The organism is Hymenobacter nivis, from assembly GCF_003149515.1.
GTDB lineage: Bacteria > Bacteroidota > Bacteroidia > Cytophagales > Hymenobacteraceae > Hymenobacter > Hymenobacter nivis.
The window spans coordinates 1,661,002-1,717,789 of the sequence record NZ_CP029145.1; the positions used below are offsets into that span (position 1 = coordinate 1,661,002).

50 protein-coding genes and 1 pseudogene (3 of these 51 only partly in view) are annotated in these 56,788 nt (G+C 62.0%); 25 read left to right on the forward strand and 26 right to left on the reverse strand.

The window, feature by feature from the left end:
• The 4 genes from trpB to DDQ68_RS07290 form a co-directional block, all read left to right on the forward strand.
• Positions 1-470 carry the end of a tryptophan synthase subunit beta gene (trpB, locus tag DDQ68_RS07275; protein ID WP_109655699.1) on the forward strand. Its footprint begins 739 nt before the window's first position, so the window shows 470 of its 1,209 coding nt (coding positions 740-1,209); the start codon falls outside the window, past its left edge; it ends in the stop codon at positions 468-470.
• A 133-nt stretch (positions 471-603) separates the two neighbouring features.
• Positions 604-1,380 (forward strand): tryptophan synthase subunit alpha, encoded by a 777-nt coding sequence (gene trpA / locus DDQ68_RS07280; RefSeq protein WP_109655700.1) that lies wholly within the window; start codon positions 604-606, stop codon positions 1,378-1,380.
• 17 nt (positions 1,381-1,397) lie between these two features.
• Positions 1,398-2,402: a 3-deoxy-7-phosphoheptulonate synthase gene (gene aroF / locus DDQ68_RS07285; protein WP_109655701.1), complete on the forward strand. Its 1,005-nt coding sequence runs from the start codon at positions 1,398-1,400 to the stop codon at positions 2,400-2,402.
• Positions 2,403-2,662: 260 nt separating this feature from the next.
• Positions 2,663-3,400 (forward strand): phenylalanine-4-hydroxylase, encoded by a 738-nt coding sequence (locus DDQ68_RS07290; RefSeq protein WP_109655702.1) that lies wholly within the window; start codon positions 2,663-2,665, stop codon positions 3,398-3,400.
• Positions 3,401-3,477: 77 nt separating this feature from the next.
• Here the strand turns inward: DDQ68_RS07290 and DDQ68_RS07295 are convergent, their stop codons facing one another.
• From DDQ68_RS07295 to DDQ68_RS07310, 4 genes are all read right to left on the reverse strand, one after another.
• Positions 3,478-4,782: an ABC1 kinase family protein gene (locus tag DDQ68_RS07295; RefSeq protein WP_109655703.1), complete on the reverse strand. Its 1,305-nt coding sequence runs from the start codon at positions 4,780-4,782 to the stop codon at positions 3,478-3,480.
• A 172-nt stretch (positions 4,783-4,954) separates the two neighbouring features.
• Entirely contained in the window at positions 4,955-5,584 is a 630-nt protein-coding gene (locus DDQ68_RS07300; RefSeq protein WP_109655704.1) for a TetR/AcrR family transcriptional regulator, read from the reverse strand.
• Between the two features lie 57 nt (positions 5,585-5,641).
• Positions 5,642-6,967, reverse strand: a complete 1,326-nt coding sequence (locus tag DDQ68_RS07305) for a cryptochrome/photolyase family protein (RefSeq protein ID WP_109655705.1) — start codon at positions 6,965-6,967, stop codon at positions 5,642-5,644.
• Positions 6,968-7,067: 100 nt separating this feature from the next.
• Positions 7,068-7,784 carry an SDR family NAD(P)-dependent oxidoreductase gene (locus tag DDQ68_RS07310; RefSeq protein ID WP_109655706.1) on the reverse strand — a complete coding sequence of 239 codons (717 nt, stop codon included), beginning with the start codon at positions 7,782-7,784 and terminating at the stop codon, positions 7,068-7,070.
• A gap of 431 nt (positions 7,785-8,215) precedes the next feature.
• Between DDQ68_RS07310 and DDQ68_RS07315 the strand changes: the two genes are divergently transcribed.
• The 5 genes from DDQ68_RS07315 (at position 8,216) to DDQ68_RS07335 (ending at position 16,003) form a co-directional block, all read left to right on the forward strand.
• A complete protein-coding gene (locus tag DDQ68_RS07315) occupies positions 8,216-11,662 on the forward strand; it encodes a pyruvate carboxylase (protein ID WP_109655707.1) in 3,447 nt (1,148 codons plus the stop codon).
• Positions 11,663-11,887: 225 nt separating this feature from the next.
• Positions 11,888-12,583 (forward strand): hypothetical protein, encoded by a 696-nt coding sequence (locus tag DDQ68_RS07320; protein ID WP_109655708.1) that lies wholly within the window; start codon positions 11,888-11,890, stop codon positions 12,581-12,583.
• 47 nt (positions 12,584-12,630) lie between these two features.
• The gene (locus DDQ68_RS07325) at positions 12,631-13,950 is read left to right on the forward strand and encodes a M20/M25/M40 family metallo-hydrolase (RefSeq protein WP_109655709.1); all 1,320 of its coding nucleotides are present in this window, start codon (positions 12,631-12,633) and stop codon (positions 13,948-13,950) included.
• A gap of 99 nt (positions 13,951-14,049) precedes the next feature.
• Positions 14,050-14,745, forward strand: coding sequence for a hypothetical protein (locus DDQ68_RS07330; RefSeq protein WP_109655710.1), 696 nt, complete (start codon positions 14,050-14,052; stop codon positions 14,743-14,745).
• A gap of 208 nt (positions 14,746-14,953) precedes the next feature.
• Entirely contained in the window at positions 14,954-16,003 is a 1,050-nt protein-coding gene (locus DDQ68_RS07335; RefSeq protein ID WP_109655711.1) for an alpha/beta hydrolase, read from the forward strand.
• Between the two features lie 26 nt (positions 16,004-16,029).
• Here DDQ68_RS07335 and DDQ68_RS07340 read toward each other — a convergent pair whose 3' ends face one another.
• Complete coding sequence (locus DDQ68_RS07340) at positions 16,030-16,860, reverse strand: transporter (RefSeq protein WP_109655712.1); 831 nt, start codon at positions 16,858-16,860, stop codon at positions 16,030-16,032.
• A 99-nt stretch (positions 16,861-16,959) separates the two neighbouring features.
• On the opposite strand from DDQ68_RS07340, the gene DDQ68_RS07345 reads away from it, so the two are divergent.
• Entirely contained in the window at positions 16,960-17,886 is a 927-nt protein-coding gene (locus DDQ68_RS07345; RefSeq protein WP_109655713.1) for an alpha/beta hydrolase, read from the forward strand.
• Between the two features lie 83 nt (positions 17,887-17,969).
• Complete coding sequence (locus tag DDQ68_RS07350) at positions 17,970-19,127, forward strand: hypothetical protein (RefSeq protein ID WP_162549916.1); 1,158 nt, start codon at positions 17,970-17,972, stop codon at positions 19,125-19,127.
• A 313-nt stretch (positions 19,128-19,440) separates the two neighbouring features.
• Here the strand turns inward: DDQ68_RS07350 and DDQ68_RS07355 are convergent, their stop codons facing one another.
• The 10 genes from DDQ68_RS07355 to DDQ68_RS07400 all read right to left on the reverse strand — a co-directional run bounded on the left by DDQ68_RS07355 (position 19,441) and on the right by DDQ68_RS07400 (position 32,474).
• Positions 19,441-22,827: a UvrD-helicase domain-containing protein gene (locus tag DDQ68_RS07355; protein WP_109655715.1), complete on the reverse strand. Its 3,387-nt coding sequence runs from the start codon at positions 22,825-22,827 to the stop codon at positions 19,441-19,443.
• Positions 22,828-23,354: 527 nt separating this feature from the next.
• The gene (locus DDQ68_RS07360) at positions 23,355-24,152 is read right to left on the reverse strand and encodes a 3-keto-disaccharide hydrolase (RefSeq protein ID WP_109655716.1); all 798 of its coding nucleotides are present in this window, start codon (positions 24,150-24,152) and stop codon (positions 23,355-23,357) included.
• A gap of 51 nt (positions 24,153-24,203) precedes the next feature.
• A complete protein-coding gene (locus DDQ68_RS07365; RefSeq protein WP_109655717.1) occupies positions 24,204-25,079 on the reverse strand; it encodes a sugar phosphate isomerase/epimerase family protein in 876 nt (291 codons plus the stop codon).
• Between the two features lie 41 nt (positions 25,080-25,120).
• Positions 25,121-26,008: a hydroxypyruvate isomerase family protein gene (locus tag DDQ68_RS07370; RefSeq protein WP_109655718.1), complete on the reverse strand. Its 888-nt coding sequence runs from the start codon at positions 26,006-26,008 to the stop codon at positions 25,121-25,123.
• 82 nt (positions 26,009-26,090) lie between these two features.
• Positions 26,091-26,516 (reverse strand): c-type cytochrome, encoded by a 426-nt coding sequence (locus DDQ68_RS07375; RefSeq protein WP_109655719.1) that lies wholly within the window; start codon positions 26,514-26,516, stop codon positions 26,091-26,093.
• A gap of 13 nt (positions 26,517-26,529) precedes the next feature.
• Positions 26,530-27,582 carry a sugar phosphate isomerase/epimerase family protein gene (locus DDQ68_RS07380; protein ID WP_109655720.1) on the reverse strand — a complete coding sequence of 351 codons (1,053 nt, stop codon included), beginning with the start codon at positions 27,580-27,582 and terminating at the stop codon, positions 26,530-26,532.
• Positions 27,583-27,589: 7 nt separating this feature from the next.
• A complete protein-coding gene (locus DDQ68_RS07385) occupies positions 27,590-28,741 on the reverse strand; it encodes a Gfo/Idh/MocA family protein (RefSeq protein ID WP_211320240.1) in 1,152 nt (383 codons plus the stop codon).
• 108 nt (positions 28,742-28,849) lie between these two features.
• A complete protein-coding gene (locus DDQ68_RS07390) occupies positions 28,850-30,100 on the reverse strand; it encodes a nucleoside permease (RefSeq protein ID WP_109655722.1) in 1,251 nt (416 codons plus the stop codon).
• A gap of 57 nt (positions 30,101-30,157) precedes the next feature.
• Positions 30,158-30,772: a gluconate 2-dehydrogenase subunit 3 family protein gene (locus DDQ68_RS07395; RefSeq protein WP_109655723.1), complete on the reverse strand. Its 615-nt coding sequence runs from the start codon at positions 30,770-30,772 to the stop codon at positions 30,158-30,160.
• Positions 30,773-30,797: 25 nt separating this feature from the next.
• Complete coding sequence (locus DDQ68_RS07400; RefSeq protein ID WP_109655724.1) at positions 30,798-32,474, reverse strand: GMC oxidoreductase; 1,677 nt, start codon at positions 32,472-32,474, stop codon at positions 30,798-30,800.
• 551 nt (positions 32,475-33,025) lie between these two features.
• Between DDQ68_RS07400 and DDQ68_RS07405 the strand changes: the two genes are divergently transcribed.
• Positions 33,026-33,598 carry an MBL fold metallo-hydrolase gene (locus tag DDQ68_RS07405; protein ID WP_109655725.1) on the forward strand — a complete coding sequence of 191 codons (573 nt, stop codon included), beginning with the start codon at positions 33,026-33,028 and terminating at the stop codon, positions 33,596-33,598.
• Positions 33,599-33,655: 57 nt separating this feature from the next.
• On the opposite strand, the gene DDQ68_RS22665 is transcribed toward DDQ68_RS07405, so the two are convergent.
• A complete protein-coding gene (locus DDQ68_RS22665) occupies positions 33,656-33,832 on the reverse strand; it encodes a hypothetical protein (protein ID WP_162549917.1) in 177 nt (58 codons plus the stop codon).
• A 320-nt stretch (positions 33,833-34,152) separates the two neighbouring features.
• Between DDQ68_RS22665 and DDQ68_RS07415 the strand changes: the two genes are divergently transcribed.
• From DDQ68_RS07415 to DDQ68_RS07425, 3 genes are all read left to right on the forward strand, one after another.
• The gene (locus tag DDQ68_RS07415) at positions 34,153-34,740 is read left to right on the forward strand and encodes a hypothetical protein (RefSeq protein ID WP_109655727.1); all 588 of its coding nucleotides are present in this window, start codon (positions 34,153-34,155) and stop codon (positions 34,738-34,740) included.
• A gap of 159 nt (positions 34,741-34,899) precedes the next feature.
• Entirely contained in the window at positions 34,900-35,634 is a 735-nt protein-coding gene (locus DDQ68_RS07420; RefSeq protein ID WP_109655728.1) for a YebC/PmpR family DNA-binding transcriptional regulator, read from the forward strand.
• Positions 35,635-35,718: 84 nt separating this feature from the next.
• Complete coding sequence (locus DDQ68_RS07425) at positions 35,719-36,078, forward strand: VOC family protein (RefSeq protein ID WP_109655729.1); 360 nt, start codon at positions 35,719-35,721, stop codon at positions 36,076-36,078.
• Here DDQ68_RS07425 and DDQ68_RS07430 read toward each other — a convergent pair.
• Positions 36,056-36,619: a DUF2062 domain-containing protein gene (locus DDQ68_RS07430; RefSeq protein ID WP_109655730.1), complete on the reverse strand. Its 564-nt coding sequence runs from the start codon at positions 36,617-36,619 to the stop codon at positions 36,056-36,058. The genes DDQ68_RS07425 and DDQ68_RS07430 overlap by 23 nt on opposite strands.
• A 107-nt stretch (positions 36,620-36,726) precedes the next feature.
• Between DDQ68_RS07430 and DDQ68_RS07435 the strand changes: the two genes are divergently transcribed.
• The 5 genes from DDQ68_RS07435 to DDQ68_RS23435 all read left to right on the forward strand — a co-directional run bounded on the left by DDQ68_RS07435 (position 36,727) and on the right by DDQ68_RS23435 (position 41,875).
• Positions 36,727-37,671: a YihY/virulence factor BrkB family protein gene (locus tag DDQ68_RS07435; protein ID WP_109655731.1), complete on the forward strand. Its 945-nt coding sequence runs from the start codon at positions 36,727-36,729 to the stop codon at positions 37,669-37,671.
• 113 nt (positions 37,672-37,784) lie between these two features.
• Complete coding sequence (locus DDQ68_RS07440) at positions 37,785-38,420, forward strand: esterase-like activity of phytase family protein (RefSeq protein WP_245897429.1); 636 nt, start codon at positions 37,785-37,787, stop codon at positions 38,418-38,420.
• 21 nt (positions 38,421-38,441) lie between these two features.
• The gene (locus DDQ68_RS07445; RefSeq protein ID WP_109655732.1) at positions 38,442-39,893 is read left to right on the forward strand and encodes a DEAD/DEAH box helicase; all 1,452 of its coding nucleotides are present in this window, start codon (positions 38,442-38,444) and stop codon (positions 39,891-39,893) included.
• Positions 39,894-40,083: 190 nt separating this feature from the next.
• Positions 40,084-41,511 (forward strand): phytoene desaturase family protein, encoded by a 1,428-nt coding sequence (locus tag DDQ68_RS07450; RefSeq protein ID WP_109655733.1) that lies wholly within the window; start codon positions 40,084-40,086, stop codon positions 41,509-41,511.
• A 196-nt stretch (positions 41,512-41,707) separates the two neighbouring features.
• Positions 41,708-41,875: a hypothetical protein gene (locus DDQ68_RS23435; protein WP_211320241.1), complete on the forward strand. Its 168-nt coding sequence runs from the start codon at positions 41,708-41,710 to the stop codon at positions 41,873-41,875.
• 97 nt (positions 41,876-41,972) lie between these two features.
• On the opposite strand, the gene DDQ68_RS07460 is transcribed toward DDQ68_RS23435, so the two are convergent.
• Together DDQ68_RS07460 and DDQ68_RS07465 are read right to left on the reverse strand one after the other, a co-directional pair.
• Entirely contained in the window at positions 41,973-43,589 is a 1,617-nt protein-coding gene (locus DDQ68_RS07460) for a RagB/SusD family nutrient uptake outer membrane protein (RefSeq protein ID WP_109655734.1), read from the reverse strand.
• A gap of 114 nt (positions 43,590-43,703) precedes the next feature.
• A complete protein-coding gene (locus DDQ68_RS07465; RefSeq protein WP_109655735.1) occupies positions 43,704-46,775 on the reverse strand; it encodes a SusC/RagA family TonB-linked outer membrane protein in 3,072 nt (1,023 codons plus the stop codon).
• A gap of 789 nt (positions 46,776-47,564) precedes the next feature.
• Between DDQ68_RS07465 and DDQ68_RS07470 the strand changes: the two genes are divergently transcribed.
• Positions 47,565-48,497 carry a zinc-dependent peptidase gene (locus DDQ68_RS07470; RefSeq protein ID WP_109655736.1) on the forward strand — a complete coding sequence of 311 codons (933 nt, stop codon included), beginning with the start codon at positions 47,565-47,567 and terminating at the stop codon, positions 48,495-48,497.
• A 16-nt stretch (positions 48,498-48,513) separates the two neighbouring features.
• Here the strand turns inward: DDQ68_RS07470 and DDQ68_RS07475 are convergent, their stop codons facing one another.
• Both DDQ68_RS07475 and DDQ68_RS07480 read right to left on the reverse strand, forming a co-directional pair.
• Entirely contained in the window at positions 48,514-49,236 is a 723-nt protein-coding gene (locus DDQ68_RS07475; protein ID WP_109655737.1) for a GAF domain-containing protein, read from the reverse strand.
• A 14-nt stretch (positions 49,237-49,250) separates the two neighbouring features.
• Complete coding sequence (locus DDQ68_RS07480) at positions 49,251-49,973, reverse strand: pirin family protein (RefSeq protein ID WP_109655738.1); 723 nt, start codon at positions 49,971-49,973, stop codon at positions 49,251-49,253.
• A 199-nt stretch (positions 49,974-50,172) separates the two neighbouring features.
• Here DDQ68_RS07480 and DDQ68_RS07485 point away from each other — a divergent pair, with 199 nt between their 5' ends.
• A complete protein-coding gene (locus tag DDQ68_RS07485) occupies positions 50,173-50,841 on the forward strand; it encodes a porin family protein (protein ID WP_109655739.1) in 669 nt (222 codons plus the stop codon).
• Positions 50,842-50,932: 91 nt separating this feature from the next.
• Positions 50,933-51,532 (forward strand): DUF4142 domain-containing protein, encoded by a 600-nt coding sequence (locus DDQ68_RS07490; RefSeq protein ID WP_109655740.1) that lies wholly within the window; start codon positions 50,933-50,935, stop codon positions 51,530-51,532.
• Positions 51,533-51,627: 95 nt separating this feature from the next.
• On the opposite strand, the gene DDQ68_RS07495 is transcribed toward DDQ68_RS07490, so the two are convergent.
• The 5 genes and pseudogenes from DDQ68_RS07495 to DDQ68_RS24680 all read right to left on the reverse strand — a co-directional run.
• Positions 51,628-52,449 carry a LexA family transcriptional regulator gene (locus DDQ68_RS07495; RefSeq protein ID WP_109655741.1) on the reverse strand — a complete coding sequence of 274 codons (822 nt, stop codon included), beginning with the start codon at positions 52,447-52,449 and terminating at the stop codon, positions 51,628-51,630.
• 294 nt (positions 52,450-52,743) lie between these two features.
• Complete coding sequence (locus DDQ68_RS24675; RefSeq protein WP_369076532.1) at positions 52,744-53,067, reverse strand: DUF5615 family PIN-like protein; 324 nt, start codon at positions 53,065-53,067, stop codon at positions 52,744-52,746.
• 9 nt (positions 53,068-53,076) lie between these two features.
• On the reverse strand, positions 53,077-53,358 hold the full coding sequence (locus DDQ68_RS07500; RefSeq protein WP_109655742.1) for a DUF433 domain-containing protein: 282 nt from the start codon (positions 53,356-53,358) through the stop codon (positions 53,077-53,079).
• A gap of 84 nt (positions 53,359-53,442) precedes the next feature.
• Positions 53,443-55,683, reverse strand: coding sequence for a DNA helicase RecQ (gene recQ / locus DDQ68_RS07505; protein ID WP_245897366.1), 2,241 nt, complete (start codon positions 55,681-55,683; stop codon positions 53,443-53,445).
• 174 nt (positions 55,684-55,857) lie between these two features.
• Positions 55,858-55,941 (reverse strand): annotated as a pseudogene (locus tag DDQ68_RS24680) (hypothetical protein); the annotation flags it as partial.
• A 202-nt stretch (positions 55,942-56,143) separates the two neighbouring features.
• Here DDQ68_RS24680 and DDQ68_RS24685 point away from each other — a divergent pair.
• Positions 56,144-56,788: the 5' portion of a transposase gene (locus DDQ68_RS24685; RefSeq protein WP_109655744.1), read on the forward strand. Its footprint extends 6 nt past the window's final position; 645 of the gene's 651 nt are visible here — the first part of the coding sequence; its start codon is at positions 56,144-56,146; its stop codon lies off the right edge, out of view.
• Positions 56,731-56,788: the start of a hypothetical protein gene (locus DDQ68_RS07515; protein ID WP_162549647.1), read on the forward strand. It continues 413 nt past the right edge of the window; the window shows 58 of its 471 coding nt (coding positions 1-58); it begins with the start codon at positions 56,731-56,733; its stop codon lies beyond the right edge, outside the window. Before DDQ68_RS24685 ends, DDQ68_RS07515 begins: the two co-directional genes overlap by 64 nt.

The window sequence follows — 56,788 nt, forward strand, 5'->3', positions numbered from 1 at the left end:
CCGCCGGCGCGTTTTATCACTTCCTCGACGAGCCTAGCGTGCAGCTGGTGGCGGTGGAGGCGGCCGGCCACGGCATCTACTCGGGGCACTCGGCGGCCACGTCAGTGCTGGGGACGCCGGGCATCATTCACGGCAGCCGCACGCTGCTGATGCAGGACGCCGACGGCCAGATTACCGAGCCTTATTCCATCAGCGCGGGCCTCGACTACCCCGGCATCGGGCCCCTACACGCCTGGTTGGGCACCACTGGCCGCGCCCGCTTCATTGCCATCACCGACGACGAGGCCCTGGCCGGCGTGAGAGAATGCGCCCGCCTTGAAGGCATTATTTCGGCCTTGGAAACGGCCCACGCCATAGCTGCCCTCGGCCAGCTCGGCGCGGGCCCCAACGACGTGGTGGTGGTCAATCTCTCCGGCCGAGGCGACAAGGACTTGGATACTTACATGAAAAACCTCGACAAGCTAATCTAAGCGCAAGGTTTAGCGAAGTTAAAACAGGTCTCGCTGAACGCCGCGACGTGGCTGATTGAGTTGATTTGAGTGAAATAATTTAAGGCTGCTTTCCTAAGCGAAACCTATTTTAACCTCGCAAAACCTTGCGCGAATGAACCGCATCCAAACCGCCTTCGAGCAGAAGCAAAACCTGCTCAATATCTACTTCACCGCCGGCTACCCCGCTCTCGCCGATACGCTGCCGGTGGCCCGGGCCTTGGTGGCCGCCGGCGCCGACATGCTGGAAATCGGCATGCCGTTTTCCGACCCCATAGCCGACGGGCCCGTGATTCAGCATAGCAGCACGCTGGCTCTGGCCAACGGCATGAATCTCAAGACACTGTTTGGGCAGTTGGGGGCCCTGCGCACCGCTCTGCCCGACACGCCGGTGTTGCTGATGGGCTACCTCAACCCGGTGCTGCAATTCGGGGTCGAAAATTTCTGCCGCGAGGCCGCCGCGGCGGGCGTGGATGGCGTGATTCTGCCCGATCTGCCAGTGGCCGAATACGAGGAAGAGTACGCCGATACTTTTCGCCGCCACGGCCTGCGGCCAGTGTTCCTCATCACACCCCAAACCAGCGAGGCCCGCATTCGCCACCTCGACAGCATCAGCGAGGCCTTTCTCTACCTGGTGTCGGGCCCCGGCACCACCGGCGGCGCCGGCCCGGCCGACACCACCGTGCAGGACGACTACTTCCGGCGCATCGAGGCGATGGACCTGAAAACGCCGCGCCTCATCGGCTTCGGCATTGCCGACAAAGCCTCGTACCAGCGTGCCTGCGTCCATGCCGACGGCGCCATTATCGGCTCGGCGCTCATCCAGGCCCTTGAAGGGGCTTCGGATGCGCCGGCCGCCGCCGCCGCTTTCGTCGCCAGCATCAAGAATTAAGTCCCCAACCCACCCGCATGATTCTCCAACTCGAACCCCAGGCCTCCGTGCCCGCCCTGGCGGCGCACCTGGCCGAGCAGGGCTACAAAACCACCGACGTTACGACCCAGCACGCGCACTATTTGGTAGCCATTGGGAAGAAAGATTTCGACATTCGCACCATTGGCCAGTTGCCGGGCGTGCGCGATGTGCACCAGGTATCGGATGACTATCAATTAGTTAGCCGCAAGTGGCGGGTTAAGCCCACGGTTATTGACCTGGGCGATGGCGTGACCATTGGCGAGGGCAGCCTGGCGCTGTGCGCCGGCCCGTGCAGCATCGAGAGCGAGGCCCAAATGGAAAAGGTGATGGACCACCTGCTCGAAAACGGCGTGCGCCTGATGCGCGGCGGCGTGTTCAAGCCGCGGTCGTCACCCTACGCGTTTCGTGGTTTGGGCATGGACGGTCTTCGATTATTCCATCAATTGGCCCGGGCTCGGGGCATCAAAATTGTGACCGAGGTAATGCAGGTGTCGCAGGTCGAGGAGATGCACGACTACGTGGACGTGTTCCAGGTGGGGGCCCGCAACACCCAGAACTACAACCTGCTCGATGCCCTGGGCGGCGTCGACAAGCCGGTGCTCATCAAGCGCGGTATTTCGGGCTCGATTGAGGAGCTGCTTTCGTCGGCCGAGTACGTGTTTTCGGGCGGTAACGAGAAGCTGATTTTGTGCGAACGGGGCATCCGCACGTTCGAAACAGCCAGCCGCAACACACTGGATTTGAACGCGGTGCCCATTCTCAAGGAGAAAACCCACCTGCCCGTGGTGGTGGACCCCAGCCACGGCATTGGCCTGCGCGACTACGTGCCCGCCATGGCCCTAGCCGCCGTGCTGGCCGGCGCCGATGGCATCCTCTACGAAACCCACGAAACGCCGGAAACGGCTGCTTCCGATGGCCAGCAGACGCTGAACTTTGCCGAGTCGAGCCGTTTGATTCGTAACCTGCGCCGGGTGTACGCCCTGCGCGGCGAGCTGGAATAGGGCCCCGGGGAGCCTAAAAAAGTTTGATGGAATAAATTGAATATTCCCGGATTGTTTCTATCTTCGTCCTAGTTATGAATCTCCAAACCGCGAAACACGTCCGCCTAATGATTAATTGCCCTAAGCAGGGCAATGTCGGGCCACGCGCGGTACAATGGAAACACGAAGCATGAAACCTGCTTCTTCCTGAAAACCCTACGAAAGCCCGATTCCGCCAGGAACTCGGGCTTTTTTTCGCCCCACCCACCAAGTATTCAGCTATGTTAACGCAATTCCGCGCCCCCTGCTATTCTCCCCAGGACCAGTTGGTTTGGAAGGTATTGTTTGACCGCCAGACGGCCCTGCTGCACCGGCGCGCCGTGCCCGCCTTCGGGGCCGCCGTGGTCCAGCTCGGGTTGCGCCGCGAGGCCATCCCCGATCTGCTCACGCTGAGCGCCGAGGTATCCCGGCTCAGCGGCTGGCAGCTGGTGCCGGTGGGGCAGGCGCTGGGGACCGAAGCGTTCTTTAAGTTGCTGGCCAAGCGGCAGTTCCCGGTGATGACGCGCATCCGGCCGATGCGCGACTTCGACTTCAGCCCCGAGCCCGATCTGTTCCACGACCTTTTCGGGCACGTGCCCATGCTGCTCGACGCGCATTTCGCCGATTTCCTGCACACGCTGGGCCTCGCCGCCCGGGCCCTGTGCCCCGACGACGCGGTGGCCCGCCGCGAACTGTGGGCCCTATACTTCTTTACGGCCGAGTTTGGGCTGGTGCTGCACGAGGGCAAGCCGCATCTGTATGGCGCCGGACTACTATCGTCGGCCGGCGAAATCCACCATTGCGTGAACGAAGCCACGCCGCGCCCCGCCTTTGATGTGGAGACGGTGCGGCGCACGTCGGTACTGGGCACCCGCTTCCAAGACCAATACTTTGTGCTGCCCGCCTGGGAAGAACTGGCCGACTGCGCCGCCGAACTGGCTGGCGTGCTGGTGCCCGTACCGCACCGCGTTGCTGCCTGATAGCGAACGGCTTATATGCAAAAGCACCGGGCCCCCACACAGCAGGGGGCCCGGCGCTTTGGTTTCCTGGTCGGCCGTTACGCCGTGCGTACTTCCGCCTTCAGCTCCGTGAGTAGGGAAAACAGGCCTACGTAGGTGCGGTTGAGGTAGATAAAGTGGGCCGAACCGCGGAGCTCGCGCTGCTGGCGCAACTCGGGGTCGGCCATCAGGTCGTCGCCCAAAGTGTAAAGCGCGGCCATATAAGCCGGGTCGCCGAAGTCGAACACGGGCTGGCGGAAGGGCCGGCCCACGAGCTCCAGCGAGGCGCGCAGCGTGCGTAGGTACAGGGCCTGCAGGGGGACGGGGTCGCTGGCCCGCAGTACGTTAGCTTCGGTGAGCAAGGCCCGCAGGCGGGTTTCGTCGGCGAAGGTTTCGGGGGCTAGCAGCGTGGTGAACTGGTGGTACACGTCGGCGGGCACGTCCTTCACGCAGCCAAAATCGAGTACGCCTAGTGTGCCACCGTCTTCGTCGCGCATTAGGAAGTTGCCGGGGTGCGGGTCGGCGTGCACCTGGCGCAGCTCGTTGAGCTGGAACTGGTAAAAATCCCACAGGGCTTGGCCAAGCTGGTTGCGTACGGCTTGGCTGGGGCCCGTGGCCAGGAATTCCTTGAGGTGCTGGCCGGGCAGCCAGTCCATGGTGAGGATGCGGGGGCTCGATAGCGCGGGGTAGTAGCGCGGGAATTGCAGGTGCGCCAGGTGGGCGCAGCGGGCCGCAATTTCCTGGCCGCGGCGCAGCTCCAGGGCGTAGTCGGTTTCCTCAATCAGGCGCGCCTCTACCTCTTCGAGGTACGGGCGCACCTGGGTTTCGCTCAGGCCCATCACGCGCAAGGCAATGGGTTTCACCAGGTTGATGTCGGATTTGATGCTGGCGGCTACGCCGGGGTACTGCACCTTCACGGCCAGGTCGCGGCCGCCCTGGCGGGCAAAGTGGACCTGGCCGATGCTGGCCGCCTGCCGTGCCGCCGGCTCAAATTCGTCGAACACCTGGAACGGCGATTTCCCGAACGCATCCCGAAACGCTTTGACAATCAATGGCCCCGAGAGCGGTGGCGTCTGGTACTGGGCCTGGGCAAACTGGTCAGAGTAGGCCGTGGGCATCATATTCTTTTCCATCGCCAGCATCTGGGCCACCTTCAGTACGGAGCCCTTCATCTCGCTCAGGGCCCCGTACAGCTCGGCGGCGTTGGCTGTGTGCAGATCTTCCATCGATGATTCGGCGCCGACGGCTTTCTTGGCGTAGTGCTTTACGTAGTTGGCCCCTACGTTCAGGCCAGTGCGGGCGAAACGGGCAGCGCGGGCTACTTTGGTGGTGGGCAGGGAAGTAAGCGGTTGGTCGGCGGACATTTATTCTATTAATTAATAATTAAAACTTTAATCGAAAAGCTGTAAAAAAGAACGTCATGCTAAGCCTGCCGAAGCATCTCTCCTGTGGCAGTAATTAATTACTTGCGTGGTAGAGATGCTTCGGCAGGCTCAGCATGACGTTCTTTTCTAGTAATTAATTATTGGGAATTAATTAGCGCCGCACCAAAAACCGCACGAAATCGAAAGCTGAATCCAGCGTGTTGCGGCCCACGAGGTCGAAGCTGAGCGTCACGGCTTTTTCCACCGCGGCGTCGGTGCGCTCGAAGTTTACGGTGTCGTCTTTGGCGAAGAAGCCGAGCACGAACAGCACCTGCTGCCAGAAGAAGCGCGGGTAGCCGTCCTGTACGATGGGGCGGTTGGCGATTTCGCCGCTCACGCGGCCATCGGTCAGCAAATCCATTACGAAGTGCTCAAAATCCTGGCGGAAATTGTCGAGCACGCGGGGCGAGATGCCCGGCATGCGGTGCAGCGAGCGGCGTAGGCTCATGAGGGTGTAGGAGCGGTTTTGCTTGAGGATTTCGAGCAGCGTATAGTAGAAGGCCAGCAGTTTTTCGCGGCTGCCGTAGCCTTCCCACACCGGCTCGGCGGCGGCGGTGGTGCGGGCCTGCTTGCCAAAGTCGGCCCAGATTTCGCGATCAATGGCCTCGAAGTTGGGGTAGTGCTGGTAGAATTCCGCCTCGGCTCCGCCCAGCATTTGGGTGAGCTTGAACACCGACGCGGGTGGGTGGCCTTCGTTGAGCACGAAGTCCAGGTAGGCTTGTTTGATGCGGTCTTTTTCCATAGCCTGATAACCCGTGGGGGCCCCGAACGGTTCGGGTTTTGACAATTAACGCTAGGGCTAGCCGGCTTCCTGGCGGGCTTTGCGCAGGGCTTCTACGGCCCGGTCGCGGCCAAATTTGTGCTCCACGATGGGGGCAGGGTACTGCTTGGTGTCCAGTTCGGGTATCCAGTGGCGCACGTACTCGCGGTGGGGGTCCACTTGCTCGATTTGGCTGTCGGGGCTGTACACCCGGAACCACGGGGCGGCGATGGCCCCGGTGCCGGCCATCCACTGCCAGTTGCCCACGTTGTTGGCCATTTCGTAATCGAAGAGCTTGTCGGCGAAGTACTTCTCGCCCCAGCGCCAGTCGATGAACAGGTGTTTGGTGAGGAAGCCGGCCGCGGTCATGCGCACGCGGTTGGGCAGGTAGCCGGTGGCGTTCAGCTCGCGCATGCCCGCGTCCACGAGCGGGTAGCCGGTGCGGCCCTCGCACCAGGCCCGGAACTCCTCCTCGTTGTTGCGGTAGGGCACGCGGCGTAGCTTGGGGTCGTAGCTCTCGGTGGCGGTATGGGGGAAGTGCCAGAGCAGCATCATGAAGAAATCGCGCCAGATGATTTCCGACAGTAGCTTGGGGTTCAGCTCCTTCGCCTGGCTCATTACCTCGCGTACACTGAGGGTGCCGAAGCGCAAGTGCACCGATTCGCGGGTAGTGCCGTGCTCGTTGGCGGGCGTATTACGGGTTTTGTGGTAGTCGCGCACTACCGCTTCGCGGGGCAGCTGGGCGGGCGTGGTGCGCTCGCCGCTGCGCGCGAACCCCATGCTTTCGAGCGTGGGCCGGGGCCCCGCCTGGGCCGCGGGGAGGTGGTGCAGGTGCGCCTTTTTGAAGGCCGGCTTTGACTGAGCCGGGGCTAGTAACTCGTCCGTCAGCTGGGCCAGGTAGGTCTTCAAATAGGCCCCGAACACCTTGGGCACGGTGCCCGATTTAGTCATTATCTCATCTTTAGCAAAAACTACCTGGTCCTTATAAGTACGAAACTCGGTGCCGTGCTTTTGCAGCATTTGGGCCACGGCTTCGTCACGCTCGCGGGCGTAGGGCTCGTAGTCCTCGTTGGTGTACACGGCGCCGATGTCAAGGTCTTGCACCAGCTGCTCCAGCACCGCCAGCGGCTGGCCGTAGCGGGCCAAAAAGGTGCCGCCGGCCTGTTCCGTTTCTGCGGCCAGGTCTTCCACCTGGTCGAAAATGAAGGTGAGCCGGGCATCGGCCTTGTTGGGCAAGTGGTCGAGAATGTCGCGGTCGTAGATGAACAGTGGCACCACCGGCAGGCCGCTGGCCAGGGCCCCGGCCAGGCCCACGTTATCGTGGATGCGCAAGTCGCGCCGGTGCCAGAACAAGCAGATTTTCATTTCTTGGTTATTTATTGGTCGTTGTCAGTTGTTTGTTGGTCATTGTCAATTTGCTGACAACTAACAATGACCAACAAATAACTAAAATTCAACCAAAGACTTACTTCAGTTTGCCCATGCCGCCGTCTACGGCCAGCACCTGGCCGGTGACGAAACTGCTGTGGTTGGACAGCAGAAACGAGGCAGTGTAGGCCAAATCCTCGGGCTGGCCGATGCGCTGCAGAGGGTGGCGCTTGGCCCCGGCTTCGGCCTTTTCGGGCGTGCTGAGGAGGGCGGCGGCCAGCGGCGTGTTGGTGAGCGAGGGCGCGATGCAGTTCACGCGCACGTTGCTGGCGGCGTACTCGGCGGCCAGGGCCCTCGTTAAGCCCTCCACGGCGGCCTTGGCAGTGGCGATGCTAGCATGGAAACTCATGCCCGTATCGGCCGCCACAGTGCTGAATAGCACCACCGACGCCCCGCCTTCGGCTTTTTTCAAGCGCCTCATGGTGGCTTGCAGTACGCGCACGGCCCCGAGCACGTTCAGGTCAAAATCGGCCTGGAAGTCTTCGGCCGGAATACGCTCGAAGGGGCGTAGTTTGATGCTGCCGGGGCAGTACACCACGCCGTGCAGGGTCTCGGGTAGGTGGTCAAAGGCCGTGCCCACGGGCTGGGTGGCGTCGTAGGCGAAGTGGTTGGTGTTCAAGGCTGCCAACTCGGGCGACAGGTGGCGGGAAGCCGTGTGCAGGTGGGCCCCCAGGCCGCTGAGCAGCGTGGCCGTAGCCAAGCCGATGCCGGAGGAAGCGCCGACGATGAGGAGGTGTTTGTCGTTAAAATTCATGAAAACTGATGGGACGTTGAAGACGGAGTGACAACGGCTTCGGGGACCGAAGGTTTGGGCCCTGGGGCGGCTTCGGCGCCCGGCGCGCGGGGCTGGTAGTCGTGCAGCGCAATTGCATTCCAGAGGATAAATTGGGCACGAACCGACAATTCGTTTCTGCTGACCCCGTAATTAGCAGGTGAAATGCTGGCCAGGATTCACGGCGGAGTAGCGATTGGGTAATTACAAATCGGCCCCGGGGCCCCTGTTTTTTATGGGGCGGCCAGTTGCATAAGGCGGGCCCGGAGCGGGCAAATGGATTGTTTGGCGCCGATTACGGGCGGCGCGGGCCCCGGTGAATTGGATAAATCCGCGCGATTTGTGCGGCGGGAGCGGCACGGGTGGGGCCCCGGCCGTAGCTTTATCCGCCGGCTAGTCAACCGCTCCTCCGTATGAAAATCACCAAGCTGCTCGTCGCCAACCGGGGCGAAATCGCCATTCGTGTGCTGCGCGCCGCCACCGAGCTCAACATCCCCACGGTGGCCGTGTACACCCACGAGGACCGCTACTCGCAGCACCGCTACAAGGCCGACGAGGCCTACCAGATCGGCGGCGACGACGAGCCGCTGAAGCCGTACCTCGACATTGAAGGGCTGCTGCGCGTGGCCAAGGCCAACGGCGCCAACGCCATCCACCCCGGCTACGGCTTCCTGAGCGAAAACGCCACCCTGGCCCGCCGCTGCCGCGAGGAGGGCATCATCTTCGTGGGGCCCCGGCCCGAGGTGATGGAGGCCCTCGGCGACAAGGTGCGCGCCAAGGCCGTGGCCCTGGAGTGCCAAGTGCCCCAAATTGAGAGCAGCCAGGCCGATCTGGTAGATTTTGAGACGGCCAAAAGCGAGGCCCAGCGCATCGGCTACCCCTTGATGCTGAAGGCGGCCAGCGGCGGCGGCGGCCGCGGCATGCGCGTCATCCGCGACGATGAGCAGCTGGAAAAAGGCTTTTTTGAGGCCCGCAACGAGGCCCTGAATGCCTTTGGCGACGATACGGTGTTCCTGGAAAAATTTGTGGAGCGGCCCAAGCACATCGAGGTGCAGCTCGTGGGCGACCAGCACGGCCACCTCGTGCACCTGTACGAGCGCGACTGCTCGGTGCAGCGCCGTTTCCAGAAAGTGGTAGAGGTGGCCCCGGCCCTGAACCTGCCCGAGCACCAGCGCCATCTCTTGTACGAGTACGCCTTGCGCATTGGGCGGGCCGTGGGCTACGATAACGTGGGCACGGTGGAATTCTTGGTGAACCCCGAGGAGGACCGCATCTACTTCATCGAAGTGAATCCCCGCATTCAGGTGGAACATACGGTGACCGAGATGATTACGGGCATCGACCTGATCAAAACCCAGCTCTTCATCGCGGCCGGCTACCCGCTCGAATCGCCCGAAATCGGGCTGGGCGAGGGCGTGGAGGTGCTGCGCATCGGCTGCGCCATCCAGTGCCGCGTGACGACTGAAGACCCGGCCAACGACTTCAAGCCCGACTACGGGACGATTGTGGCCTACCGCTCGGCGGGCGGCTTCGGGGTGCGGCTCGACGAGGGCTCGGTGTACCCGGGGGCCGTGGTGTCGCCGTTTTTCGACTCGCTGCTGGTGAAGGTGTCCACGCACTCGGTTACGCTGGCGGGCGCGGCCCTCAAGATGCTGCGCACGCTGGAAGAATTCCGGGTGCGCGGGGTGCGCACCAACATCCAGTTCCTGAAAAATATTGTGGCCGACGACGATTTCCAGGCCGGCCGCGCCACCGTCGATTTCATCAAGGACCACCCCAGCCTGTTCAAGTTCGAGACCCGGCTCGACCGGGCCACACGCCTGCTGCACTTCATCGGCGACGTGGTGGTAAACGGCAACGCCGACGTGCCGGCTGCTGTGCGCGAGGCCCCCCGCCCCTCGCTGCGCCTCCCCCGCCTGCCGCACTTCGACGCCGACGCCGTGCCCGCGCCTGGCACTAAGCAGAAGCTCGACGAGCTGGGGCCCCAGAAATTTGCCGAGTGGCTGCGCGCCGAGCCGCTGGTGCACTATACCGACACCACCCTACGCGACGCCCACCAGAGCCTGCTGGCCACCCGCATGCGTACCTACGATATGCTGAAGGTGGCCCGCGCCTACGCCCAGCGCCACCCCCAAACTTTCTCGCTGGAGGTGTGGGGCGGCGCCACCTACGACGTGGCCCTGCGCTTCCTACACGAAGACCCCTGGGCCCGCCTAGCCCGCCTGCGCGAAGCCGTGCCCAACATCCTGCTCCAAATGCTGATTCGCGGGGCCAACGGCGTGGGCTACAAGGCGTATCCCGACAACCTGACGGAGAAATTTGTGCAGGTGGCGGCTGAAACGGGCGTGGACGTGTTCCGCATTTTCGACTCGCTGAACTGGATGAAAGGGATGGAATCGTGCATTAATTTCGTACGTAAAACCGACCGCCTGGCCGAGGCCGCCATCTGCTACACCGGCGATATTATGGACCCCAAGCGGACCAAGTACTCGCTCGATTACTACCTCAAGCTGGCCAAGCAGCTGGAGGACGCCGGGGCCCACATCCTCTGTATCAAGGATATGGCCGGGCTGCTGAAGCCCTACGCCGCCACCGAGCTGATTGCCGGCTTACGCGATACGGTGAAGCTACCCATCCACCTGCATACCCACGACACCAGCAGCCTGCAAGCCGCCACCTACCTCAAGGCCGTGGAGGCGGGCGTGAACGTGATTGACGTGGCGCTGGGGGCCCTCTCGGGCCTTACCTCGCAGCCCAACTTCAACTCAGCGGTGGAAATGCTGCGCCACACGCCCCGCCACCGCGAGTTCGACCAGGCCTCGCTCAACGAGTTCAGCAACTACTGGGAGACCGTGCGCGAGCATTATTACCCGTTCGAGTCGGGCCTGAAAGCGGGTACGTCGGAAGTGTACCAGCACGAGATTCCGGGCGGCCAGTACTCCAACCTGCGGCCCCAGGCGGCGGCCCTGGGCCTAGCCGACAAATTCGAGGAAGTAAAGCAGCGCTTTGCTGACGTGAACCTGATGTTCGGCGACATCGTGAAGGTGACGCCCAGCAGCAAAATTGTGGGCGACATGGCCTTATTTATGGTGAGCAACAACCTGAGCCCGGCCGATGTGATGGAAAAAGGCGAAACGCTGAGCTTTCCCGAATCGGTGCGCGAGCTGTTCCGCGGCGACATTGGGCAGCCCGAGGGCGGCTGGCCCGCCGAGCTGCAAAAGCTGGTGCTGCGCAACGAAACGCCCTTCACCGACCGCCCCAACGACCACCTCACCCCCATTGATTTCGATAAGGAGTGGGCCGCGTTTCAGGAGAGCCACCCCGGCGGGCGCTTCACCCATTTGCTGTCCAGCCTGCTCTACCCCAAGGTATTCGCTGATTACTGGGCTCACCGCGAGAAGTACGGCGACGTGAGCCGGGTGCCCACGCCGGTGTTCTTCTACGGCTTGGAGCTGGGCGAGGAAACCATCGTGGAAATTGCCCGCGGTAAGTCGGTGCTGGTGAGCGTACAGTCTATCGGGCCCGTGAACGAGGAAGGATGCCGCACGCTGTTTTTCATCCTCAACGGCCAAACCCGTAACCTGGAAGTACGCGACCGGGCCGTGGCCGTCACCAAAGTCAGCAACCCGAAGGCCGACAAAGGCAGTCCCCGCCAGATTGCCGCGCCGCTGCAAGGTCTGCTCAGTAAGGTGCTGGTGAAGGCCGGGGCCACCGTGCCACGCAACACGCCGCTGTTCGTCATCGAGGCCATGAAGATGGAAACCACCATCACTGCCTCGCAGGATCTCACCGTGGCCAGCATCGACCTGCCCGTGGGCACCCGCGTGCAAGCCGACGACCTGGTGCTGACGACAGAGTAAGCTTTGGGTTAAAAGGGGCGTTTGGGGGGGGTTGAAAAAGAATCCCGTAACCTGTCATGCTGAGCCTGTCGAAGCATCTCGACTGCGGCAGTAATTAATGATTAGTCAGCGGGAGAGATGCTTCGACAGGCTCAGCATGACGGTCTTTTTAAATTCGCCGACGACCCCAAACAGCCCCAAGCCAGGGCCCCAGACCCTGCACTAAAAACCACATTATTATTGCCCATGCGCTACCGTTTGCTACTTCCGCTGCTGGCCGGGCCCGCGCTCGGCTTTGGGCAGTCCACGGGCACGGTGGGCAACAACTACACCGACGTGCTCGACAAGGGCAACAGCATCGTGGCGTTCAGCCCGCCCGACGACGGCGTGCAGGGCAGCCCGCTTCTGCTGCGCGCCTGGACGCCGGCCGCCGTGCTGCTGCACGGCAACACCGTGCCCAAACTGGTGCCGGTGAAGTACGATGTGGTGCGCCAGCAGCTGCGAGTACGCCGGGCCCAGGGCGATTCGGTGGTGGTGCCGCTCAGCCAGTTGCAGGAATTTGCGCTAACTCCCGGCCCGGCGGCCCGGCGCTTCGTACCCCTGGGCGCGCCCGGGATGCCGGATGCCTTCGCCGAAGTGCTGAGCCCCGGCCCGCACCTGCAACTGCTAAAGCTATGGGATAAGGCCGTGGAACAAGCCCCGACCTCTACTTCGAGCTACGCCGCCCCTACCAGCGTCAGCACCTACGCAGACCGACCCAAATATTATCTCCGGGGCCCCCAGGGCCCCGCGGTGGAGGTGCGCCCCAAGCGCGCCAGCCTGCAAGCGGCCCTGGCTACCTATCCCGCCGCCCAGCAGGCCCTGAAAGCCCGCCAGGGCAGCCTCAGCACCGAAGCCGAGTTGCGCGATGCCGTGGCCGCCCTCGATTCGCTGGTGCAGTAGGGCCCCGGCGCGGCCTACGGAGCTTTAACTTCAAACCAAACGTACTGATGCATAAAATACTCATTGCTTGCGCGTTGCTTGCCCTCGCGCTGCCCGCCGGGGCCCAAACAAAAGCCCAGCCCAAGGCGGGTGTATCGGAAGCCACCGTGACGCGGGTGCTGAACACGTTGGCCGCCGACGACATGCAGGGGCGCGGCACCGGCCAGCCCGGCGGCGACGCCAAGGCCGCGCAGTTTCTGGCCGGCGAGTTCGCCCGCATTGGATTGCAGCCGCTGCCGGGCCTGGCGGGCTACGAGCAGGCCTTCACCGCCTACCAGACCACGCCTGGCCTGGTAAACGCCATCCTGAACGGCCGGCCGCTGGCCCCGGGGCAGGTGGTGGTGGTGTCGGGGCAGCCCGGCCTGACCTGGCTGAGCGAGGATGCGCAGCCCACCAAAGTGGTGGTGGTAGGACCGGAAATAGCCGAGCGGCGCAAAATGTACGAATTGCTCAGCCCCAAGGCCAATACGCTCGTGTTCGTCGATACGGCCCATGCCAAGGCCTTCAACCAGCTGGCCGGCCACGTGGGGGGCGGCATTATGAGCGCCGAGCGGCCGGGGCCCTATTCGACGGTGTATGTGCTGACCACGGCTCCGGCCACGTCCACCTACCGCATCAGCGCCAGCACCGCAGTGCAACCCGTTACGCTGCGCAACCTTGTGGGGATGCTGCCCGGCCGCAATCCGAAGCTGGCCAAGGAGTTCGTGGTCTTCTCGGGCCACTACGACCACCTCGGTATTCTCAAGGCCGTGGCTGGCGACTCCATCGCCAATGGGGCCGACGACGACGCCAGCGGCACCACCGCCGTGGTAGCCCTGGCCGAATATTTTAAGCAGAAAAAAGACAACGCCCGGCCGCTCCTCTTCGTGGCGTTCGCGGCCGAGGAAAAGGGCGGCTTCGGTTCCCAATATTTCTCGAAGCAGCTCGACCCGCAGCAGGTAGTGGCCATGTTCAACATCGAGATGATTGGCAAGGAAGCCAAGTTTGGGCCCAAAACGGCGTTCATCACCGGCTACGACAAGTCGGATTTTGGCCCGCTTTTGCAGGAAAACCTGAAGGGTACCGAATTTAAGTTTGAGCCCGACCCGTACCCCGCGCAAAACCTGTTTTACCGCTCCGATAACGCTACGCTGGCCCGCCTGGGCGTACCGGCCCACACCATCAGCACCGATCAGATTCCGACCGATAAGCTTTACCACAGCGTGGACGACGAAGTAAGCAGCCTGGACGTGAAAAACATGACAGCCGTGATTTCGGCTATTGCGCGCAGCGCCCGCGGCATCGTGGCGGGCACGCAAACGCCTACCCGCGTGGCCCTCGAAAAGTAGCCGCGGGGCCCCAACCGGCGCGGCGGGAACGGGCCAGGAGCCGGTTCGCGTTGCCGTGGTAGCTTTAGGCCCTTTCCATCAATTTATTATCCCTGCGTGATGAAACAGTTGACGTTACTGCTGCCCTTGCTGGGCTTGCCGCTGCTGGGCGCCGCCCAAACCGACGACCAGACCCGCTACATGACCAACGTGTTCAACAGCGGCTTCAGCCCCGTGGCCCGCTCGGGCTTCGAAGTGCAGGGCAGCCCGCTGCTGCTGGCCACCTGGACGCCGGCCGAGTTACTGCTGCCCGGCAACGCCAAGCCGGTGTCGGCCCCGGTGAAGTACGACGTAGTGCGGCAGGAGCTGCGGGTGCTGCGCCCCGCCGGCGATTCGGTGGCGGTGTCGGCTGCGCAAGTGAAGTCGTTCACGCTGGCGGGCGGCGGCGCGCTCCGGCACTTTGTGCCCTTCAGTGGCCCCGGGGCCCCCAACGGTTTTGCCGAAGTGCTGAGCCCGGGCACTAACCTGCAGCTACTAAAGTATTGGGACAAAGTGATAGAAAAATCGTCCGGTGGCGGTGGTTACGCCAGCACCACCGTGGTGAGCACTTACGCCGACCACACCCGCTACTACTTGCTGGCCCCCAACGGCCGCTTGGCCGAGGTGCGCCCCAAACGGGCCAGCCTGCAAGAGGCCCTGGCCGCCTACCCCGCCGCCCAGCAGGCCCTGAAAGCCCGCAAGGGCAATATTAATTCTGAAGCCGAACTGCGCGACGCCGTCACCGCCCTCGACCCCACGGTGGCGAAGGCGCCGTAGGGCCCCGGGCCTGAAAAAGTGCTCCCCGGCTTCCCAAGTCGTTGGGGCGTAGGGGCTGTGGTGGGCCCGGTTTGGTGTGACCATCGGGCTCTAGGCAAGGCTATGCATCCTTGACTGCTGATTCGTGTTTTTGAGGGGCGCTGCCGATGGCGGGCGTTCATCATTACCACGGCTTATGTTGATTCTTTTCCTTCCAAAGCCCCTGCGCTTGCTGGCGCTGCTCCTGCTATTGCTACCGTTGGCGCGTCCGGCGCGGGCCGACGCCGATGCCGACCTCGCGGCGAAGCTGGGGTTTAAATTGCTTCGCCTTACCCAACGGGGCGAAACCACGTCGTTTCTGGTAGCCGGCACGCCCGCGCAGCTGTGCCAGCGCAAACCCGTGGTGGTGCTATGCCAGGGTTCCGAAGTGCGGCCGTTGTTCGCCGTGGACGACAAAGGGCCTTTTTTTATTGGCTGGCCGCAGGACCTGAAACCTTACCAAGACCGCTACCATTTCGTTATCATCAATAAACCGGGATTGCCTTTGGTGGCTCCCGTGGCTGCCCTCACAGCGTCAATGGATTACATGGATCCCGTAACTGGCCACGTGCCGCTCATTCTACGGGAGCACGATACCCCCCAGCAATACGCCGCCACTGCCGAGGCCGTGCTGCGTTACCTGCGCCGGCAGCCGTGGGTGGACCCCCAAAACACGGCCGTGGTAGGCGTTTCGCAGGGCTACCACACGGCGGTGTGGCTGGCAAAAATTGACCGTCACATTACCCATGCGGCCTTGCTCTCCTCAAATCCTTATAGCCGCCTACACCAATACGTGAGCGACGCTCGGGCCGAACAGTATCGTGGCACCCTCGCCCCGGCCCGGGCCCAAAGCCAGATTGACTCGCTCTATTTAGAGTACCATGCCCTTATGTTGGGCACCGAAACTGCCGCGCAGCCGTGGGTTGGCGAACACTGGCGCAACTGGATATCGGTGACTAAGTACGCTGCCATCGACAACATGCTTCAGTTGCGCATTCCGCTATTCGTCGGCTACGGTACCGCTGATGTAGGTTCGGCCTTGAATGATATGCTGCCGTTTGAGTTTGACCGGCGTGGTAAAACTAATTTAACACTGCACGCATACCCCGGCCTTGATCATCATTTTGCTATTCCAACGCCCGATAAGAATGGTAAACCGTCAGAACCTGAATGGCACGACGACGACGTTTTCAAAGATGTGATGGCATGGATGGAAGCACCAGTTCGCTCGGCACGCTAATTTCTTCGCCAGGGGTGAAATAAACGCTACCGGCCCAAGCGTAGGGCCAGCCCCGCCCCGGCGGTGGCGGTGCCCGCGGCGGGGCCTCCCAGCACGCGGCCAGTGTGCACGTCGAGGCGCAGCAGGGGCTGGGGGCGCCAGTAGAGGCCGGCCGTAGCGCCGGTGTTCCAGGCGGCGCGGCCGGCGGTGTAGGCTTCCACAAAAAAGCCGGCGCGGTTGCCCAGCGGGCCGTTTAGGGCTAGCGTGCCCAGGAACTGGCCGGCCTCCACGTCGGCCAGGGTGAGGCCCTGCTGTCCAAAGCCCAGGTTGGCTTCCAGGCCGAAACGCTGGCCGAGCTGCTCGCTTACCAGCAGGCGGGCGGCTGGGGCCCAGTGGGCTTGCTTCAGCGCCGGGGCCCCGGTGCCGGGCACGGCAGTTTCGGCCAGCAGGGCCACCTGGGTGCGGGTGTCGTAGTTGGGCGAGAGCATTAGCTTGGTGCCCACCACCAGCGGGGCCCAGCCGCCACGGGCCGGAGCCAGGGGCGCGTCGGTGATGGCCGGGTCCCCGGGCGCCAGGCTCTGGTAGGGCTGGCTCACGCGCAACTCCATGCCGTTGAAAAAGCCGATACGCAGTGTGGGCGCCACCAGCCAGCCAGCGGCCCCGGCGCGGGGTAGCTGGCGCAAGGCCCCGGCTTCAAGCTGGAACTGGCCGGCGCGCAGCACCTGGGCCGTAATGGTTTGGCCGGGCCGGTCGGCGCGCAGGTTGCGCACAAAGGGCGCGTCCTGATTGGGGTTGTTTTCTTCCGGCGTGTTTTGGGCCAGGGCGGGGGCGGCGCTGCCCAGCAGGGCAGCCGCGGCCCACAGAGTGGTCGTGCGCATGGGCTGGTTAAGCCCGCCGGGGCCCCAAATGGTTCCGGGGCGGCAACCCGGCCCGGGCCCGCTACGTAGCCGCCCCAACCTTTCGCCTGTTCTGTTAACATGAAACTCAAATCCTGGCTGCCTGCCCTTTTCCTCATGAGCTTACCCCTGGCCTCGCTGCTAGCCCAGCCGGTGCTGCCGCTCTATACCGGCAACATTCCCAACTCTATTCCGAGCAGCGCGCAGGAACAATCGACCACCGACGCCAATGGTAGCGTGCACGTTTCCAACGTGGTGCAGCCTTCGCTGACGGTGTACGTGCCGCCGGCGGGCACGGCCAACGGCACATCTATCATCGTGTGCCCCGGCGGCGGCTACGGCTTTCTGTCGATGACCAACGAGGGCACCGAAATTGCCCAGCGCTTTACCGGAATGGGCATCACGGTGTTCATCCTGAAGTACCGCTTGCCCAACGATGCGCTTCAGCCCGACAAAAGCATCGCCCCGCTAATGGACGCCCAGCAGGCCTTGCGCCTGGTGCGCGAAGTGGCTCCTAAGTACAACCTCAACCCCGAGCGCATTGGCCTGATGGGCTTCTCGGCCGGCGGCCACTTGGCGGCCACGGCCGGCACTCAGTTTGCCCGGCCAGTGGGCCCCAAGCCCGGCCCAGCCTCGGTGCGGCCGGCGTTTTTGATGCTGATTTACCCGGTTATTAGCTTCAGCGACAGCCTGGCCAATGGCGGCTCGCGTACCAACCTGCTAGGCCAGAACCCGGCGGCGGCGCAGCTGGTGCAATACTCGGCCGACCGCCAGGTGACGGCCCAGACGCCCCCCACGTTCCTCGTGCACGCCCAGGACGACAACGGGGTGAAAGTGCAAAATAGCCTGGCGTTTTACGAGGCCTGCGTGCACCACGGCGTGCCCGCCGAAATGCACCTGTTTGCCAAGGGCGGCCACGGCTTTGGTCTGCACAACGCTACCACTACCGACGACTGGTCGGAGCGCCTGCGCGAGTGGCTGGCCGCCAACGGCTGGCTGACCCGCTAAGCGCGGCCGCCCCCGCGGCAAAATTTTGGCCTGAAACGGCGGTTCATCTGTTTTCTTTGCAGAGCTTTCTGCCGCCCGTGCTCATGCGTCTACATTTTTACGCGATTATCAGCGGCCTGGGGCTGGCCGGCTGCGAGCAGCACCTGTACCATAAAGAGGAAAGCCGCCCGCTGGCGGTGCCCACCGTTGTGGTGGCAGCCCCTACGGCCCCGGTACCGCCGGCGCCCGCCCCGCCGGCAGTACCCGGCAGCGCCTTCAGCGTTAACGGTAAAGTACACTACCTGGTGGCGCAGGCCCGGACCGATTCGGCGCACTCGCTGACGGCGCTGGCGTATTTTTCCGACGACGACCGGGCCCGGCAGCGCCTGACGAAGGTGCGGGGCTACGACGGGCGCTTCACCTTCACGCTGCGCGACGCGGCCGGGGCCCCCGTGTTTCGGCGCGAGCTGCGCAAGGCCGATTTTGCCAAGATGGGCGCGCCCGACGTGGTGGTGGAAAGCGCCGTGAATAAGCCTGTATTTCTGGGTTATTCGGCGGCGCTGCGGGCCCTGGTGTTCACCGTCGATTTTGGGGCCCCCAACAGCGACGTGGGCTTCCAGGTGGTGCTGCTGCTCGACCTGGGCGGCCAGGTGCTGCGTCTGAGCGAAGGCCGCGCCCTGAGCGGGGGGGCCGACTGCGACCCCGCCCTGGCTAGCAACGGCCGTGCCGTGCTCACGGCCACCGAAGTCATTCGCCCAGGCCTGCCGCCCTTGCGCCTGGCCCGCCCCGGGGCCGACCTGGCCGGCGCCTTTTTCCTGACTGATACTACTGTGCTGGCCGTGTACGACCCGGGCAAAAACCGCCCTGTGCGCCTGCCCGATGGCCTCGTGAACTACGAGCGCCGCGCCACGCCCCGGCAGCTGCAAATGCCCAACGCCTTCGTGCTGCGCGTGCGCAACGGACAGGCCATCAGTAGCTTCCACTACCATGGCTACTACGAAGGCATGGGCTACAGCGTGCCCCATTTCAACCTGTCCGCCGCCCACACCAGCTACCTGCTCGACGAGAAGCGCGGCCTGTACCTGGTGCCGATGGCCCCTGGGGCCCCCACCGTTCTGAAGTTCGCCGAAATGCCCCGGTTCGTGCCCCCGCAAATAGCCCAGGAAGTGCGGTTTGAAATGCAGGGCGAAGATGCCCAATTCGCCTTCTACGCCGACACGCTCAATCCGCACCGCGTGCGCTACCAGCGCCTGCAAGACTAAAGAAGGTTGTTTAGGGTTTGATTTCTACGCCAGACGAGCATGGCATTATTAATTTATAAAGCCGTTTAGAAAGTTATCGAAAATAAATAGGGTGGTGGTCTACAACAGGGTGGTCCGGTGAATTGCCCGAAGGGCTTCGTCGGGCCACTCTTGCTAAAAAACAGTGCATCTGGGTATCGTAAGAGTGGCCCGCCGACGGAAGAAGTCGTCGGGCCGCCCCGCTTTAGACCACTGCCCGCAGCCGAAGCATAACGTTCAACAGGCTTCCCGAACAGCCCCTACAACCACCCGAAAACAACGTTAATCCGGGACCCTAAACCGTCACGATTTCCTCGGTTCGGAAGTAATAAATGAGGCCGCGCACCTGCTTGTAGCCCAGCTGCTCGAACAGCGTGGCGTAGTTGCGCAGGGCCTGGCGGTGGGCGTGCTGCGGCGGCGGCAGCCGGAAATCGAGCAGCGTTACGCGGCGGCCTGCACGGTCCAGCACCACACGGTCGGGCCGGTAGGGGCGCACCTGCACGCCGCCAAGCAGGATTTCGCGCTCCGTTTCCACGCTCAGGTGCTCGGCGAAGTAGGGGGCCAGGCGTGGGTCGGCCACGATGCGGCCCAAGCGGGCGGCCAGCTCGTCGCGCTCCTTGGCGCTGATGATGCCCTCGGCCACGAGCTGCCCTGCTACGCGGGGCACGTCGGCCGCGGCGATGAGACGGCGCAGGCCGTAGTGCAGCTTGCGGTTCCATTCACTCAGGCGCTGCTGCTCGTCAAAATCGAACACCGTGGTGGCGTGGTGGCGCAGTTGCAGGCGCTCCTCCCAGGGTGCGGCCCCCAGGTTGGTGAGGGCGTAGGTACGGGCGGCCGGCGCGCCCCCCCCGGGTAGAAGCGCCGCCGCGCTGCCTTGGGATAACACAAACGCCACCTGCTCGTCCTGCCACTCGCCCCGGCCCTGCAAGTAGCCGTGCAGCAGGTCGGCCACGGTGCGGGCCGCGGCCAGCGGGGCCCCCAACTCCTCCGTTTCCGGCGCGGCTTTGGTGGCTTTCTTGGCCTCGGGGCGCTTGCTGAGCACGTACAGCCGGTGGCGGGGTCGGGTGAAGGCAACGTACAGCGTGTTCAGCCCTTCGAGGAAGGTTTTTTCGCGCTCCTCGGCGTACTGGGGGCCCAGGGCGGTTTGCTGTAAGGTAGCGTTCAGGCCCACCACGGCCACTTCGGGCAGGCCGGGCAGCGGCTTTTCGTCGGCAGCCAGATGGCCCCAGAGCAGCGTGTTGCGGTGTGGCTCCAGGCTCCAGTCGGCAAAGGGCACGATGACTACGCTGTAGGCCAAGCCCTTGGCCTTGTGCACGGTGGTGATGGTGATGGCCGCCCGCCCGCCCGGCGCGTTGATGCTCACGCGGCCCTTACGCCCTTCCCAGTCGGCTAGGAAGTTGCCCAGGTTGTTGCCATGGCGCAGGCTGAATTCCAGCGTCAGGTCGAGGAAGCGGAACAGGTAGTCGCTCTCGCCGTTGCGCCCCAGCAGACCAAAGAGGTCGATGAGCCGCTCGGCCAGCTCATACAAGCCCAGGTTGCCAGTTTCTTCCTCCTGCACATCGTAGCCCAGGGCCCTAAGCTCGTCGAAAAACGGCTGCACGTGCTTCGCGTTGGCCACGTCGGCCAAGTGGCGCACGCGGGCCGGCGTGGGCGGCTCCTGCCGCACCACCTTGTCGATGAGCAGCAGGGCTTCGGCCCGGGCCAGGGTATCGGCCGGCTGGTGCAGTACCCGGAAAATACTAATCAGCAAGTTCACCACTTCCGCAAATTCCAGCGCCAGCGAGTCGGCCGAAATGATGGCGTAACCCCGCTCTTTCAGGAACTTGGCCATGATTTTGCTGGCCTGCCGCGTGCGGCAAAGCACCGCCACGTCGGCCAGCGCGTAGCCGTCGGCCAGGGTCTGCTCTACAAGGGCCAGGGCCAGGTAGCAGGTGCTTTCCTCGTAGGTGAGCGTGGCGGCGGTGGCGTAGCCGGGTAGCGCCGCGCCGGTGTGGGCCCCCGCCGCGGCGTCGTACAGCTGGGCGGGCGCGTCCTTTTGGGTAAATAATAATTCGACGTGCCCCGGCTGGCCGCTAGGGGCCCCGGCGGGCACCTGCTGCCCAAAGTGCGCGTCGTAAATGCTCTGCACCAGCGGTAAGTCGGCGTGGCGCGCGCTTACCGCGGCGAAAAAGGAATTATTAAACTCGATGATTTCGCGGGCCGAGCGGTAATTAATTTGCAGGGCCTCAGCTTTTAGCGCGGGCTCCACGGTTTCGTAGCGCAGGCGCAGCAGCTCGCGCATTTCGGGTTCGCGGGCGCGGTCGGCCAGGGGCCCCGTGTTGCCCTGGTGCAGGCGCAAAATCTGCTCCATCTCGCCGCCGCGCCAGCGGTAAATGGATTGCTTAGCATCGCCCACCGCCAGGCTGTCGAAGCCGTTGGCCAGCGTATTTTCTACCAGCGGCAGCAGGTTGTTCCACTGCAAAACCGACGTGTCCTGAAACTCGTCAATTAATAAATGCTCGTATTTTTCGCCCAGTCGCTCGTACAAAAACGGTACCGGCTCAGTAAGCACAATGGCGGCAATTCGGCGGTTGAATTCCGAGATTAATACCACGTTCCGCTCGCGGCTAATTTGCTCCACCAATTTATTTAATTCACTCAGTAGCGAGGCGTGAAATAAATACGGCTGCATGGCCGTGAGCAAAATATAATTCGGTAAATAATTGGCCCGCAGCGTATCAAGCACCGCAACTAATTGGCGCAATGGCTCCTTCACGGCGTCGACACGGGCGCGGTCGGCGGCGGTTTTTATTTTGCCGCTGTACCACTTGTCCTCCGCCAGAGTGGCCTGCACGTAGCTGTTGGGCCCTGCGCCGGCGGCCAGGAGTTCGGTGCCCTTCTGCACATAGCCAAAAATGCCGCGCTTGCCCTGGTAAAAGTCGCCCTCCAGGGCCCCGGCTTCGTCCAGCACTGCCACGGCGGCCTCCTGGGCCTGGACAAACGCGGCTTCGATTTCGAGCCGCCGGGCCCGCAATTCCTTGTCAATGCGCCGAAAATCAGCCAAATCTAGCTTGCCCAGCTCCGTCACGGCCTCCTGCACGGTTTCGTTAAACAGGGCGCGGCCGAAGGTGGCCAGCTCCTCGGGCAGGCGGCTCCAACTCTTGCCCTCGTCGGCGCGGCCCAGCGCATAGTCGGCCAGCGTGGCCGAGAGCAGCCGGGTGTCGGCGTTGCGGTTCACCTTGTCGAGCAGGGCGGCTACGGCACTTTGCAGCACGCTGTCGGTGTCCAATTCCACCTCGAAACTGGCCGGCAAGTCCAGCTCGCGGGTGAAAGCCGTGACGATGCGTTGCACGAAGGCGTCGATGGTGCTCACCGCAAAATCGGCGTAGTGATAGAGCACGAGTCGGAAAGTGGCCGCCGCCCGGTGCCGCACCGCGTCGGGGCCCAGGCCGAGGGCGGCGGCCACGTCTGTGAGCAGCGCGTCGGGCTTGCCGCCGGCTTCGGGGTAGGCAAAGCGGCGCAGGGCCCCTACGATGCGCTCCTTCATTTCGCCGGCCGCGTCGCGAGTGAAGGTGATGGCCAGCACACGCTTGAAGTACGCGGGGTCTTCGGAGCTGAGGGCGAGGGTGAGGTATTCCTTGGTGAGCTGATAGGTTTTGCCCGAGCCGGCCGAGGAAGAATAAATGCGGAAGGAGGGCGACATATTGATGTAACTCGTTCAAAAAATAAGCATAATGAAAATAGGGCAGTCGTCTAATTTATGGTGATTTGCAAAATCATTAATCAGACTTAGCATTTATTTTTATTTCATGCATAAACCATTGATTAACAATATATTTATCCAATAATTTTTCCTCAAAATCATTATATTAAATAACGAGTTTAGCACCTTGGTTTAGACCATTGCCCAAAACTGCGCCTCGCCCACGGGCAGTAACTTAGCACACTCTTCCGAATTAGCTTTAATATCTTCGGAATTAATTATGCAAAAAAGCGGTCATGCTGAGCTTGTCGAAGCATCTCTACCGCTTCGTTAAACGATTGGTTTATTGAGCGTTATAGGTACTTCGACAAGCTCAGCATGACGTACCAAAAAGTTAAATTAATTCCATCAAACTACTTAGTCACACGCGAAACCGTATTTTGAATTAATTAATACCAACAGGGGCCCCGGCAGAATTACCGCCGGGGCCCCTGTTGGTATTAATTAATTCGAATTAAATCTATTTATTACTGCCCAACAGCCGACAGTTCCCGAATCCAAATGTTGCGAAAGCTAAGTGGCTCGCTCTTATCGCCGTGCGCCTGGAGCTTGATGGGCGCTGGCCCGTGGGGAGCGCCGTAAGCAGCCTTTCCAATGTAGCGCGTGGGGCCCAGCAGGGTCACGTTGTTCTCCACGAGCACGCCGTTGAAAAGCACCGTGACGCGGGCTGGCGTGGCTACTGTGCCGCCAGGCGCAAACGTGGGGGCCGTCCAGATGACGTCGTAGGTCTGCCACTCGCCGGGCTTGCGGGTGGGGTTGGCCAGCGGTACAATTTGCTTGTACACGCTGCCGGCCATACCGTTGGTGTAGGTTTTGTTATTGTACGAGTCCAATATTTGCAGCTCGTAGCCGTCGTCGCCCTTGCCCAGCGATGCCAGAAACAGGCCACTATTGCCCCGCGCCTGGCCCGTGCCCGTGATATTAGCCGGTACGCGCCACTCCAGGTGCAGTTGGTAGTTGCCAAAGCTGCGCTTGGTCTGGATGTTACCCGTGCCCTTGTTCACAGTCAGCACGCCGTCCTTCACCGTCCACGGCGCCAGGGCCCCAGGGTTATCGGTCGCGGTCCACTGGTCCAGGGTTTTGCCATCGAACAGCACCAGCGCGTCCGAAGGCGCGTCGCTGCTGGTTTTGCCCGGCATCACCACGGGGGGCACGGGGGTATAAACTTCCGTGTCCTCGGGCTTGCCGGCAGGCGGCGCGGTTTGGGCCACAGCGGCCCCCACGCTACCCACCAATAATGCGGTGGCGACCAGGCAAGTTCTCATACGGCTATTTATTTAATAAATTACAAAAGATTTCGGCAGGGCGTTGCCCGGCTATGAAAGTAGATTTTTCCTGATGTACGCCGCGCTTTGAGCAATGCTTTGGTAGGCGTCGATAGCAAAGTATTCCTGCTCCATGAAAAGGTGTTGCAAGCCCGCCGTTTTCGCGTATTTAAAAATCTTTTTGAAATCAATGGTACCCGCCCCAATTTCCGTGTTGTGCTCGGGCTGGGCTTTTTCCATGTCCTTCACATGCCACATTGGGAAACGCCTAGGGTTGGCTTCAATTAATTTAATGGGGTCGCGGCCGGCGCGCACTACCCAATAAATATCCATCTCAAAATCTACCAGGCGCGCGTCAGTTTCCTTCAGCATCACGTCGTACAGCACCACGCCGTTCACGGGCTGAAACTCGAAGTCGTGGTTGTGGTAGCCCAGGCGCAGGCCGGCCGATTTGCACAGCTCCCCGGCCCTATTCAATTTCTCGGAAATCACCTTGAAATCGTCCGTCGTTTTGCGCAGCGCAGCATCTAGGTACGGCACCACAATGTACTGCTGCCCACATCCGTTGGCCGCTTCCATGTAGGCTTTAAATGCCTCCTGGTTACCATCGCGCATGTAAGCCCCCATGTCGTAATGGCCGCTCGACGTAGTGAGACCATTGGCCGCCAGCACGGCTTTGAAGTCTTTCGGCACGAGGCCCCAGTAGTGCGTTTCCGGACTATAGCCGTAGGTTTCCACTTCCTGGTAACCAGCCTTCGCCACTTTGGCCAGCACTCCTTTGGGGTCTTTGCCGATGTAGTCGCGCAACGTGTACAACTGCAACCCCACTTTCAGCGCCGATGGGGCCGCGAACAGGGCCCCGGGGTTCACCAAGGAAAGGGCCGATAATAAACCGACCTGTTTCAGAAAATCTCTGCGTTGCGTCATGACGTTTTGGAAAGGAATAAAAAATAATTAATTTAATTGCGCTAGACGTCGCACAACTGCACCGCCTTACGCAGTGACGCTATTTTGTCAGTTTGTTTCGGGATGAACTCCTGGGCTACGTAGCCTTTAAAACCAGTCGCCTTGATGGCGCGCATGATGGCCGGGTAGTACAGCTCCTGGGTTTCATCAATTTCGTTGCGGCCCGGTACGCCGCCGGTGTGGTAGTGCGCAATGTAAGCGTGGTTATCGGTGAGGGTGCGAATAACGTCGCCCTCGTCAATCTGCATGTGGTAGATGTCGTAAAGCAGCTTGAAGTGCTCCGAACCCAGCTTTTTGGCCAACGCCACGCCCCAGGCCGTGTGGTCGCACTGGTAGTCGTGGTGGTCCACTTTGCTGTTCAGCAACTCCATCACCAGCACCACGTTGTGCTTTTCGGCCAAGGCCACCAGCGGTTGCAGGCCTAGCACGCAGTTGGCGATGCCGGTGGCGTCGTCCAAGCCGCGTCGGCTGCCGCTGAAGCAAATCAGGTTCCGGTACCCGGCTTTCGCCACCAGCGGAATCATGGCCGAGTAGTTCTTCAACAGCGTGGCATGAAACTTCGGGTCGTTGAAGCCGTCGGTCAGATTAATTTCCGCGCCGTTGCACATGGGCGAATCCAGGCCGTATTTTTTTAGTGTGGGCCATTCCTGGGGGCCCACCAAATCGATGCCCTTGATACCAATGCTCTTGGCGGCGGCGCACAGTTGATCGAGCGACAAATCGTTGTAGCACCAGCGGCAAACCGAGTGGTTAATATTATTTTTCAAAGCAGCTTCGTTCACGGGTTTTTCGGCCGGCGCGAAGGCCCCCAGCGCGCCCATCACGCCCAAGGAAGCCGTGCCCGCAACAATATTTTTAATTACCGCACGGCGGTTTGGTTGAGCAGCCATAGCGAGCACGGTTTAATTAATTTCTATGCCGGCTTCGCGGCGCGAGAATTTTCGCTGACTATTCAGCAATTGTGCCAAATAATTATTTTATGCTCAAAATATACTTGGTCATTTCCTGCGCATCGGCTACCGACAGGCCTGGGTGCGCTGTCATGGGTATTTCGCCCCAATTGCCTTTGCCACCTGTGATTATTTTGTTCGCCAGCATAGCAATGTTGGCCTCAGTAGGCTTGTATTTTTCGGCAATGGCGGCGTAGGCGGGTCCCACCACTTTGTCGTGCTCTTTGTGGCACCCGGCGCAGTCGGAGGCCGCAATTAATTTAGCGCCCGGCGCGGCGCTGGCCAGATCGGCACCGGGGGCCCCAAGCGCGTCGCCGGTGGCTGGCACGGCGGTGGGGGCCCCGCTGCCGGCGGCGGGCTCGGTAGCGGCAGTTTCGTTGGTTTTTGGCGCTGATTCGCAAGCGGCTAGCAGGGCGCAGCTGCTGAGCAGTAAGGCAATTTTTTTCATTGGACGCAAGAAATTACAAGCCTAACAGAGTTTTATTGAATTCCGGGTCGGTGGCGGTATTAGCGAAGTCATCAAACGCCTTATCGGTGACCCGAATGATGTGGTCGCGGATGAATTGGGCCCCTTCGCGGGCCCCGTCCTCCGAGTTTTTGAGGGCACATTCCCACTCCAGCACGGCCCAACCGGCGAAGTCATACTGAGCCATTTTACTGAAAATGGCTTTGAAATCCACCTGCCCGTCGCCCAGCGAGCGAAAGCGACCGGCCCGGTCGAGCCAGCTCTGGTAGCCGCCGTATACGCCCTGGCGGCCGGTGGGATTGAACTCGGCGTCCTTGACGTGAAACATCTTGATCCGCTCGTGGTAGATGTCGATGTACTCCAGGTAATCAAGGCATTGCAGCACGAAGTGCGAGGGGTCGTAGAGTAGGCAGGCGCGTGGGTGATGGTGCACCTTGTCCAGGAACATCTCGTAAGTGATGCCGTCGTGCAGGTCCTCACCGGCGTGCACCTCATAGCACAAGTCCACGCCGCAGCGGTCAAACTCGTCCAGAATGGGCGTCCAGCGACGGGCTAATTCAGTAAAGCCTTCGTCGACTAAGCCGGCCGGGCGCTGGGGCCAGGGATAGACCATCGGCCAGAGCAGAGCCCCGCTGAAGGTGGCGTGCGCCTTGAGGCCCAGGTTTTGCGAGGCCTGCGCGGCGTATTTCACCTGCTGCACAGCCCACTGCTGCCGCGCGGCGGGGTTGTTGCGGTACGCCTCCGGCGCAAAGCCGTCGAACAGTTTATCGTAAGCCGGGTTCACGGCCACCAGCTGGCCCTGCAAGTGCGTAGACAACTCGGTGATTTCCAGGCCCGCCGCGTTCACGATGCCCTTGATTTCGTCGGCGTAGGTTTTGCTTTCGGCCGCCTTTTGCAGGTCAATGAAGCGCGCGTCGAGCGTAGGCATTTGAATGCCTTTGTAGCCAAGGCCGGCGGCCCAGCCGCAGATGGATTCCAGGCTGTTGAACGGGGCTTCGTCGCCGATAAATTGGGCCAGGAAAATGGCGGGGCCCTGGAGGGTAGTCATAAGCAGGTCAAACGGTGAATTCGGTCCATTTTTTGTCCGACTTACCCGAGGCGATGACGTTCTCAATAAACGCCATGCCGCGCACGCCGTCGGCAATACTCGGGTAGTCAAGGGCTTCGGGCGAAGCGGTTGTGCCGGCGTCGCGCGCTTGCAGGCTCAGGGCGAAGTTGCGGTAGAGGTTGGCGAAGGCTTCCAGGTAGCCTTCGGGGTGGCCGGCGGGCACGCGGGTGTTGTGCTGGGCAAAGGAGCCGACGTAGCCGGTGCCAGTACGCCGAATTTCGGTGGGCCGGTCCAGCCACTTCACTTGCAGCGTGTTGGCGTCTACTTGCTGCCACTCCAGGCCCCCCTGATCACCGTAGACACGGATGCGGACGTTGTTTTCCTCGCCGGCCGCAATCTGGGAGGCCATGAGCACGGCGCTGGCACCGTTAGACAACTTCAACAGCACGGCGCCGTCGTCGTCGAGCTGCCGGCCGGGCACCACCGTGTTAATGTCGGCGCACAGGCGCGTCACGTGCAGGCCCGTCACGTACTCCAACAGGTTAAAGGCGTGGGTACCAATGTCGCCCATTGCCCCGGCCACGCCACTGCGGGCGGGGTCGGTGCGCCAGGCTGCCTGCTTGTTGGCACCGCCCTCCTCGAAGCTGCTGAGCCAGCCCTGCGGATATTCTACGTAGGCTTTGCGGATGGGCCCCAGGGTGCCGGCAGCTAGTATCTGCCGGGCCTCCTTCACCATCGGGTAGCCGGTATAGGTATGGGTGAGGCACAGCAGCCGGCCGCTGGCTTCGGCCACGGCTTGCAGTTGCTTGGCCTCGGCCAGCGAGAACGTCATCGGCTTGTCAAGAATGACATCGAAGCCGTTTTCCAAGGCCATTTTGGCCGGCGCAAAGTGCAGGTAGTTAGGCGTGACGATTGAAATGACCTGCACCCGCTCGGCCGCTGTTAGCTGTTTTTCCCGGGTAATCAGTTCTTCGTAGGAGCCGTATACCCGGCCGGGGACCAGGCCCAGCAGCACGCCGGTAGCCTGTGATTTAGCCGCGTCGCTGCTGAAAGCGCCAGCCGTGAGCTCATATAAGCCATCGAGGGAAGCAGCAATGCGGTGAACGGCCCCAATGAAGGCCCCTTGCCCGCCGCCAATCATGCCCAATCGTAATTTCATGCGTTAGTATGTGGGTTAAATACTTGCTAAGGTTGTTTAGAAAGACTTTAGAACGTCATGCTGAGCTTGTTGAAGCATGACGTTCTAAAGTCTTTCTAAACAACTCCTTTACACCTCCAGGCGTGCGTTGGCCTCGGCGTAGCTGATTACCTCGGCGGTCACGGGGGCGTTGCGGTCCTTAAACAGCAGGAGGAACACCACTAGCACGCCCGCCGCAATGGCGGCTGGGATCAGCCAGACGGTACGCCAGTCGTGCAGGCTGGCGGTGAGCTGATTAGCGTCCACAATCTGACCCGACAGCAGCGAGCCAATCAGCATGCCCACCCCGTAGGTGGCCAGCGTGATGAAGCCCTGGGCGGCGCTCTTCGACTGCTCGCCGGCCAAGTTATCGGTGTAAATCTGGCCCGTCACAAAGAAGAAATCGTAGCAGATGCCATGCAGCACAATGCCCGCAATCAGCATCCAGTAGGTGCTATCGACGTTGCCGTAGGCAAAGAAAATGTAGCGCACCACCCAGGCAGCCATGCCGATGGCCAGCATTTTCTTCACACCCAGCCGGGCAAAAAACACCGGTATCAGCAGCATAAACAGCACCTCCGATACCTGGCCCAAGCTCTGCACGCCGGCGGCCGACTTCATGCCCACCTCGTTCAGGAACGGGTTGGTGAAGCCGTAGTAAAAGGAGAGCGGCACGCAGATGGCCACCGAAGCCAGAAAAAACACCAGGTACGAGCGGTTTTTCAGGAGCCGGATGGCGTCCAGGCCCAGCAGGTCGCCCACGGTGGTGGGGCCCTCCTTTTTAATTGGAGGTGTGGCGGGCAGCAAGAAGCTAAACGCCCCGAGCAAGGCCGACGCGCCGGCCGCCATCTTCAGGGTGAGGCCCAGCGTGCCGCTGGCTTCCCAGCCGAACTGGGCGATGGTGAGGCCCGCTACAATCCAACCCACGGTGCCCAGCACCCGGATGTTGGCAAACTCCTGCTGCGGGTTTTGCATTTGCCGAAAGGAGATGGAGTTAACCAACGCCAGCGTGGGCATATACAAAATCATGTAAATGAGGATGTAGGGATAAAAGGCCCCGAAATCAGCAGCGCCGGCCGCCTGCCACAGCAGCACGGCCCCTGCCAAATGCAGCACCCCCAGGATTTTCTGCGCCGAAAAAAACCGGTCCGCAATCAGCCCAATGACGAAGGGCGCGACGATGGCCCCGATGGACTGGGTGAGGAACGCCACACCCACCTGCACGCCAGACGTGTGCAGGTTGCGCAGCAAATACGTCCCCAGCGTCACGAACCAGGCCCCCCAGATGAAAAACTCCAGGAACATCATCAGCGACAGCTTAAAGCGGATGGTAGCGGTCATAGGCCAGAAAAGGGGGTAAAGGAAAAAGTAATAGGGCCCCGGCGGGGCGGGACGAAATCAGGACGTGGCCCAGGCCTTGTCGCCTTTTTTGTAGGGCACGTTGCCGTCGTAGCGCCCGGGGATGGGCAGGTAGCGCAGGGCCTTGGTGGCGCCTACTTCGGAGGTGAAGTAGCCGAGCAAAGTCAGCTGCTTCATCATGCGGAAATAGTGGCTGGGGGCTCCCTTTTCGGGTTGGGCGGCGGCGTACTCCTTTTGCTCTTTGTCCAGGGCGGTCAGCAGGGCGGTGCGCTCGGCGGCGTCGCAGGCCAGGAAGCTCTTGCTGTACTGTTTATTGCACGCCTCGCTGAGCTTCACGATGCCATCCGTGAAAATCTTCTGGTCGGCGGGGGTGTAGCAGTCGCGCACCATCACGTTCATGAAGCGCCCAATGCGGGCCGCTTTGGCCCCCGGCGAGGCGGCAGTAGTAGGCAAAATGGTGTCGCCTACCTCGTCGAGCAGGCGAATCTGGTCCACGTCCAGGTCGGGCATTCTGGCCAGGGGGGCCCCGGCGCCGGCGCCGGCCTCCGCGGCCGGCTTGCCGGGCGAGGAGCAGCTGCTCAGAAACATATCGGCGCCGATAACGGTGCCGCCCATCAACAGGGCTACGCGGGCAATGGCATTTCTGCGGTCCATAAAACGGAGCTGAAGTGGTCGGTTCCTAGATGTTTTGTTTTTTGAGTTCGCTCACGGCGTGGTCCACGGCCCGGGCTGTGAGGGCCATGTAGGTCAGCGAGGGGTTTTGGCAGGCCGCCGAGGTCATGGCCGAGCCGTCGGTCACGTACACGTTGGGCGCGTCCCATACTTGGTTGTACTGGTTAAGCACCGACGTTTTGGGGTCGCGGCCCATGCGGGCGGTGCCCATCTCGTGGATGCCGCCGCCTAGCACATAGCCGTTATCATAGGTTTTCACATTTTTCAGGCCCGCTTTTTCCAGCATTTCCTGGGCGTCGGCCATCATGTCGACGCGCATCTTCTTCTCGTTTTCGCGGGTGTAGGCGTCGATGGCCAGCACCGGCAGGCCCCACTTGTCCTTCTTGGTTTTGTCAAGGTAGGCGCGGTTGTCGTGGTAGGGCAGGGTTTCGCCGAATCCCGTCATGCCCATCGTCCACTTGCCGGGCTCGGTGAGGGCGTCCTTGAACTCGCCGCCGATGCTCATCTCCGGAATTTCGCGGCTCCAGCCCTCACGGCCGGCGCTGCCCTGGTAGCCAAACCCGCGGATGTAATCGCGCTTGTCGCCGAACAGGTTGCGGTAGCGGGGCACGTAAATGCCGTTGGCGCGCCGCCCGTACACGTACTTGTCCTCGTAGCCATCGGCGTCGCCATGGGCCCCCGCCCGGAAGTGGTGGTCCATCAGGTTGTGGCCCAGCTCGCCGCTGCTGCTGCCCAGGCCCTCAGGCCACACGTCGGTGGCCGAGTTCATCAGCACCCAGGCCGAATTCAGGGTCGAGGCGTTCAGGAACACGACTTTAGCAAAGTACTCGTAGGTCTGGTTGGTTTCGGCATCGAGCACCTCCACACCCTTGGCGCGCTTGGTATCCTTGTCGTAGAGGATTTTGGTGACGATGGAAAACGGGCGCAACGTAAGGTTGCCGGTGGCCACGGCCGCGGGCAGCGTGGCCGACTGCGTGCTGAAGTAAGCCCCAAACGGGCAGCCCAGCCAGCACTTGTTGCGGTACTGGCAGTTGGTGCGGTTGTGGTGCGGGCGCGTGATGTTGGCCGTGCGGCCGATGATCATGCGCCGGTGCTCGTAATTCTTTTTGATGCGGGCCGCCACGTCCTTCTCCACGATGTTCATCTCCATGGGCGGCATGAAGTCGCCGTCGGGCAGCTGCGGCAGCCCGTCGCGGTTGCCGCTGATGCCGGCAAACTTCTCCACATAGGAGTACCAGGGTGCCAGGTCTTTGTAGCGAATGGGCCAGTCCACAGCAACGCCATCGTTTGCATTGGCCGCAAAGTCAAAATCGCTTAGGCGGTACGATTGCCGGCCCCACATCAGCGAGCGGCCGCCCACGTGGTAGCCCCGGAACCAATCGAAGGGCTTCACCTCCACGTAGGGGCTGTCCTGCTCGTTGACCCAGTAGTTTAGGTTGGCTTCGTTCAGGGTGTAGTCGCGGCCCAGCACCGGGTACTCGGCAATCATCTTCTGGGTTTTGCCGCCGCGGTGCGGAAATTCCCAGGGGGCCTTGTTGGCATTGACGTAGTCCTTAATGTGCTCGATGTTTTCACCACGCTCGAGCATAATGGTTTTCAACCCTTTTTCGGTCAATTCCTTAGCTGCCCAGCCGCCCGAAATTCCCGATCCGATGACGATGGCATCATACGTATTTTTTTCCATGAAGCTGCTGCTGAATAATGGGTGGGTTGATGTTGCAGAGACTGCTAAAATCAATGGATATTCAGAATAATGAGATTCTTCTGCTGCCTAATCAAGCAGTTAACACTGCTCAGCTATCCATCGCAAACCATTGCACGAGTTTAGAACTGGTAATGTAACGAGTATTTCTAACTTCTACCGGCAGCAACGGTACCAAAGCAGTTTTTTATGGTACGTTATGCCGTCTACGCGAGCCGATCTTGGATTGGTAGGAGCCCACTAAACTGATGGGATTATGACCTAGTGCTCCAGCAGCATAATTTCAAGTAATAAACTGTACAAGCAAGTGCTTGATTAACCTAGGTTTTAGAGAAATATAACACCTCGAAATTAAGCTGTCGAGTACTAGTTGGTTTGAGCCTTACGCCGCCGCCACGTCTGGGTTTGCCCCAGGCCATGGGGCGCTCCTTGCCCAGGAGCCCAGCCGTCCCACAGCCCGCGCAACGAACCTTGTCGGCTAAACCTGCCGTGTGACTGGGCATTTCCTTCCCCCTCCCGATTCTACCTTCTTCATGGATACTGTAGCCGCCGGCGTCACCCAGTTGCGCATCCAGCGCTTTGTAAACGTGTACTTTGTGGACGCCGGCACGCCCGGCGACTGGGTACTGGTGGATACTGGCCTGCCCGGCAGTGAAAGAGCTATTCGCGCCGCCGCCGCCGCCGAACTGTATGGGCCCGGAGTGGGGCCCCAGGCCATCGTGCTTACCCACGGCCACCTCGACCACCTGGGCGCGGCCCTGGAACTTACTACCGGCTGGCACGTGCCAGTGCTGGTGCACTCCCTGGAGCGGCCCTACGTGACAGCCCAGGCACTGCATCCGCCGCGCGACCCCACCGTGGGCGGCTCGTTGGCGTTTATGAGCCGGTTTTTCCCGACGCAGCTGCCCGACCTGCGCGACGTGGTGCAGGAGCTACCGCTGGATACCGACGCCGTGCCCTTTTTGATGGGTTGGCGTTGGCTACACGTGCCGGGCCACGCCCCGGACCAAATTTCGCTCTTCCGTGATGCCGAACGCACGCTTTTGGGGGGCGACGCCTTCGCCACTACCGACCACGATTCGGTGCCAGCGGTGCTGCTAGAATAGCCCAAAATCAGCCGCGCCGGCACACCTTTTAATTACGACTGGGCAGCGGCTGAGCGCTCAGTGCAGGCGCTGGCAGCGCTGAGCCCGGCCGCTATTGGCTGTGGCCACGGGCCGGTTATCCAGGGGCCCCAGGCAGCGGCCGGGCTGGCCCAGCTGGCGGCCCACTACCCGGTGCCGGCCCACGGCCGCTACATCCACGAGGCCGCCCGCACCAACGCCAGCGGCGTGGAGCACCTGCCCCCCGCCTGTACCCGACCAGCTGCCCCGCCAGGCCGCCGCGCTGGCCGCAGGCGTACTGCCGGGCGCGGCAGCCTGGCTGCTGCTACGCCGCCGCCAGGGTAACTTACGGGCCGGTGCGCCCGGTGCTGTAGAACGGAGTGGCACTCCGTTTCCGGGCGGACGTAAAACGGAGTGCCACCCCGTTCTGCCATCCTTTCGTACTAACTGCATACTGCTTTGGAAGCTGCGCTGGGCGCCGCCGTAGCACAGCCCCCGGGCGGCCCGCCCCGTACTTTGCCGGCGTAAATAGCTACCCGCCACCGCGCATTTTTTGCATGACACCGAAAGAAACTAACCCGCGCATTCGCGCCAGCTGGGCCAATCCCTGCCAAGCAAACCGGGCCTGGTTAGAGTACCTAGTTTGCAAAAGCAAGCCGTGGGGGCCCCGCGGGTGGGGCGTGGCCCTGCTGCTGGGGGCCCTGCTATGGCCCGGTATCGGGCAAGCCCAACCCACGCGCCCGGCCAAAACAGGGCCCCGGGCGGCCCTCTACGCCACCTATCGCTACGTGGCCTATACCGTGTACGACCACACTGACGGCGACCCGCCCACCCGCGTGGCCGGCGTGGCCGGCACGCTCACCCTGTTTCCAACCGGGGCCTACGACAAGCGCCTGCGCATCACGGGGCCCAACGGAGCCCGCGAGTTCGTGCAACACGGCCAATGCACGGTGCGCGGCGACAGCATCCGCTTCGCCTTCACCGACGCCCAGGGCTTCGACGTGCAGCGCGGCACCTACCGCCTCGACGCCCGCACGCGCCGCCTCACCATCACCATTGCCGGCTACCCGCCCGGCAACCGGGGCGTGTACGAGCTGGTGGCTGACGCTGCCCCAGGGCCCCGGCCCGCCCCGAAGCGACACTAGCGGCCGGGGGCCCCGGGCGGTTCTGAAGCGGCGGTAGTAGCCCGGGCCTCCGGTTGCCGGCCCGCTCCCGGGCGGCGTAACTTGCGCCCCCGTTCGGGGCCCCACTCCCACCCCGGGCCCGGACGATTAAATGATACTTGTTAACTGTTAATTGAAAAAATGGGACGCGCATTTGAATTTCGGAAAGGCCGCAAAATGAAGCGCTGGGACCGGATGTCGAAAGACTTCACCCGCATCGGCAAGGAAATCGTGATGGCCGTGAAAGAGGGCGGCCCCAACCCTGACGGCAATGCCCGCCTGCGCACCGCCATCCAGAACGGCAAGGGCGTGAACATGCCCAAGGACCGCGTGGAAGCCGCCATCAAGCGCGCCAGCAGCCGCGAAGAAAAAGACTACCAAGAAGTTGTGTACGAAGGCTACGGCCCCCACGGCATCGCCATTGTGGTGGAAACCGCCACCGACAACCCCACCCGCACCGTGAGCAACGTGCGCCTCTACTTTAACCGCAACAGCGGGGCCCTAGGCACGGCGGGCAGCTCCGACTACACCTTCACCCGCAAGGGCGTGTTCAAGCTGGCCGCCGCCGGGCTTGACCGCGACGAACTGGAACTGGACCTGATTGACGTGGGCGCCGAGGACGTATACGAAACCCAAGAAGAGGACGAGCACGGCGCCGAGCACGCCTACATGGTGGTCGAAACCGCCTTCACCGACTTCGGCCAGATGCAGAAAGCCCTCGAAGCCAGGGGCCTGAACGTGGTGAGTGCTACCCTCCAGCGCGTGCCCAACACCACCGTGGCCCTGAACGACGAGCAAGCCGAGGAAGTCGAAAAGCTCATCGAAAAGTTTGAGGAAGACGAGGACGTGCAGGCCGTATACCACACAATGGGCTAAACCGGCCCGCGCACGGCGACCGGCAATTGGTACCGGCCTGAGCTACCCGATGACCCATGTGTTTCCACCGTTTCTTTCGTCGCCATGGCACTTACCAAGCTCATTCCGAACATCTCCTACGCCGATTTGGCGGTTGACCAAGCGTTGTTTGAGCAGGGCCTTGGCTTTGCATTACGCTATGAAGAACTGGGCGGCGCGCAGCCTTTCTGCATCTTAGGCAAAGACGCGGTGGAGCTTCACTTGGTGCAAAACGCCGCCCTCGACCGATCCCAGCTTCGCCTCGAAACCGATGACATCCACGCGCTTTTCACCGAAGTGCAGCGCGCCGCGCCGGACCTGTTGCACCCCAACGGCAACCACGTAACGCAGAAGCCGTGGGGCCTGCTGGAATTTGCGCTGCTTGATGCCTCGCAAGTGTACGTTATTGTTCAGCAACCGACGTAACCGTTAGTGCCTCGGCGGCTTCTTGCTTGCGCACCACGCGCCGAAATACCGGCCGGAGCCCGAAGTACAGCAGCGCTACTACCGGCACTGCCGCCACCGCCCAAATGAGCAGGCCCCCTAGCTCGGCCCGCCACAGCAGGCGCAGCAGGGCCAGCGGCTCGTGGCGCACCTGGTACTGCAACTGACTGAGGGTGAATCGGGACAGCGCGTTGCCCTGCCCCAGCAGCTCGCCGCCATAGCGCAACAGGGGCAGCAGCAACAGCAGCTGCACCGGCGTGAGCAGGTGGCACACGAGCTGCAAGGCGGCCACGTTCAGGCGCAGGCGCAGGGCCACGCCGGTGGCAATGAGGGTGGTGAGGCCAAACGTGGGGGCCACGCCCAGGGCCGCGCCCAGACCCACCGTGAGGGCCAGTTGGCCCGGCGAGAGGCCCGCTTTCAGCAGGTTCAGCAGCGGGTCAAGCAGCACCCGGCGCAGCCAGCCGGGCCGGGCCGCGGGGCCCTCCGGTGGGGGCGGGGCAGGCGAGGAAAAAACAACGGTCATATCCAAAGCTAAACTTTAGCGAAACCAAGGCGGGCCGGCGGCGCTTATCTTCGCCGACGCCCCGCGTACCCTTACGGGCGGGGCCGTTTTTTCGCCGCCCGGGCCCCATGCCACAAACTTTTTTGCCCGTCCACCAGCCGGGCCCCTGGTACCGCGAGCTACCGCTGCTGCTGCGCCACGCCGCCCGCGAGCTGGCCGCCAACGACCCCCTGCGCCTGGGAGCCGCCACGGCGTTCTTTACCTCGTTTGCCCTGCCGCCCATCCTCATCATCCTCATCCAGCTGCTGCGGGCCCTCTACCCCACGTCGCTGGTGCGCGCCATGCTGCTGGGCAAGCTCAGCAACGTGCTGGGGCAGGCCGCCACCGGCCTCATCGAGCAGATTCTCAGCAACGTAGTCGATCCGCGCCGCACCCGACTCGTGACGTGGGCGGGCTTTGCCTTCCTGGTATTCGTCGCCACTACGCTCTTCACCATCATCCAACACTCGCTGAACCAGCTGTGGCAAATCCGGCCGCGGCGCCGTAGCGGGCCGCTGGCCGTGGCCCTGCGCGAGCGGCTGCGCTCGGGCGGCGTGCTGCTGGCCACGGGGGCCCTAGCGGTGCTGGCCTTCAGCACCGACGCGGCGCTGGGCCTGTTCGCCGACAGCATCCGCGACTTCGATACTACGCTGGCCTACTACGTGGTGCGGGCCCTGAACTCGCTGGCCGCCTTCGGCATTCTGGCCGTGTGGTTCGGCCTCACCTTCCGCACCCTCAGCCTGGCCAAAGTGCCCTGGCGAGCCGTACGCAATGGGGCCTTGCTCACGGCCGTGCTCATCACCTTGGGCGAAATTGTGCTCGGTAAGCTGCTCGTTAGCCGGGACCTGGGGCCCGTGTACGGCCCGGCGGCAGGGCTGGTGCTGGTGCTGCTGTTCGTGTTTTATTGCGCGATGATTTTTTACTTCGGCGCGGCCTTCACCAAGGTCTACGCCGTGCGCCTGGGCCTGCCCATCCAGCCCAAAAAATCGGCCGTGCGCTACCGGCTAGTCAACATCGACGAGGACGACCGGTAGGTTTTTGCCACTGGAGCTGTTCAGAAGGTTGTCAGCATGGGGTAGAGACGCAAGGATGCGTCTCTACCCCGTTTCAAAAGCCAAAAATTCGCTACGACCCCGCCACCGCCGGCCTGTACTGGACCAGCGAGGGCGACCCGGCTCGGCGCCTCGACCCGTTTGTGCGCGAGATGAACACCACCGGGGCCTTCCACCGCACGCTGCCCGCGCTGCCGCAGTTCCACTTCACTGGCGCGCCCGACCGGGGGCCCCTGGGCAACGCTACTTACGAGAGCCTGGCCCGCACCCCCGGCGGCCCGGCCGGCGCGCCCTACTCCCCCCGCCTTAGCCAGCTCGACGCCCGCTCCGGGGCTCTGCTCTACCAGTATGCCTGTGTGCTGGACCCCGTTATTCAGCCGGGCCGCATCAACCGGATGTCAGAAACTCGTGGCCGTGAACGACCACGAGTTCTAACTATCGAGTGCTTTTACGCGTCCGTGGGGGGCGTGCAAACCCGGATTTACGCCGTGGACACCCGCGCGGCCACCGACATGCGCGCCCGCCTTGCCCTGGCCGGGGGCCCCTACCGGCCGGTGCGCAAGCGCCTCGTGGCCGACCTAGGGGCCCTGGCCTCGCGCCTCGATAACCTCGAAGGGCTGGCCTTTGGCCCCCCGCTGCCCAACGGCCACCGCACGCTAGTCGTCGTGGCCGACAACAACTTCAGCGCCAACGAAGCTAATCAGTTCCTGGCCTTTGAGGTGTTGCCGTAGCCCCGGCCGTACCTTTGCGCGGTGCAAACTTCTGATACGCCTGCCCAACCCGCCGCGCCCCGCGCCGCCGCTTTCGCCGATTTCGACTTGACCCCCGCCCTGCAAGCCGCCCTGGTGGAGCTGGGCTGGGCCGCGCCCACGCCCGTGCAGGCCGCCGTGCTGCCCTTCGTGCTGGGCGGGCACGACGTGGCCGGCCAGGCCCCCACCGGCTCGGGCAAAACCGCCGCCTATGGCCTGGGCCTGCTCCAACGCCTCGACCCCGCCGAGAACGCCGTGCAGGTGATTGTGCTGGTGCCCGCCCGCGAGCTGGCCCTGCAAGTACGCGACGCCCTGCGCCAGCTCGGCAAAACCACCCCCAACCTGCGCATCGCCTCCTACTACGGCGGCCACCCCATGCGCGACGAGCGCAAGGCGATGGAAAACCAAATGCCCCACGTCATCGTGGCCACGCCCGGCCGCCTGCTCGACCACCTGGAGCAGCGCACCTTCGTGCCCAACCAGTTGAAGGTGTTGGTGTTGGATGAGGCCGATAAGCTGCTCGACCTGGGCTTCCAGGAGGAAATGGCGACCATTGTGAGCCGCCTGCCCCAGCGCCGCCAGACGCTGCTGTTTTCGGCCACCATGCCCGACAAGGTGCTGGCGCTCGTGCGCTCACACCTGGCCCGGCCCAAGGTGGTGAACGTGGACGGCGGCGGGGCCCCCGGCACGACCGGGGCCGCCACCCTACCCGAAAACCTGCTGCTGCGCGGCCACGTGGTAAGCGCCGCCGACCAGAAACCGGCCGCTCTGTACCACGTCATCAGCCAGCCCGACGCGGGCCGTTCGCTCATCTTCGCCAACACCCGCGACCGGGTGGAGGAGCTAACCCGCTTCCTGCGCGGCCGGGGCGTGGCCGCCGAGGCCCTACACGGCAAAATGATGCAGCCCGAGCGCGACAAGGCCCTCATGAAGCTGCGCAACGGCTCGGCCACGGCCCTGGTGGCCACCGATGTAGCGGCCCGCGGCCTCGACGTGGACGAGCTGGACACGGTGGTGCAGTACGACGCCCCCGAGCAGGCCGACACCTTCCAGCACCGGGCCGGGCGCACGGCCCGCGCCGGGGCCGTGGGCACCGCCCACCTCCTCGTGACGCCCCCCGAGCAGGCCAAGCTGCAGAACTGGCCCGCCACCGCCACCGTGCAGTGGGCCCGCCTGGTTCCGCCCGCCCTGCCCACCGCCGCGCCCAAGGCCCCGCGCCCCAGCACGGTATCGCTCCACATTTCGGCCGGCAAGCGCGAGAAAATCAGCGCCGGCGACCTAGTGGGGGCCTTCGTGAGCGTGGGCGGCCTGGAGCGCGACGCCGTGGGCCGCATTGAGGTGCACGAGCACTACAGCTTCGTAGCCGTGCCCGAGGCCCAGGCCGAAGCCGTGCTGGCCAAAATGCAGAACGCCAAGGTAAAAGGCAAAAAGGTGAAGGTGGCCATCGTGCGCTAAGCGGCTGCTTAGATTAGCAAGACGCTTCCTTTATCGGTCATGCTGAACGTAGTGAAGCATCTCTCCCGCAGCAGTAATCAATGGTTAGTCAGCGGGAGAGATGCTTCACTACGTTCAGCATGACCGTTCTTTTACTCCCATACTTGCGCCAGGGCCCTGACAACAATCAACCCTTATTAGAAGACGCCGCATGAGCAGCAAACCCTGGGACGCGGTAATTATTGGCTCGGGGCCCAACGGGCTGAGCGCGGGCACCGTGCTGGCCGCCCGCGGCCTGCGCGTGCTCATCGTGGAAGGGGCCGATACGCTGAGCGCTGGCACCCGCACCCAGGAGGTCACCCTGCCCGGCTTCCGGCACGACCTGGGCTCGGCGGTACACCCGCTGGGCTACTTGTCGCCTTACTTGCAAACGTTGCCTTTGGCGAAATTTGGCCTGGAATGGGTGGTGCCGCCCGCCTCGGTGGCGCACCCACTGGACGGGCAGGAAGCAGTTCTCCTGTCCAGATCCGTTGCGGAGACGGCCCAGAACCTGGGCATCGACGCGGACGCTTACCGGGCCCTGGTCAGCCCCTTCGTGGGGCGCACCGACGAACTACTGCGCGACGTACTGAAGCCACTGGGCGTGCCGCACAGCCCGCTGCTGCTGGCCCGTTTCGGCCTGAAAGCCCTACTGCCAGCCAACTTCTTTGCCGAGCATTTCTTCCGGGGCGCCCGGGCGCGGGCCCTGTTTGCGGGGTGCGCGGCCCACAGCGTACTACCGTTCGATAAGCTGTTTACCGCCGCCATCGGCCTGCTGTTTTTGGTAACGGGGCACGCCGAGAACTGGGCGTTTCCCCGGGGCGGCGCGCAGAGCCTCAGCGATGCCCTGGCGGCTTATTTCCAAAGCCTGGGCGGCGAAATTCAGCTCTCCAAACCCATCCTGCAGTTTGAGGACTTACCCCCGGCCCGCACGTATTTGTTCGACACCGACCCGCACCAGCTGGCCCGCATTGCCCGGCACCACCTGCCGGCGGCCTACCGGCGGCGGCTGGAAAGCTTCCGGTACGGACCAGGTATTTTTAAAGTAGACTACGCTCTGAGCGGGCCCATTCCGTGGCAGGATCCGCGCTGCTTACGCGCCTCCACAGTGCATCTAGGGGGACCCATCGGCGAAATTGCCCGCAGCGAAAAAGATGCCTGGCAGGGCCACCACGCCGAAAGCCCCTACGTGCTACTCTGCCAGCAGAGCCTGTTCGACGCCACCCGGGCCCCGGCGGGCCAGCACACCGGCTGGGCCTACTGCCACGTGCCCGCGGGCTCGACGCAGGACATGAGCGCGCGCATCGACCAGCAAATTGAGCGCTTCGCCCCGGGCTTCCGCGACCTTGTGCTGGCCCGGCGCACCATGAACACGCACGCCATCCAGGCCTACAACCCCAACTACGTGGGCGGGGCCATCACGGGCGGCGCCGTGAACCTGCCGCAGCTGTTCACCCGGCCCGTGGCGCGGTTCGACCCGTACAGCACACCCAACCCAGCCCTTTTCATCTGCTCCGCGTCCACGCCGCCGGGCGGGGGCGTGCACGGCATGTGCGGCTACCACGCCGCCCAAAGCGTACTGAAACGGCTGCGGGCTTGATGACTGGCGCAATTTTAACGGCCCGGGGCCCTACTCTTTGTCCGCATTAGCGTCCTTCTCATCGATAAGCTCCTGTTCATTTGCAGCCAGAACCGCTGGCGCGGCCTCACCGCCGAGCAGCTCTTCGACGCCCACCCGGGGGCCCCGGGTACGCGTTACAGCCGGCCAACTGGGCTGGGCCGATATGGTATTCGTGATGGAAAAGTGCTACGCCGACTGCCTGCGCGAGAAGTTCCCTGGGGCCCTGGCCGGCAAGCGCCTCATCAACCTGCGCATTCCCGACAGCTACCAGTTTCAGGACGCTGCCCTGGTGGCGCTGCTGCGCGGCAAACTAGCGGAATACTGGCCGGGCCCCCAAGCATAGCGCTAGCTGGTAACCAGCAAAAAAGGCGGCCCGCTACTCGGATGAGTAGCGGGCCGCCTTTTTTGCTTCGTCAAAAATAAAGCTAACAGCTTATCGGTTAATACCCTGGATTCTGGGTCAGGCCCCAGGTTTGAACATCGTTAAGCTCGATGGGTAGCAGCGGGAAGGGATTCACGCTGGTTTCGGTGGTAACGTGGGTGAGGCAGCGGGCCCGCACGTTGTTGGTCGGGTCGGTGGGCAGTGTGGCCAAGTAGCGGCCGGTGCGCACCAAGTCCCAGTAGCGCAGGGTTTCTTCCGCCAGCTCCACACGGCGCTCGTGCCAGATGGCGGTGAGCAGGGCCTGGCCCGAGAGGCCGGCGCTGAGGGGGGGTAGGGTGCCGGCTGGCGTGTTGGCCGGGTCATAGCTCGCGGAGCCCAGGACGGTGCCCGGCGGCTTTGTAGAAGCACGGGCCCGGTCGCGCACTTGGTTCACGAGGACAATGGCTTCGCCGCTTTTGTTAAGCTGGGCGGCAGCCTCGGCCTTCATTAGCAGCACGTCGGCGTAGCGCATCTTCCGGATATTCTGGCCGCTGGCCTTGTTTTGGGGCGGGGCAATAATGGCGACTTTGCGGCTTAGATACCCCGTGTCGTTTTCGGACAGGTCAACTTTATTCAGGATACCCAGCGCAACGTCCTGGTCCTTGATGAAGGTTACGAGCCGGCGCGGGTCGTTGGGCTCAAACTCGTCGAAGAGGTTCTGGGTCGGGTTGTTGAAACCATAGCCGAAAGTCTTGCGGTTGTTCTGGAACACGTTGTTGGTCGTGCCCGTCTTTATCGGCCCATAGCCCTCGTTCGAAACGGCAAACTGAATCTCAAAAACGGACTCTGGGCCGTTCTCGGCTACTTCTTGATGAATGGCCGCGTAGTTCGGTTCCAGGCTGTATTGGCTCGACGAGATAACGGTGCTCGTTAGGTCGTACACGTCCTGCCAAGTATGGTTAGCAGCATTCACAGTACCCAGTTCATACATGATGACGCGGGCGAGGTAAGCGTTGGCGGCGCCTTTGGTCACGCGGCCCACATCGGCGGTAGCGTAAGCATTCTTTTCGGGCAGCAGGGCGGCGGCGGCCTTCAAGTCCTTCTCGATAAAGGCATAGGTGTCGGCAATGCTGGAGCGCTTAACGTTAGCAGCATCGGTCGGCAGCACGGCCCGCTCAAATAGCGGCACACCCCCGAACACCCGCACCAGGTAGAAGTAGTTATAGGCCCGGAAGAAAAGCGCCTCACCCTTGAGCCGGCCCTTGAGCACCGCATCAATGGAGCCGCCATCCACGTTATTAATCACTGTGTTGGCGCGGCCAATACCCGTATAGCTGTGCGACCAGAGCGTGGGAACAATAGTGTTGGAGGCAGTAGTATTCCAGTTTTTCATGTCCGAAAGGAGCTTAAAGTCACTGGGCGTACTACCCTTTTGAGCATCGTCGCTCAGGATATCGCCAAACATCCACTCGTACACGTGGCCGACGTAGTCGCCGTAGCCCCACTTGGGGCCCTCGTCCCACGAGGCCGCGTCGTAAATGGCGTTCACGGCCTGCACCGCGTTCACGGGGTCCGAGAAAAGGCTGGCCTGAGTAGTGGCGCCCAGGGGCTGCTTGTCCAGAAAATTCTTGCAACCCTGGGATAGCACGACCAGAGCGGTCAGGGCTAGCAGGCGTGCGGGGTAGGTAAGTTTCATGGGTTGATAGCTGATTGTTGATTGTTCTTAGTTCCTGATTTCTAATTCTTGACTCTCAGTTGCTTACTAAAGCGAATAATTTAGAGCCAGGAATCAGAAACCAGAAACAGAGAATTAAAAATTCACATTGACACCTAGGCGGTAAGTGCGTGGCTGCGGATAGTTGCCGAAGTCCACACCGTAAGCCAGCGGGTTGTTGTAGTAGCCGGAAGATGAAATTTCCGGGTCGAGGCCCGTGTACTTGGTGATGGTGAATAGATTATCTACCGATACGTATACCCGCAGGCCACCTACCTGGTACTTGGAAAGGAGGGCAGCGGGCAGGGTGTAGCCCAGCTGCATGTTGCGGGCGCGCAGGTAGCTGGCGTTCTCTACATAGCGGCTGCTGAACTGGTCGTTGCCGTTCTTGTCGTCGGCCGTCATGCGGGGCTGGTCCGAGCCGGTGTTAGTGGGCGTCCAGCGGTCAAGGCGCGAGGCGTAGAAGTTCGACCAGGTACCGGCGAAGTTGGAAGATTTCGAGAGGTCGAAGGCCGGGGCGTTGATGGCCTTTGCCCCTTGCACGCCATAGAGTAAAATCTGGAAATCGAAACCGCTGTACGTCAGGTTCAGCGATGCGCCGTAACTGAAGCTAGGGGTAGCACTACCCAGGTACGTACGGTCGGTGGGGTCAATCTTACCATCGTTGTTGACATCCTGATACTTCACGTCGCCCGGCTTAGCATTGGGCTGGATGAGCGTACCGGCGGCGTTCTTATAAGAGTCGATTTCGCCTTGGTTATGGAATACGCCTTGGGCCTGCAAGCCGTAGAAGTAGGCCACCTCGCGGCCCACGTCGGTGAGCGTGGTGTTGCCAAATTGCGCGAGCACGTTGCCGCTGGCGATGGGGCTGGCCCCACCCAGGCTGGTGATGCGGTTATTAATGGCCGTGAAATTGACGTTGGCCGTGTAGCCAAGCTTGCCTATCGCGTCGCGATAAGTCAGGGCCAGCTCTAAGCCGCGGTTGCGCAGCGAGGCCACGTTGGCCGAGGCTGGGCCCTGGCCCACATAATCGGGCACTGGCAGCAAGGCAATCATGTCTTTGGTGCGCCGCTCGAAGTAGTCAGCCGTAAACGAGAGCTTGCTATCGAGCAGGTCTAGGTCTAGGCCAATGTCGCTGGTAATAGCCGTTTCCCACTTCAGACCGGGGTTATTAAGCTGCGCCACGGCGATGCCGGGGGCCAGCGTGTTATTAAACACGTAGTTCTGCTGGTTTATCGCTACCGACGCGAAGCCGTAGCTAGGAGCGGCGTTCTGGTTGCCTACCCCCCCGTAGCTGGCCCGGAGCTTGAGCAGCGAGATGGCACTCACGCTCTTTAAGAACTTCTCGTTCGAGACGCGCCACGCGGCCCCTACCGATGGGAACACGCCCCGGCGCACGGCCGGCAAAAACTTGGAGGTTTGGTCCAGGCGCACGGTCCCGGTCAGCAGGTAGCGGTCCTTATACGCATAGTTGGCCCTGGCAAAATACGACAGCAATGAGTTATCGGTAGGCAGTAGCTGCCCGATGGTAGGCACCGGGCTACGGGCCGACGTGATGTACTGAAGGTTGGGATCGATCGGCACGTCGAAGGCCGTAATCTGCGTGCCGTTAAAGGTAGTCTGCTGCGCCTCCTGGCCCAGCGTGGCCGAGAATGAGCTGTTATCGCCCAAGTCCTTGTTGTAATTCAGGAAGTTCGACCACACGTAGCCCACCGTCTCGGTCCGCGTGTCTTGGAGCGAGCTGAGGGAGCGCTGGTCATTGGCGCCCAGGTAGTATTTGGGCAGGTAAACCCGCGGATTACCGTTGGTGTAGCGGACACCGAAGTTGGAGCGGAACGACAGCCCTTTGATGATTTTCACGTCAACATACGCATTGGTAAACAAGTCGTTGGTGTTCGTCTTATTGTACTGCTGCTCTTGGATAACGCGCGCCAGGTTGGGCGTAAAGCTCGTAATCTGGTCGTAGGCAAAGGTCCCGTCGGCGTTGTAGGGGTTAGAGAGGGGGCTGGCCGTGATGGAGGATTTGAAGAGCGAGTTACCGCCGCCGCTGTTGGCCAGCAACTGCGAGTGGGTGAAGGTGGCCGACAGCCCAGCCTTTATGTGGTCGGTCAGAACCAGGTCGTCGTTGAGGCGAACGATGTACTTTTTGAGTCCCGAACTCTTCACGATACCGTCCTGCTGGAAGTAAGCCCCACTCACCAAGTAGCGGTTCTGTTCGTTGCCACCAGCTACCGACAGGTTGTAGCTCTCAATGAGGCCGCGCTGGCTCACTAGGTCCTGCCAGTTGGTACCCTGTGCGTTTGTGGCAATGGCGTTGGGCACCTGGGCGGCCAGGTCAGCGGGAAGCGCCTTGCCCGCGTTGACGTAGGCTTCGTTTACCAGGGTCGAATACTGAGCGGCATTAGTCAGGTCCAGCTTTTTGCGAATTTGCTGAAAGCCCACGTAGCTGCTCACGTTAAACTGTGGCTTGCCCACTTTGCCGTGCTTGGTGGTGATAACCACTACCCCGTTGGCCCCGCGCGAGCCGTAGATGGCCGTGGCCGAGGCATCCTTCAGAATCTCGGTGGACTCGATGTTCTCGGGTAGTAGAAAGCTGATATCGGTGGTCAGGAAGCCGTCCACCACATACAGCGGGTCGCTGTTGTTGATGGTGCCTACCCCCCGCACCCGGATGCGGGTGCCCGAGCCCGGCTGGCCGCTGTTGGAAGTTACGTCAACACCGGCTACCCGCCCTTGCAGGGCCTGCACCGGGTCGGAAGTGGCTACCTGCGTCAGCTGCTTGCCCGTTACTGAGGCTACCGAGCCGGTAAGGTCGCTCTTGCGGGCCGTACCGTAGCCGATAACTACGACGTCGTTCAGGGACTGCGCGTTGTCGGCCAGCGTCACGTTTACGTTGCCATTGGTACCCGCCACGGGCACTTCCTGGCGCGTGAACCCAACCGAGCTGATGACCAGCACGCTGTTGGCAGGCGCCTGCAGCGTGAAGCGGCCGTCTGCGCCAGTGCTGGCACCGGTGGTGGTGCCTTTCACAATGACCGTTACGCCAGGCAGGGCCTCGCCCTTGCTGTCTTTAATTGTTCCTTGGATCGGGATCGTTTGCGCCGCTGCGCCAAAAGGCCGCAGCAACAGCGCAAACACCACGAACGCCGCAAGTAAAACGGATTTCATAAGCTGAACTTGAATTAATGAAATGATAACAACAAAAGTAGGCCTCCTTCTTGTATATATTTATAATACAAAAAGTGCAAATAAATACAAAACTTTGGCTATAGATGATAAATATAAATTACTCCGGGCTAATCCGCACGTTTGCAAACGGCTTTTTGGGGTCGAATTGATTCAGTTGGAACAAGTGCTAGAAAAAGTACTGAGCCACATCACCCACTATTTGCAAGAAAACCCGCTCTCGAAACGGGGAATTAATGCAGAATTCAGCGTTGCCAACCAGTTGTTACTGATCTTCTAGTACTTACGATAGCATCTGACGTTTCTAAGCCTGGGGTTCTCTTACGGAATTTCGGAAAGCTAAGTACCCGTTGCTAATTAGTTTGATGTAAAAAACGTCAGGCTGAGCGCAGTCGAAGTAGCTCTTGTTCGAAGTTAACTACAACATTTATAAATAGTTACGCATCATATATGCTTCGACAAGCTTGGCATGGCCGTCTGTTTTAACATAAGCTATTTACCAACGGGTACTTATCGATTTGGTTTTTAATGCTTCAGCATGCAAAACCACTTGTCTTTTTGTCCATGTGCGCGGCAATTTAACTCGTGTGTGGCAAGCATTAGATCCCAATTTAAGTAATGAAATTCCCAATTTAAGTAATGAAATTTATACACTAATTTTGAGAATTACGCCATTGGAAATAGAGTGCAACTGAATGCAGCTAAGTGCCAAACGATTGTGAAGCTGGGGGCCCTGGGTAACCCAACCCGCCCGGCTGCGTTGAGTACTACATGTCGTACTTTTTGAGCTTGGCCGTGCTGGCCGCTGTGGTCTTTGGGTTCTACCGCTACGCCACGGCCGACGGCCGCCGCCGTGCCGCCGCGTTGGCCGTGGGCTTTCCGGCCGCGTGGGGGGTCCTGCTGGCCGAAAACGTGGCCTTTTACCAGGCCCTGGGCGACGCCGAAAAGTCCCGGTTTGAGCAACGCGTGCAGCTGTTTTTGGCTGATACGCACATTACCGGGGTGCAAACCGAGGTGGACGAGCTAACGCGCCTGCTGGTGGCAGCGGCGGCCGTTATCCCCACATTTGGGTTTCCGGAGTGGACGTACGCCCACTTAGGAGAAGTGCTAGTGGTGCCCGACGCCTGGGTGCTAGGCCCCGACTCCACCCAAGAGGTGCAGCCGCTGCAAGGCACGCTGCTGGGCTCGGTGCAGCGCTTCCAAAACCAGCACTATATGCGCTTATCAAAAGCCTCTTTGCTTCAGGGCTTTGCTAACCCGCAGGACCGCCAGAACGTGGGCATCCATGAGTTTGCGCACCTGCTCGACGAGGCCGACGGCGTGATTGACGGCGTGCCCCAGGTGGCGCTGCCCGCCCGCCTGCTGGGGCCCTGGGCCGCCGTGGTACACCGCGAAATGGAAGCCTTACGGGCCGGTAAATCGGAAATCAACCCGTACGCAGGCACTAACGAAGCCGAGTTCTTCGCCGTCGTCACGGAGTACTTTTTCGAGAAGCCCGACCAATTGCAGGCCCATCACCCCGAGCTGTACGCTCTACTCACCGAGCTTTTTCACCAACGCCCCGGCGCCCACCAGGGCCCCAGCGCCGGCCCACGCCGGTGGCTGCACCAGCTGCGGGGCCCCGGCAAGTTTAGCCGCAACTCACCGTGCCCCTGCGGCAGCGGGAAGCCGTACAAGAATTGTCACGGCCCCGCCGCGGCGTAGCGCCCCGGGCCCCTTCCTACGCCGCCGTAGGCGCGGTGTAAGCCAAGCGGCGCGCCAGCACCTGGGCCACGCCTTCGAGCCGGCGCAACACGGGCTGCACCACGGCCTCGTCATCGAAATCGATTCGCTGGTTGCGCGCGGTAAGGTAGCGGGCCAAGGCGGCGTTGTCGTCGAGGGCGTGGGCGAGGTCGCGCTGGGCGTCGTCCCACTCGCCCAGTTCGCCAGCGGCGAGGTAGCGGTAGCGCAGCGCAATAGTCAGGCTCACCAGGCCGGCCAGGCGAGCCAGCACGGCTTGCTCGGCGGCCGAAAAGTGGCGGGCTTTCTTGTCGATGATGGCCAGCATGCCCAAGCGGTTGCCGTCGGCGGCTTCGAGGGCGGCGCCAGCGTAGAAGCTCAGGCCCAAGGCCTGGGCCACATCGGGCCGGATGAGGCCGCAGCTCTCGGACTTATAATCGGACATCACCACGGCGGCATCCTGCAAAATGGCGGCCGAGCACATGCTCTCGTTGCGCACCAGGCCCGGAATACCCGTAGCCCCAGAAAGGGCCTTAAACCACACAAAGTCAGCGTCAACCAGCGAAATCAGGGCGATGGGCGCGCTGAATAGCTGCGCAGCCCAAGCCGCGTAGTGGTCAAATACAGGCTCAGGGGTCGTGTTCACAATTTGGAACTGGTGCAGCGTGCGCAGGCGCGCGGCGTCGTGGCCAGGAATCAGCGAATCGGGGTAAGCGTTAGTCATTAGTTTGTCAGCAGCTAGTAATTGGCCTCGCTGGCGGGCAGGTCAATCAGGATAAATTGGGCATCTTTTTCGGCTATCATGCGCACCGTGTTTTCATCGCCGATGCGGGCTTGGTCGTTGGGGCCCAGGGCTACGCCGTTCACCACCACGCTGCCTTCTTTCACGTAAATGAAAACCAGGCGGATGGGGAAGGTTCTGAACTCAATTTCCTTGCCCGCGCCCAGGTTGGCCCAGTACACGGTGCTGTTGGAGTTCATGTACACCACGTCTTCGAGCACTTTTTGGCCGGTCACGAGCGGCACCAATTCGTTGTTATGGCGGCTGAGAAAGTCCAATTCTTTTTGCTCATAGCTGGGGGCCAGGCCGCGCTGCGTCGGCAAAAACCACAGCTGGTACAAGTGCAGGGGCTTTTCCTGGCGGTTCATTTCGGAGTGGGCCACGCCGGTGCCGGCGGTCATGCGCTGCACCTCGCCGGCTGTGATGGTGGTGCGGTTGCCCAGCGTGTCTTCGTGCGTCACCTCGCCATCGAGCACCAGCGTCACGATTTCCATTTCCGCGTGCGGGTGCTGCGGGAAGCCGTTTTGCGGGGCCAGGTAGTCGTCGTTGAACACCCGCAGGGGCCCAAAGTGCACGTTGTGGCGGTCGTGGTAGTCGGCAAACGAAAACAGAAAGTAGCTGCTCAGCCACGGGGCCGGGGCGGCGTGGTGGCGGTCGGCGGCGGGCAGGTGTTGGAGCATGGCGGGCAAAGTAGAATGAGCGGGTGAGCCACATACGCGGCGGCTGGGCGCGAAGTTAGTAAGCCCGCCGTTCGGCTCAGAATAAGCCTACTGCGCGTTAAAACAACAAAACACATTGACCGCCGCGCCGTCACTTCCGTATAGGTGGCCCGGGCGCTATTCCCGGTCTATTCCCTTATTTCCTTCCCAACCCTCTTTTATGAAAAAGTTAGCATTCGCGCTGGCAGCAGTCGCTGGCCTCGGCCTTGCTTCGTCGGCCCAAGCCCAAGGCATTCGTTTCGGTGTGAAAGCCGGCGCCAACCTGTCTAACCTAACGGGCAACCTGAACAACCAGGACATCTACAAAAATAAGTTCGGCTTCGTGGGCGGCGTAATGCTGAACGTGGGCCTGATTGACAAGGTGCTATCGTTGCAGCCCGAAGTATTGTTCTCGCAGAAAGGGTTTAAGTACGCCGATAATACGTTTACCGTGCTGGGCAATACCAACCGGTTCAGCGGCAACAGCACTTATAATTACATCGACGTGCCGGTGCTGCTGAAAGTCCGCGCCGCGGGCCTGTTTTTCGAGGCCGGCCCGCAGTACAGCTACTTGCTGAACGTGCGCGACAACGCCAGCTACACCGTCAACGGCAGCAACGTGTCTAGTTCGGCCGCCAACCAAAACCTCGACAATGTGCGCCGCAACGAAATCGGCTACGCGGCGGGCTTGGGCTACGAGGCGTCCAACGGCTTCCTGATCGACGTGCGCTACAACGGCTCGTTCACTGATTTCGCCAAGGATGGCTACAACGGCTCGAACCAGGACCTGCGCAACGCCCGCAACTCGGTGTTCCAGGCCTCGATTGGTTACCTGCTGAGCAGCAAATAATTCCGCCAGCCCACCGCCGCAACGCCCCGGGGCCCTCGTGCAGGGGCCCGGGGCGTTGCTTTTTTTATCTCCTTTTCCCCTCCCCCACGCCATGCACCACCGTTTGCAGCTACTCGCCTTGGCGGCCCTGCTCAGCACCGCCGCCGGGGCCCCCGCCCTAGCCCAAGACAAGCCGGTTAAGGAAGCCAACAAGCTCAACAAAAAGCGCATTAAGGCGGGCGCCGTCAACCCGTCCCTCACCAAAGCGCAGCTCAAGTACGACGCAGAATTTGCCACGGCCGCCACCAGCGACAACCTGCTGGCTTCGGCCCTGAGCGCCCTAGCCGCGCAAAAGGCCACCGCCCTGGAAATAAAAGATTTTGGCAAGAAAACTGACGCCGACTACACCGAGCTGCAGAGCCAGCTGCAAGCCGTGGCCGACCGCACGGGCCTGATGCTGCCCAGGATGATGAGCCACGACAACCGAAAAACCTACGATGACGTGGACGACCGCAAGTACCTGGGGTTCGATAAAAAATACCTCCGCGACCTGGGCGAGCTGCACGAGCGCGCCATCAAGCGATGCGTGGAGGCAGCCGAGAAGGTAGCTACGCCGGAGCTGCGCACCTACGCCGCCGAAACTTTGCCCAAGCTGCGCGAGCACGCCGCCCACATTGCCGAACTGTTCAAGCGCGCCAACGACCGGAAGTAGGCAAAGTTGCTTCCCTCAAAACCGCACAGAAACCTAAAAAGCCCCGGCAGTATCGGGGCTTTTTTTGGTAGCGGGCCAGCGGCCGGGGCGGGACCCTACGCGTTGCGCAGCTCGGTTACTTGCTGTTGTAGGTCGGCTACCACGCTGGCCAGGCGTTCGAGCGAGAGTTCGGCGGCCGGGAAGTGGCTGCTGATGTAGCACTTGGCTTCCCAGATTTCGAGGGCTTCGGCCCCGGGCAGGTCGTAGGGTTGGTAGCGGGGGTTGTCGGAGTGCAGGGCCAGGGCCCCGGCGGGCCGCGCCTTGCGGAACACGCGCTTAAACACGATGCCGTCGCGCGGGCTCACTATCACGCAAGGCGTGCCGTCCTTCAGGTTGGCCATTTCCTCCACGTAGCGGCCCACCACTACGGTACCGCTCACCAGAGGCAGCATCGAATCGCCCGAAATCTCGAAGGCGCGGTAGCTGCCCGTGGCCGGCAGCATAGGCAACCGAAACCGCGGCAGCTCGCCCAAGTACTCGGGGTCGGCGTAGCCGTTGAGGTAGCCGGCGGCGGCTTTGTGGGGCACCAGCTCGATGTTTTCGTTCTGGTCCTTGTCCACGGTCAGGGCCAGGATGCGGAGCTGGCCGCCGGCCGGCGGCTCGGGGTCGTCGTCGTCGCTGCCGGCCGGGGTGGGCTCCAGCTGGCGCATGGTGGCGGCGGCTTTGGCATTTTTGCGCTTGCTAAAGTCGGTGGTTACCAACTGGTCAAGCGAAATACCGAACAGGCGGGCCATGTTCACGAGCGTGGCCATGCGCGGCTCAGCGCGGCCTTCCTCGTAGGCACCCACCAAGGAGCGTTTGATGCCCAGCTTCTCCGCAATTTGGGCCTGGGTGAGGGCCAGCTCGCGCCGCCAGAATTTTAAGTTCGTGTTTATCATCGGGAAAGGGTGCAGCCGGGAGGAGACGCGGAACGGGGCGTTCGGGCTGGTGAAGTTAGCAACGCGCCCGCAAAGTTACTAATTCCGTTAGCGAACATTTTTATAGGGGGCCAAGTATTTTTTTGCCCGGCTACTCCACCACCAAGCTGGGCCGCAGTAAATCAGCCTGGTTCGGGCTTTCAGTTACTTGCGCTCCGGGGCCCTGACAGTAGAATGGCATCCAAATCAATTGGTTTTAGCTAGTGAGGGCGAACCTCTGCGCAGCGCGAAAATCGCACCGACTCCGCCGAAACTTCAGAGCCGACGGATACGGGCCTTCCGTACTCCAACCGTGGTAAATGCTCCAGACAAGTCCGGCAGCCGGGTGCGTAGCAGTTCAAGCAGCTCGGCAGTTTCCTTAAAATGATACCACAGAGAGATTACGCTGGTATCGCGGACGCCGTGGGCAAACACCCATTCGCCAAAATCCTTGTCTTCCGTCAGAATGAGGCGCGGCGGATTACGAGAAAGCGCAATGATTGCTTCGTCGCTGAGACTGCAGTGTGATTCATAGACGGAATTACACCGCGTAACCAGCCGTACACAACGCAGCAATCGAGCTATGATTAACGTTCTCATTGGCCATAATCATGCGGCCAGCCCGATAATCTCTTCTTGCGAAAGCAAGGCCGCCGCATACGCCAGCGCCGCGTGAACATCAGCTTCTTCCAGCTGCGGATACATCTGAAGCAAATCGGCGACGGTGGCCCCTTCCGACATTTTACGCAGCAGCAATTCCACCATTAGCCGTGTACTGCGCACGACGGGTTTGCCCAGCATGACTTCATGGCTGGCAGTAATGCGGGTGGAGAGCACAGGTTGCGTATTATAAATGAGCAGAAAATTCCTGGTGTATCCCTCGAAGCCCATGCATTTGGGCGTTGCGCCTATCCTCGTAATATATGATATGCAACATTAATGCAACCAACGCTTTAGCAAGCCCAATTACCCCCCCTACTTCCGCAGCCGGATGCCCGCCAGGCGCAGCTGGAAGTAGTCATACTTCTCGCGCAGGTGGTCGAACAAGTCGCGTAGCGCGGGGGCCCCGCCGAGCTGGGTGCGGGCGGCGGCAATTTCGGCCAGTTGGGTATCGGTCACGAACTCCTCCAGGCGCAGGGCCAGGCCCTTGGTGTAGGCGCGCTCCAGGTGGACCTTAACGGTGCTTTCGGCCAGGCCGCGCTGCTCGGCAATTTGCAAAGGACTGAGGCCCTGGCGGTGCAGCTGGAAGGTAGCATCCTCCGAGTCGTTGACGGCGGCAGGATCAGCGGGCGCTTTGGTGGGCTTGTCCGCTTTAGGACGCGCCGTGGGGCCCCCAAAAGCTAGCTCGTCGTCGCCAGCGGGCACGTTGCGCGGGGGCCCGTGCTGCACAATGGCTTGGATAAACACCTCGCCGTAGGTCTCAAATTTCTTCATGCCCACGCCCGACACGGCCAGCATGGCCATGCGGCTGGTGGGCTGCTCCTGGGCCATTTCCTGCAAAGTGGCGTCGCTGAACACCACGTAGGGCGGCACGCCCTGCTCATCGGCCAGCTGCTTGCGGAGCTGGCGTAGGTGCTCGAACAGCCGCGCCTCGGGCGAGCCGGTAGCGGCGGCTTCGGTGGCGGCTTTGCGGCTGGCGCGGGTGGGCTTCTCGGCCTTCTCGGCGGGCTGGAACTTCTTGAGCGGCAGTGGCAGCTCGCCCTTGAGTACTTCGTAGCCGCGGGGCGTAATTTTCAGCGCGTAGCCTTCCTCGTAGGCGATGTAGAACAGGCCGTCGTTCAGCATCTGGTGCACGTAGCTGTACCAATCGAGGTAGGGCAAATCGGCGCCCGCGCCGTAGGTTTTGATCTGGTCGTAGCCCCCGGCGATGACCGCTTGGTTGCGCATACCACGTAGCACATCGATGAGCAGCGTGACGCTGAGCCGCTCGCGGGCCCGCGCCACCGCCGACAGCGCCTTCTGGGCCAGCAGCGTACCGTCGAAAGTGGTGGGCGGGTTGCGGCAGATGTCGCAGTTACCGCAGTCGTGCGCCAGCGTTTCGGAGAAGTAGTGGAGCAGGATTTTGCGGCGGCAGCTGGCGGCTTCGGCAAACTGCTGCATGCGCTCGAGCTTGGCCGTGTTGAGCTGGGCCTGGCGCGCGGGCACGTCCCGGGTCACCATCTCGCGCATCTGCATCACGTCGGCAAAGCTGTAGAACAAGATGGCCGTGCTGGGGGCCCCATCGCGCCCGGCGCGCCCGATTTCCTGGTAGTAGCCCTCGATATTTTTGGGCAAATTGTAGTGCATCACCCAGCGCACGTTGCTCTTGTCGATGCCCATGCCGAAGGCGATGGTGGCCACAATCACCTGCACGTCGTCCTGCAAAAAGGCCTCCTGGGCCGCGCTGCGCTGGTTAGGCGTGAGGCCGGCGTGGTAGTGCGCCGCCTTGATGCCCTTCTGCTGGAGCTTCTGGGAAATGGTTTCGCAGGTTTTGCGCGAGAGGCAGTAGATGATACCGGGGTCCTGCGGGTGGCGGGTGATGTAGTCCACCACCGAGCCCACGCGGTCCTGCCCAGGCCGCACAATGAGGTTGATGTTGGGCCGGTCGAAGCTCGACAAAAACACCTTAGGCTCGTGCAGGTTGAGCTGGGTGATGATGTCGCGCTTGGTAAGGCGGTCGGCGGTGGCCGTCAGGGCCACGATGGGCGTGCTGGGAAACTGCGTGCGCAGGGCCCCCAGCTTAGTATACTCGGGCCGAAAATCGTGGCCCCAGCTCGAAATACAGTGCGCCTCGTCGATGGCAAACAGGCTAATGTTCACCCGCGTCAAAAACTGCATGAAGCCCTCCGACAGCAGCTTCTCGGGGCTGACGTACAGTAGCTTAAGGTGCCCGCTGACAGCCGCCCGGGCAATGTCGTTGGCCTCGTTTTGGCCTACGCTGGAGTTGATGAAGGCCGCGGCGATGCCGTTGCCTTTCAGTGCCTCCACCTGGTCCTTCATTAGTGCAATGAGCGGCGACACCACCACGCACAGGCCCTCACTGACCACGGCCGGCACCTGGAAGCACACCGACTTGCCCCCGCCGGTGGGCATGAGCACCACCGTATCCTGGCCCGCCAGCACGCTCTGGATGATGTCGGCCTGCATGGGCCGGAAATTGTCGTAGCCGTAGTAGCGTTTCAGGGCCCGGCGGGCGGCGGGCAGGAGTTCGGCGGCGGCAGTCAGGGTATCGGGCATAACGTTTGGGGGAACCTCACGAGCCCCCCAGGGAGCCGGCCCCCGGTTCGCTTCCAGCCGCGAAGCCAAAAAAGAGGGGGGGAGCCTAACGACTCGTTGGCGGGTGGTTGGGAGCAGGTATTTTTGAATGGTAGCCAGCACCTGGGGAGGCTGGTGTAGGACTTGTTGGTTGGTAAAACGCAGTTCGCAGTATCCTAATTCCGTTAGCGTGAAGATACGGTCCGCGTCGTATTCAGCTTGCTCAGCGATGTGGTGCATTTCCCCATCAACTTCGGCAAGTTAGGCAAGTGGCAGCGCAGGCGTAATTTTGGGGGATGGATTTACCAGTAACTGAAAAAAAGCGGCGGCGTACGTAGCGAGCTACAGCCCGTTTTTCCAGCCACGTCTGCATGGCCAACTCACTCATTGTCAGCAATATTTTAAGAGTTTATTTCACGCTTGCCGAAGCAATGTGGAGCGCATGGACGAACGCCTGCCCGATTCGAACTATAATGCCCTGCACCACTTTATCAGCGTCTCTAGCTGGAATGGAGCGGCCGTAATGGACGAAGTAGCCCGGCGGGTGCAAGCCAGTCTGGCCCTGCTCGGCGGCGAACAGGGCTTGCTGCTCGATGAGTGCAGCTGGGAGAAGGTGGGGCATAAGAGTGTGGGCGTCGCCCGTCAGTATATCGGGCAGGTGGGCGTGTTCGCCGTGCTCTGCCGGGGTATCCACGCGGGGCTGGTGGGCGGGTACCTGTACCCGCCCACGGCCTGGAGTACGGATGCGGCCCGTTGTGCACAGGCCCGCATTCCGGCCGCTGTCCAGAGCTACCGCAGCAAGCCCGCGTTAGCGGCGGAACTGGTCAAGCACTTGTTTGGCAGCGGGTTAGCAGGGACCGACTGGGTGGGAGGCGACGCGGCCTGCGGCAACTCGCCCGCCCTGCGTCAGACGCTGGAAGACCGCCAGCAGGCGTGTGTGCTCGACGTTGGGCCGGGCCTGGGCCGGCCAGTGCCTGGCGGTGCTGCACGTATCGGACGGGACGCAAAGGCCCCTTGCAACGCGAAGCGGTGCGCTTACCGGTCTGGCGCTGGGAGCCGGAGCGGCAACAGGCCCAGGCCCTGCAGC

Coding starts and splice junctions, on each gene's coding strand:
- DDQ68_RS07425 (WP_109655729.1), top strand. CDS start 35,719: ATGGCACTTACCAAGCTCATTCCGAACATCTCCTACGCCGATTTGGCG.
- trpA (WP_109655700.1), top strand. CDS start 604: ATGAACCGCATCCAAACCGCCTTCGAGCAGAAGCAAAACCTGCTCAAT.
- DDQ68_RS07420 (WP_109655728.1), top strand. CDS start 34,900: ATGGGACGCGCATTTGAATTTCGGAAAGGCCGCAAAATGAAGCGCTGG.
- DDQ68_RS07495 (WP_109655741.1), bottom strand. CDS start 52,449: ATGATAAACACGAACTTAAAATTCTGGCGGCGCGAGCTGGCCCTCACC.
- DDQ68_RS07380 (WP_109655720.1), bottom strand. CDS start 27,582: ATGACTACCCTCCAGGGCCCCGCCATTTTCCTGGCCCAATTTATCGGC.
- DDQ68_RS07395 (WP_109655723.1), bottom strand. CDS start 30,772: ATGGACCGCAGAAATGCCATTGCCCGCGTAGCCCTGTTGATGGGCGGC.
- DDQ68_RS07305 (WP_109655705.1), bottom strand. CDS start 6,967: ATGAAAATCTGCTTGTTCTGGCACCGGCGCGACTTGCGCATCCACGAT.
- DDQ68_RS07400 (WP_109655724.1), bottom strand. CDS start 32,474: ATGGAAAAAAATACGTATGATGCCATCGTCATCGGATCGGGAATTTCG.
- aroF (WP_109655701.1), top strand. CDS start 1,398: ATGATTCTCCAACTCGAACCCCAGGCCTCCGTGCCCGCCCTGGCGGCG.
- DDQ68_RS07450 (WP_109655733.1), top strand. CDS start 40,084: ATGAGCAGCAAACCCTGGGACGCGGTAATTATTGGCTCGGGGCCCAAC.
- DDQ68_RS07340 (WP_109655712.1), bottom strand. CDS start 16,860: ATGCGCACGACCACTCTGTGGGCCGCGGCTGCCCTGCTGGGCAGCGCC.
- DDQ68_RS07370 (WP_109655718.1), bottom strand. CDS start 26,008: ATGGCTGCTCAACCAAACCGCCGTGCGGTAATTAAAAATATTGTTGCG.
- DDQ68_RS07435 (WP_109655731.1), top strand. CDS start 36,727: ATGCCACAAACTTTTTTGCCCGTCCACCAGCCGGGCCCCTGGTACCGC.
- DDQ68_RS07360 (WP_109655716.1), bottom strand. CDS start 24,152: ATGAGAACTTGCCTGGTCGCCACCGCATTATTGGTGGGTAGCGTGGGG.
- DDQ68_RS07405 (WP_109655725.1), top strand. CDS start 33,026: ATGGATACTGTAGCCGCCGGCGTCACCCAGTTGCGCATCCAGCGCTTT.
- DDQ68_RS07345 (WP_109655713.1), top strand. CDS start 16,960: ATGAAACTCAAATCCTGGCTGCCTGCCCTTTTCCTCATGAGCTTACCC.
- DDQ68_RS07330 (WP_109655710.1), top strand. CDS start 14,050: ATGAAACAGTTGACGTTACTGCTGCCCTTGCTGGGCTTGCCGCTGCTG.
- DDQ68_RS07365 (WP_109655717.1), bottom strand. CDS start 25,079: ATGACGCAACGCAGAGATTTTCTGAAACAGGTCGGTTTATTATCGGCC.
- DDQ68_RS07325 (WP_109655709.1), top strand. CDS start 12,631: ATGCATAAAATACTCATTGCTTGCGCGTTGCTTGCCCTCGCGCTGCCC.
- DDQ68_RS07320 (WP_109655708.1), top strand. CDS start 11,888: ATGCGCTACCGTTTGCTACTTCCGCTGCTGGCCGGGCCCGCGCTCGGC.
- DDQ68_RS07470 (WP_109655736.1), top strand. CDS start 47,565: ATGTCGTACTTTTTGAGCTTGGCCGTGCTGGCCGCTGTGGTCTTTGGG.
- DDQ68_RS07485 (WP_109655739.1), top strand. CDS start 50,173: ATGAAAAAGTTAGCATTCGCGCTGGCAGCAGTCGCTGGCCTCGGCCTT.
- DDQ68_RS07490 (WP_109655740.1), top strand. CDS start 50,933: ATGCACCACCGTTTGCAGCTACTCGCCTTGGCGGCCCTGCTCAGCACC.
- DDQ68_RS24675 (WP_369076532.1), bottom strand. CDS start 53,067: ATGAGAACGTTAATCATAGCTCGATTGCTGCGTTGTGTACGGCTGGTT.
- DDQ68_RS07375 (WP_109655719.1), bottom strand. CDS start 26,516: ATGAAAAAAATTGCCTTACTGCTCAGCAGCTGCGCCCTGCTAGCCGCT.
- DDQ68_RS07460 (WP_109655734.1), bottom strand. CDS start 43,589: ATGAAACTTACCTACCCCGCACGCCTGCTAGCCCTGACCGCTCTGGTC.
- DDQ68_RS07295 (WP_109655703.1), bottom strand. CDS start 4,782: ATGTCCGCCGACCAACCGCTTACTTCCCTGCCCACCACCAAAGTAGCC.
- DDQ68_RS07415 (WP_109655727.1), top strand. CDS start 34,153: ATGACACCGAAAGAAACTAACCCGCGCATTCGCGCCAGCTGGGCCAAT.
- DDQ68_RS07310 (WP_109655706.1), bottom strand. CDS start 7,784: ATGAATTTTAACGACAAACACCTCCTCATCGTCGGCGCTTCCTCCGGC.
- DDQ68_RS07290 (WP_109655702.1), top strand. CDS start 2,663: ATGTTAACGCAATTCCGCGCCCCCTGCTATTCTCCCCAGGACCAGTTG.
- DDQ68_RS07430 (WP_109655730.1), bottom strand. CDS start 36,619: ATGACCGTTGTTTTTTCCTCGCCTGCCCCGCCCCCACCGGAGGGCCCC.
- DDQ68_RS07390 (WP_109655722.1), bottom strand. CDS start 30,100: ATGACCGCTACCATCCGCTTTAAGCTGTCGCTGATGATGTTCCTGGAG.
- DDQ68_RS07355 (WP_109655715.1), bottom strand. CDS start 22,827: ATGTCGCCCTCCTTCCGCATTTATTCTTCCTCGGCCGGCTCGGGCAAA.
- DDQ68_RS23435 (WP_211320241.1), top strand. CDS start 41,708: ATGGAAAAGTGCTACGCCGACTGCCTGCGCGAGAAGTTCCCTGGGGCC.
- DDQ68_RS07480 (WP_109655738.1), bottom strand. CDS start 49,973: ATGCTCCAACACCTGCCCGCCGCCGACCGCCACCACGCCGCCCCGGCC.
- recQ (WP_245897366.1), bottom strand. CDS start 55,683: ATGCCCGATACCCTGACTGCCGCCGCCGAACTCCTGCCCGCCGCCCGC.
- DDQ68_RS07475 (WP_109655737.1), bottom strand. CDS start 49,236: ATGACTAACGCTTACCCCGATTCGCTGATTCCTGGCCACGACGCCGCG.
- DDQ68_RS07350 (WP_162549916.1), top strand. CDS start 17,970: ATGCGTCTACATTTTTACGCGATTATCAGCGGCCTGGGGCTGGCCGGC.
- DDQ68_RS07300 (WP_109655704.1), bottom strand. CDS start 5,584: ATGGAAAAAGACCGCATCAAACAAGCCTACCTGGACTTCGTGCTCAAC.
- DDQ68_RS07385 (WP_211320240.1), bottom strand. CDS start 28,741: ATGAAATTACGATTGGGCATGATTGGCGGCGGGCAAGGGGCCTTCATT.
- DDQ68_RS07465 (WP_109655735.1), bottom strand. CDS start 46,775: ATGAAATCCGTTTTACTTGCGGCGTTCGTGGTGTTTGCGCTGTTGCTG.
- DDQ68_RS07500 (WP_109655742.1), bottom strand. CDS start 53,358: ATGGGCTTCGAGGGATACACCAGGAATTTTCTGCTCATTTATAATACG.
- DDQ68_RS07315 (WP_109655707.1), top strand. CDS start 8,216: ATGAAAATCACCAAGCTGCTCGTCGCCAACCGGGGCGAAATCGCCATT.